The organism is Ferrimonas sediminicola, from assembly GCF_005116715.1.
Lineage (GTDB): Bacteria > Pseudomonadota > Gammaproteobacteria > Enterobacterales > Shewanellaceae > Ferrimonas > Ferrimonas sediminicola.
The window spans coordinates 115344-172687 of record NZ_SWCI01000005.1 but is presented as its reverse complement, the minus strand read 5'-3'; the positions used below and the strand labels follow the sequence as shown (position 1 = coordinate 172687).

Sequence of the window (57344 nt, the reverse complement as noted above, 5' to 3'; positions counted from 1 at the left end):
GGTAGGGGGTCCAGGCTGCAGCCTGGGAGAACTGGGGCTTGGCGGCGGCGGCGCCGGCAGACTGAGGCTGACCAGCGGTGGCGGAAGCGGCTTTGCCATCGTTCTCGGCGAAGTCATTCCAAGGCTGCGCAGGCAGCAGCAGACCCTTCTTGGCGGCAGGAATTACGATGGCCATGCCGATCAGGGCACCGATGACAGAGGGGAACTCGGGACCGGCGAAGAAGTTGATCAGCCAGGCCGGGATGGTGAAGGCCAGGCCGGCGAACAGGGCGAATTTCCAGATCTGCAGACCTTCGGCGAAGGACTTCTTACGGCCGAAGAAGCCGGTCAGTACACACACCATGGTCAGAGGAATCAGGGTGCCGACGAACAGATCGATGGTGATCATGTGCTTGGCAATCAGCTGGGCGTAGTCGGCGAAGACGGCGTCGGAGCCCAGTGCAGCGATCTGCTGGGCAGCCATGGACACACCGCCGGCGTCCAGACCCTTGTCCATACCGAAGAGTACGGGCAGGCCGATGGCGCCGAAGGAGACCGAGGTGGAGTCAGCAATCAGGGCCACACAGGCCGCGGCCAGGGGCGGAATGCCCAGCAGTACCAGCAGGGGGGCGCCGATGGCGGCCGGGGTACCGAAACCGGCGGAACCTTCGATAAAGGAACCGAACAGCCAGCAGATGATGATTACCTGAACACGGGCGTCAGCACTGATGTTGGTGAAGCCCGCACGGATGGTATCCATGGCACCGGAGGCGGCCAGTGTCTTCAGCAGGAAGATCGCGCCGAAGATGATGGTCAGAGGGGTAATGGCGTCCAACATACCCTGGACGACGGATGCGCTGAGAATTGCGCTATCCATCTGCCAGATGAAGGCAGCCGCCAAACCGGTTAATACTGCGGAGATTGGCATTGCCTTGGAAGCAGGCAAGCGCAATAGCACCAAGAATACGAGTACCGAAATAATCGGTGTGAGCGTTGCGATGGTCTGTATGAGATTCACGCCGTTTTCCCTTCTATTGAGGAATGATTACTTTGTTTCAGTTTCACTATAGTCAACCAAATTTGAGTCATGCTTGGTTGAACGATAGTAATTGGTAGCGTATTCAATAGTGGAAAGCACTCCAGAAAATTGATCTGGATCAATGTGGATGAACTTCACATTTTAGTAGCAATCCGGAATGAGTTTCTCGTCCCAAATGACCCAAAACCGTGATCGGGATCCCTTGGGTGGCGGGTGGCGAAGTGATCTGAGTCACATAAAAAAAGCCGCTTTTGTAACCATTTCATTACAAGCAAAAAAAATCATTTGTAAACAGTGTCTTACCTGAATTTTTTGTCAGCATGGCCTAGTGGGCTTAGTGGCGCTAAAGAGGCTCGATGGCTAATTTTGGAATATGCAGTTGAACCTTAATCATAAAAGTGAATAAGGATGACAAGCTTGGCGCAAATTTGGTTCTGCCTGAAATGAGCCCGGAGCCCAAAATATGCCGCTTCGCTCATTGGATAATGTAGAAAAATAACAAGAAAAGCCGCTCCTTTGCGGAAATTACCGCCAGAAAAAGAATGTAAATTACAAAATGCGTCGATGTTTAAATTTTGCACAATGCGATTTGAGCCAGATCACAAAAGTGGCCTGATGGTCCATACTAAGCACGGCAAATCAAGCTCCTACAACATCGGAGGTGGATTTTGGAGGCCAGTTGGCTGCTGATCCTGGTGGCGGTCACCCTGGTGGCGGCCCTGAGAGGCGTTCCCCAGACCGGGCGACACATCATCCTGTTAACATTCGGGTTACTCGTGGGTCAACTCATCAGTACACTTCGGTGGCAGAGCGGCATCGGTGCCAAGGGGATGGCTGATGCCATCTACTACCTGATTCTGCCTTGGTTGCTGGTCCAGGCTGCCTCGTCGATCTCCAGGCGGCGGTTGAGGCTGCTGTGGCCCTGGGTAGTGGGGCCGGCGTCCCTGATCTTCCTGCTGACTCTCTCCCTGGTGGGCGTCGGCCTGTTCATGCTGGTGGATCATCCCGGTTTTCCCCTGCTGTCCGGCGTGGTGGCCGGCACCCTGTTGGCCGCGGCGGATCCCAGCTGGAGCAGTCAACTGGCTCACCGGCAGCGATCCCTGCTGGTGATGCTGGAGGGGGAGGGCGTATGGGTGGAGCTGTTTGCCTTCGCCGGCCTGATGGTACTGAACCAGGCCGGTTCCCTGTCCAGCCTCAGCGGTGCCGAAGTCGGTGCCACCTGGGTGCGCCTGTTGACCCTCTCCCTGCTGCTCTCCTGGCTGCTGTCGTGGTTACTCAAACCCCTGTTGCGCCGCAATGGGGCCTTGACGCTGCCGCTGGCCTACCTGGTGTTCTGGGGGACGGAGAGGGGGTTGGGCCTGCCCGGTGCGGCGGTCTGTCTGCTGACGCTGCTGCTGAGCCTGCCGCAACTGAGGCGGATTCCGACCGCGCCGGTGGAGGAGGGAGCCAGCCTGGGCGCCGATCTGCTGGTGGTGGCTCTGGGGTTTTCCCTGACGTTGTCGATGTTTACCGAGCGCTATTGGGTGATGCTGGCGGCCATCGGCCTCTGTCTGCTTGCTCGGGGTCCGGTATTGTGGGGCATCGTTCACTGGCTGAAACCGCCGCTGCCCGCCGGCGCCGGTGCACTCTGGTGGCGATTGCCGGTGCATGGCCCGGTCACCCTGGCCCTGGTGCTGTCGCTGCCGGTGTCGGTTACCGCCTGGTGGACCATACAGTCGGCCTGTTACGGGGTGATCCTGTTTGAGTTGTTGATTCAGCGCCCATTGGCGTCGGCCTCTGTGAGCGACCGCTGATTCTGGACAGCCGGGTACAACAGGCTGGCGCGGATGTGATGCGTGTCCGGCGGGTTGGCTTGCCCTCGAGTAAAATGGCTGCTTGGGTTTCTCCTTCATAGGTTTTCTGCCATGCGCTGTCCCCACACCGATGCCCTCAGGGTGAAATGTCAGGCCGTTCTCGATGTTACCGAGGGGATGATTGACCAGCAGGGATTGATCTCCTTTAAGCTTTCCCAGGTCGCTAAGGAGGCGGAGATCGCCAACTCCACCTTCTACAAGCTGTTCGAGAGCAAGGAGGATCTGCTGGTATGCTGTTTCCTGCGTAATGCCACCGCCAATCACTTCGATGATTTCGAGGCGCTGCACCCGGGGTTGACGGCCGTCGAACGGGTGCTGTTGCCGATCGTCTTCACCTTCGAGGCCACCTACTTCTCTCCCAGTTTCAACCTGGTCCGTCAGGTGGCGGTCAACAGCCGGGTATGGCGCCTGGCGAGTGCCGATAAGGCCAAGGCGTTCGAGCAGCGTATCAACCTCTACTGGGAGCGGATCTCCGACTATCTGAAGCAGGCGGTCAACGAGGGGGAGCTGGTGGCCTCCCAGGATGAGGTCAGGGAGTTGGCCCAGGCGATCACTTTCTACCTGAGCGGGGCGCTGTCCGCCTACGAATGCCGCCTGATCGGCAAGGAGTTCCTGCAGGAGAAACGCCAGACCCTGTTCCGTCAGCTGCAGAACGTGTTCAAGCCCTACGGCTGGCGAGAGCCCCTGACCCTGGCTCAGTTTGAACGGGTGGGGGTGCGGGTGCACATGTACTATCAGGCCAATCGCCGGGATTTCAACAGCTGCAGCCGTTGCATGGCGATGCAGGCGAAACACGACGGTTAGCGTCGAGCTGTCGCTGCCGGCCCCCACTACGGGGGCTTTTTTATACTCATAAAAAAGGCTCCCTTGCGGGAGCCTTGGCTTGTGTCAGGAGTTGATCGCCGGCTTAGAAGTAGTAGCCGAAGTTGATGTTGATGCGCTGATCCCAGCCGTCGCCCGCCTCCTTGAGGCCAACGTGGTCGTCCATCTCGGTGGAGAAGGTCATGTTCTTGCCCATGACGAAATCCGCCATGATGTACAGCGGGCCGGCGGCGATGGCGGCGCCGGTGACGTTCTGGTAGCTGTTGTCGAAGCTGTCGTCGTCGGTGTCCGGAGTCATCACGCCGAAGTCGTTGTAGATCTTGACGCTCCCCCAGTCGGTGGGGATGGTCTTGGCGATGTTGAAGTTGTACGCCTGGCCCTTGGAGGCGATCTCGTACTGCCAGCTCACCACGGAAACGCCGATCTTGTTGGGATCCACGCCCTCCTGGTTCTTGGCGTCGTACTCATACTGCATCGCCTGCAGCTGGATGTTCCAGCCATGGAAGCTGGAGTCCAGATGGGCGGCGATGGCGTAGCGGTCGCCGTTCTCTTCGGTCTTGCTGTTGTAGATCTGGCCCCACTGTACGGATCCGCCGATGGTGGTGCTGCCGCCGTCGTGCTCCAGGGTATAGGTCTGGCGCAGGTTCAGCTGGTTGCTCTCTTCGTTGTAGTAGTCGGTGCCGTTGATGGTGCCGGTATACAGGTCGGTGGCGTAGCGCTTGTTTTCGGAGGCGCCGTACTCGGGGTTCTTGTAGAAGCCCAGGTCGGTGTGCCACTTGCCGTTGTCGAAGGTGGCCTTGATGCCCACATCATGGTCGTCTTCGAAGCCCAGGTAGTAGGGGATGCCGAACCACCAGCTGTTGGAGATGAAGTCGCGGTTGCCGAAGGGCACCTTGTTGATGCCGAACTGGATCTGCCACTCGGGGGTGGCGTCGTAGTAGCCGTAGCCATATTTGATGTAGTGGGTGCCGGAGGTGAAGCGGTACTCGGAGGAGAGGCCCCAGTCACCGTGCTTGCCATTGAACTTGAGGGCGGCCATGTCGAAGGTCAGGTCGCCGGCCTTGTCCTTGGAGCTGTCGCTGTAGAACTTCAGCCCGTAGTTCACCCGAACGGCACCGCCGACGCTGATGCCGTCTTCCTGGGCCTGGGCCATGGGGTTGAGCAGGGCAAAGATGGCGCCGGCCACCAGGGAAAGCTTGGTTGCGTGTTTCATAGTATTCACTGCCTTAACTGGGAGCCGGCAGCACCGGCTCCAATAATTCCGGTTGTTTTACTTTTCGAACTTGTCTTGGTTGGTGCCATAGGGACCCAGGTCCATGGCTGCCTTACGCAGGGCATCGACGCGGTCGAACGCCTCTTCGGCAACACGCAGGTTCTTCACGTCTTTGCGCCAGTAGTACTTGAAGCCATCGAAGTGGGCGTTCTTGGGGTACCAGTACATCACGCCGAAACCCTGATCGTCGGTGATGGGGGTGTTGTGGATGGTGTTGCCGGGGATGTAGAAGTACATGCCCTTTTCCATCCACTTGTACTGGCCGTCAGCCAGGGTGCGGGCACGGCCGGATACGGCGTAGTAGCACTCGGGCTGGCCGTGGAAGTGGGGGGCGTGGTCAGACTTGCCGCCGTTGGTGATGCCGATAACCACAGGTGCGTCGGACAGCTCTTTCCACAGGTAGCCAACCGGGGCGTTTTCCAGCTTGCAGTCCTTGGCTTCCATGATGTTGCCGTCGTCATCCATGGTCTTACAGAAACGCTGGTCCTTGGCGATGGAGTCATTGGACTTGATGGTGTTGAAGTCGACCTTGCCCGCTTCCCAGTCGGCGATGTATTTCTCAACCAGGGGATCGCGGCACTGCTCAGGCATGGTGGTCTGAGGCGAGTAGGGGGTGGAGTCGTAAGGGATGGCGGTCGCCTGCTGGTAGGGCAGCTGGGCGTGTTCCAGGTGGGCGTTGGCCATTACGGAGCCGGAGCACAGGGCGCCGAGGATCAGTGCGAGTTTCTTCATCATTCTCTTCCTATATCGGTATTGTTGTGTATGTGGCGGCGGGCGAGGCGCCCGCCGCCAAATGGGTTACATCTCGTCGAACCAGGTGCGGTGGCACTCGGAGCAGACGGGAGCCTTGGTCTGGTGTTCGGCGTGACAGGCCAGGCAGCTGGCGCCCTGGTTGAAGTGGATGCTCTTGTGAGGGTTGGCCTCCTCGAGCACCAGTTCACGGGTCACCTCGATGTCGTTGATGTCGCCGTGGCAGTCGATGCAGGCGCTGTCGTCTACGTATTTACGGGCAGAGCCCTGGTGGCAGGTTTTGCAGCCGTCTTCATAGATAAACTGGTGGTTGCTGCGGCCCTTGATGGACCCCTTCACCTTGACCAGATCACCGGCCTGGGCGGTGTTGCACAGGGCCAGCATCAGTCCCAGGGAGATCAGTACTCGTTTCATGGCGTTCTCCTCAGGCGTCCGCTTTGATGGTCTTGGGCACGATCATGCCCATGGTCAGGCACTCCAGGCAGGAGGTGGAGCTCAGCCGCGCGTGGCCGTGTACCCCACCGGTTACCTCGCCGGCACCGTACAGCTTCTTGATCGGCTTCATGGTGCGGCAATCCAGCACCCGGCCACCCATGTCGGTTTTCAGGCCGCCCATGCAGTAGTGCACTTTGGGCCAGATGCGGGAGACCACGAAGGGGGGCTTGAGCTCGACGGCGGTGTCCATCTTGCGGCCATGGTCCGGATCGGTGCCCTGGCGCACCTGGGCGTTCCACTGGGCGACGGTCTGCTTGAGCTCGGTCAGGGGCACGTTGAACTGCTCTGCCAGCTGTTCCAGGCTGTCCACCTTCCAGGCCATCTCGTCACGCAGGGCGCGGACCACACGGTCATCATCGGGGTGATCGTTGTAGTTGAAGAACACCAGGGGGTAGGCGGGGGTGCCGTCCTGGTGGCGGTTCTTCATGATGGCGGTGGAGCAGGTCAGACGGTCGGCGCGTTCGTTCATGTAGCGCTTGCCGTTGAGTACGCTGACGGAGATCCCCTCATGCCAGCCAATGGAGAGCAGGGCGTTGGACCAGCCGAAGCCGCCCTCGTCCGGAGAGCCCCAGTGACCGGTCTGGATCATGTTCAGATGCACCGGCAGGGCGCCGTGGGCCATGGCCGCCAGCATCACTTCGCCGGTGGCGCCCAGATGGTTGGTGCCATCCAGGGTGGGATCCAGGGAGGGATCCACCGCGGCGCGCAGGGCCATATTGCGGGTGAAGCCGCCGGAGGCGCAGATCACCGCCTTGTTGGCCTTGATGCGCACCAGGGAGCCGGTCTTCTGGTCGGGGAAGCGATAGCCGCGGCGTACCAGCACGCCCTCGACTTCACCTTGGTCATTGAGGATGAAATCTTCGATGAAGTGCTGAAGGCGATACTCCACGCCCTCTTTCTTGCCCGTTTCGAACAGCTTGGTGGTGATGTCGCCACCGGTGCCGTGCTTGGTGCGGATGGCGCGCGCCTTGTTGTGGCCGCCCACCTGGATGTTGAAGTTCTTGCGGAACTCGACGCCGGCATCGACGCACATGTGGTAGGCGCCCAGGGCATGCTCGGCGATCTGGGTCAGCATCGCTTCGTCGGCCATGCCGCGGCCGGAGATCATCTGGTCCTTAACCAGCTCGGCGGGGCTGTCATCTTCGATCCCCTGGGCCAGCTGGATCGGGTTCTTCGGCACGGCGAACCAGCCGCCGTTGATGGCGGAGTTACCGCCGATAACCTGCATCTTCTCCAGGACCAGGACCTTGCCCAGGCCCTGACGTTTGGCGTTGAGTGCGCTGGAGAGGCCGGCGAAGCCGGAACCGATCACCAGGACATCCACCTCTTCATCCCATTGGGTGGCGGGGGCGGCGGTTGCCACCGCGGGCAGTCCTGCTGCCAGGCCACCGGCGGCCAGGCCGGCACCGAGTCGCAGGAATGAACGTCTGTTCGACATGATTTCTCCAAAGTCGAGTGTGTGTGGGTCAGAGGTTACGGGGACACCGCTTACCATGCCGTGACGCTTCTATGGAGAAACTGTTCTCGCTGGAGAGGTGACTGCCGAACAATTTTACTGAGTTAGGCGTTGGAGTTAGAGCTGAATTGAAATGAATCGGAGTCGGCTCGCAGATTTCGGGGAGAGTGTGGGCTGGATCGCCGGTTGGGGTCCCCGGCAGTCCGTGATCCGCTTCAAAAGAGTTTTTTCACCTGGCCGAGTCGGCCAGGGGGGCAGGCCTGGTCGGTCCAGAATGACAACATGTTTCAAGCCGCTGTTACGACATGGGTTGTCGAGAGTCGTCCGGATCAGGGCGCCTGCGGTGACGAAAAAAACTCTCAATGGCGTATATTTTCCGTCTTTGCAGAGGCTGTGTCGGCCGCGGGGCGATCATGGCAGTGTCTTGTTCGGCCTGGAAGGGAAACGGTGAACCATCCGTCTGTCGACCTACCGGTTGTGGATCTTTACACACCCACTTTGACCGCCTAGGTTGCTCTTTGTCACAGTGTGTGGTCGTGACCTGAAGGAAGTGAATAATCATAACTATCAATGGGTAGAACCTATGACACCGATAAAGAAAAGTGCCCTGGCCGCCACCACCCTGGCGGCCCTTAGCCTGGTGAATCTGGGCCATGCGGCCGACGACATGGAACGTTACATCGTTAAATTCAAGACCGGGACAGGTCAGGGCGTGGCGGCCAGTGTCGCTCAGAGCAAAGGCAAGGTCGAGCGGGTACTGGCGAATTATGACGCCATGGCGGTGAGTTTGCCGGCCCCGGCTCTCAAGGGGTTGGAGCACAACCCCAATGTGGAGTATGTGGAAGCGGACACCAAGCGTTACCTGATGTCGCAAACCGTTCCCTATGGCATTCCCATGGTTCAGGCGGACATGCTGTCCGACGCCGCCGCCTCCAACACCCTGGTGTGCATCATCGACTCCGGCTACGACGGCAGCCATGAAGATCTGAACCACAATGGTGCGGTCCAGGGCACCAACGATGCCGGCACCGGCAACTGGTATACCGATGAGAACAGCCATGGTACCCACGTGGCGGGCACCATCGCCGGTGTCGCCAATGACGTCGGCGTGGTGGGCGTGCTACCCAACAGTAACCTGAACCTGCACATTATCAAGGTGTTTGGTGCCGACGGTTGGGCCTACTCCTCCGGCTTGGTGGCGGCTCTGGATGCCTGTAAGGCAGCCAAGACCGACCGTCAGTTGGAGCGCATGGTGATCAACATGAGCCTGGGCGGCTCCCGCTCCAACCGGACCGAGATGGGCGCATTCGATCAGGCGTTTGCCGAGGGGATTCTCAGCATCGCTGCCGCCGGCAACGACGGCAACACCCGTCACTCCTATCCGGCCTCCTACGACTCGGTGATCTCCGTGGCTGCCATCGACGAGCATAAGCTGGTGGCGGACTTCTCCCAGAAGACCAACCAGGTTGAGCTGTCCGGCCCGGGGGTGGGAGTCTTGTCCTCGGTCCCCATGAACAGTGCCGCCAAGTCCGATCTGACCGTCAACGGCGCCGCCATCGCGTCCGCCATGATGGACGGCTCGCCGATCCAGTCGGTGTCGGGTGACCTGGTGGATTGTGGCACCGGTGAGGCCAGTTGTGCCGCCTCGGGCAAGATCTGCCTGATTGCCCGAGGTAATGTCAGTTTTGCCGACAAGGTGCTCAACTGTGAAAGCAACGGCGGCATCGGTGCGGTGATTTACAACAACGAACCCGGCATGCTCTACGGTACCCTGGGTGAGACCGCCACCAGCATCCCCTCCGTGGGGATCAGCGACACCGACGGCGCGGCACTTCAGGCCAGCTTGGGGACGGCTGATTTGGCGGTAGCCACCGATCACTATGCCTACTTCGACGGCACCTCCATGGCCACGCCCCACGTGGTCGGTGTCGCGGCCCTGGTGTGGAGCAACAACCCCACCTGCAGTAATGCCGAGGTGCGCTCTGCCCTGGCCAGCACCGCAGAGGACCTGGGGGTCGCGGGACGTGATGATGCCTACGGCTATGGCCTGGTGCGAGCCTACGACGCCCACCTGGCCCTGGCCAACTGCACTGGCAGCAGCGGCGGTGGCGACACCGGTGGCGGTGGCAAGCCGAGCAAGGGACCCAAGGGCAAACCCACCTCCAAGTAGAGAGTGACCGTTTGACCAACAGTGACAGGGCCGGATCCTTTCCGGCCCTCTTTTCTTGAACGCTACAATTGATCCTCTATGGGCAGCCATTGCAGCAACCAGGCACCGAGACGACGCCAGCAGCCCGCATCCGGCTCGCTGTCCAGGGTGGTGCCTGACTCCAGGTCCTGCCATCTCAACTCCCCCTCCTCCAGGGTCAGCCGGTAGGCGATGGTGCTCAGCGCTTCACCCAGGCCGTCACTCACCTCGCTCGCCAATTCGTCGGAGTGGATAAATACCCCCATCTCGGTGTTGATCCGGGCCGAGCGGGGATCCAGGTTGAATGAGCCGACAAACAGCACTCTGCGGTCAAAGACCATGGTCTTGGCGTGCAGACTGGCCTGGGACGAGGTGTTCCACCCCCCAGGTTTCAGGCCTGGAGTCCGCTTGACCTCCCACAGTTCGACACCGGCCTCGAGCATCGCTCGACGGTATCCGCGGTAACCGGAGTGAACGGCCACCACATCGGTGGCGGCCAGGGAGTTGGTGAGGACCCGCACCCGGACCCCCTGACCGACCAACTTGGCCAGAGCCTTCACCCCCGGCTCTCCGGGAACGAAGTAGGGGGAGACCAGCAGCAGATTCTGTTCAGCCTGTTCGAACTGGCGGGCCAGGGCGTCCATCATCAGGGTGGGGGCCTGCTGCGCGATGGCCGCCTTTTCCGGGCTGTCGGCCACCACCTGAACCTTGCCCCAGTAGAGGGGCAGGGTCTTGTCGGCCAGGTGGCGTGCCAGAGGCGTGTCGTGCAAGGCGTCGATATAGCCCTGCTGCCGGATCTGGTCACGCTGAATCGTTTCGGCAAACTGCCGGGTCATCGTCTCGGTGGTGATCGCCGGGCTGGCGGGAATCAGGTGCTCTACCCCGATGGCGTAATCGCTGTTCCAGTAGAGGTCGAACTGCGCCGCGGTATCGGCGACCGCCGGCCCCAGCAGCATGACGTCGAAATCGCCAAAACTGACCTGCTGGTTGGCGGAAAAGTATTCGTTGCCGATGTTGCGGCCGCCGGTGACGGCCAGGGCACCATCCACCACCATCGACTTGTTGTGCATGCGCCGGTTGGTCCGCTGGAAACTGCCGAGCATCTCTACCGAGCGCCACTGCCTGTTGGTGAAGGGGTTGAACAGCCGTACCTGGACATTGGGGTGCCGGTTGAGGCGGGAGAGGGCCTGATCCTTGCCGCTTTGCATGTCGTCCAGCAGCAGTCGCACCCGCACGCCTCGCTCCGCCGCCCGCCACAGGCTCCACAGCAGGGCGCGGCCGGTATCATCTCCCCGGTAGATGTAGGTCTGCAGGTCGATGCTGCTGACCGCCTGATTGGCCGCCAGTATCCGGATGATCAACGCTTCCCGGCCATCGGCGACCGGGTAGACGCCGCTGAGCCCGGGGTTGCGGGCCGTCAGCGGCGCGAATGCCTGCCTGAGTGGACTGTGAGCGGGGGCGGGCCGGGCATGAGTGGCCGGCTGATCCACCTCGGGCAGGGAGGTGGCACACCCAGCCAGGAGAACGCTCAGGAGCATCAACGGCAGTTTGAACATGGCACAGGCCCCCAACAGGAGTAAACAGTTAGCCTAGCAATGGCTTCGTCTGGGTAACAAGCGAAAATCGGCCAGGGCCGGCCCGCCGTGATGGATGGAACCGCCGAGGCCGCCCTCAGCTCCGGCCTCGGGGGCCAATTCGCCGGGGCCGCCTGTCGCGGGCTTGATTCTTGGCGGACTTTACTGCGAATCCTCCCGCGCCGTCCGATTTGCTTATTCACCATTTTGGCCTCAAAGTGGGAATTAATCCTGTGGTGAATTTTTACCTCAGGCCTAGACTGTTGTCATTCACAGTTTTTGGAGTGACCCGCAGATGAGAGCCCTGTCCGCCCTCTTGTTTTTCTTACCTATTATCTCTGCCTGCAACGGCAGTACCCCCTCCCTGGCCCTGGGGACCCTGGAGCGGGACCGGGTGATCCTCACCGCCACCGCCAATCAGATCGTACGCAGTACCCCCATAGCCGAAGGCAGCCCGGTCCACCAGGGCGACATCCTGGTGGTGCTGGATGACAAACAGCAGAAGGCGATTGTCGCCCGGGCCCGTGCCGAAGTGGCCAAGGCCAGTGCCTATCTGCTCAGGCTGACCAATGGCGAACGTCCCGAGGATATCGCCGCTGCTCAGGCCAACCTGCACAGGGTAGAGGCCACCCTGGTGGAGGCCCAGGCCAACTATCACCGGGCGGTGACCCTGGTGGACAGGAAGCTGGCCAGCCAGGCGGAACTGGACAGTGCCAGGGCCAATCGGGATGCGGCCATCGCCGAGCGAGAGTCCGCCAGAGAACAGCTGGCAAAGCTCACCCGGGGTAGCCGGGTAGAGGACATCACCCAGGCCCGGGCCTCCCTGGAGGCGGCCCAGGCGGAGCAGGCCCTGCAGCAGCAGATCCTCAGCGATCTGACCGTGGTGGCCACCCGCGACGGCATCCTGGACAGCCTGCCCTACAACGTGGGTGAGCGGGTGCCCAAGAACGGCGTCGTTGCCGCCATTCAGGCGGAGATGGCCCCCTTTGCCCGGGTCTATGTGCCCGAGCCCTATCGGGTGGCGATGACGCCGGGGATGCCTCTGACGGTCCATGTGGACGGGGTGGCGACGTCGTTCCAGGGCAGGCTGCGCTGGATCGCCACCGAGCCCTCCTTTACCCCCTATTTCGCCCTCAATGAGCAGGACCGGGCGCGGCTGGTCTATCTGGCCGAGGTGCTGTTGCCCGAGTCTGCCATGAGACTGCCCTCCGGCGTGCCCGCCCAGGTGGAGATGCCCCGTGAGTAACTACGCCATCGAAGCCAGCGACCTGGTGAGACGGTTTGGTGACTTCAAGGCGGTGGACGGGCTCAACCTCAAGGTGCCCACGGGCAGCATCTACGGTTTCCTGGGTCCGAACGGCTGTGGCAAGTCCACCACCATCCGCATGCTGACCGGCCTGCTGCAACCCAGCGAGGGCAGCGTGTCGGTGCTGGGGCTGGAGATCCCCAGGCAGGCGGAGGCGCTGCGGCTGCGCATCGGCTACATGACTCAGAAGTTCTCCCTCTACGACGATCTGACCGTGAAGGAGAACCTGGAGTTTATCGGACAGATCTATGGCATGGGGCGGGCTGAGCTCCGGCAGAGAATCGGAGAACAACTGGATACCTATGGTCTGACCCGGTTGATCAACCAGAGGGCCGGCGGCATGAGTGGCGGTCAGAGGCAGCGCCTGGGGCTGGCGGCAGCCACCATGCATAAGCCGGATCTGCTGTTCCTGGATGAACCCACCTCGGCGGTGGACCCGGAGAACCGCCGTGAGTTCTGGGAGCAGCTGTTTGATCTCTCCGACGCCGGCACCACCATACTGGTGACCACCCACTACATGGATGAAGCGGAACGTTGCCATGGCCTGGCGATCATGGAAGCCGGTGTGGTGCGTGCCGATGGTCCGCCGGAGACTTTGATGCAGCAGATGGGGGTGAGCGTGGTGGAGGTGGAAGCGCCGAATCTGCGCCGGCTCAAGGAGAAACTGCTGCCTCTGAATGAGATCCGCTCTGCGGCCCAGTTGGGCATTCGCCTTAGGGTGCTGGTGGACAGGTCGGTGTCCGAGCCCATGGGGTGGTTGCGTCAGCAGTTTCCCGAACTGGAAGGCGCCGAACTGACCCTGGCCAGGCCCAGCCTCGAAGATGTGTTTGTCACCTGCACCGGGGAGGGGCGCCAGTGAACAGTGTTAATCGTATTCTGGCCATCGTATTCAAGGAACTGCGCCAGCTTTCCCGGGATCGCATCACCTTCGGCATGGTGGTGATGATCCCGCTGATTCAACTGCTGCTGTTTGGATTTGCCATCAACACCGATGTGCGCAACATCCCTGTGGCGGTGGTGGACCAGAGCCAGGCCACCTTGGGGCGAGTGGTCACCGAGTCGGTGAAGGCCACCCAGGTGGTTCGGGTGACCGAGACGCTGGCCACGGTCACAGAGGCGGAGCAGGCGATCGCCGCCGGCCGGGTACGGGCTGCCCTGGTGCTGCCCTATGATCTCACCCAGAGGGCGGCCCAGGGGCGCCCCCTGGGCCAGTGGCTGGTGGATGGCTCCGACACCATGATCAGCGCGGCGCTGCTGCAGCTGCAGACCATGCCGCTCAGCGACCTCATCGTCTCCAAGCCCAAACCGACAAACACCTTCGAGGTGGCGTTGTTCTACAATCCGTCGCGGCGTTCGGCGGTGAACATCGTTCCCGGTTTGCTGGGGGTGATCCTCACCATGACCATGATTCTGTTTACCTCGGCGGCCATCGTCCGCGAGCGGGAGCGGGGCAATCTGGAGCTGCTGATCACCACCCCGGTGCACTCCCTGGAGCTGATGGTGGCCAAGATCATCCCCTACATCTTCATCGGTTTGCTTCAGGTGGCGATCATCCTGGGGCTGGGTGTGTGGGTGTTTGGGGTGCCCATCAACGGGGATCTGTCTCAGGTGCTGTTTGCTACCCTGCTGTTTATCTCGGCGAGCCTCACCCTGGGCCTGGTGATCTCCACCATCGCCACTACCCAGTTGCAGGCGATGCAGATGACGGTGTTTGTGTTGCTGCCCTCCATCCTGCTGTCGGGCTTCATGTTCCCCTATGAGGCGATGCCGAACGCGGCCCAGTGGATCGCCGAGGCGCTGCCGGCGACCCATTTCATGCGGCTGATCCGCGGGGTGGTGTTGCGAGGCTCGGATCTCGGTGCCATGTGGCAGGATTCCCTGTGGCTGGCCGGCTTCACCGTGCTGGGACTGATGGTGGCGTCCCTGAGGTTTAAGAAGAACCTGGACTGATCGGCCGTTAGGCAAACCATCGGGGCCCCCAGCCCAGGGTCAGTCGCCGTCCATTCCCTCGGTGATGCAGCGGGACCAGGGCAGGGCGACCTCCTCAATGCTCTTGGGGGTCGGGATCTTTTCCTTGGTAATTCCCAACTGCCCAGCCAGCAGTTGGCAGGCGAGATCCCAGTGCTGCACCCGGGCGTCGTCCAGGCTGGTGCCGTAGACATCCATCAACAGCGGCGCCAGGGTGGCGGGGGCATCGGTAAACATGCAGATCAGCCACTTCATCTCCTTGGGGTGCATCCCCTGTAGGTACCCCTGCTTCTGTACCGCCCGAAGTTCATTGTCCATGAAGCGCTCGATGTCATCCGGAGCGTCCTGAAAGTAGTTGAACAGCATCTCGTTGTCCCGGACCGCATCCACCATCAGGCGCATCGGCCGGGGATCGTTCAACTGGGTGGCCAGGAAACGGGTGATCAGATAGAAGTAGCGTTCATTGGCGGGCAGGGCCGGATCCAGTTCAGCCAGGATCGCCTGCAACTGCAGCAACACATCCTCCAGAACCAGGTCACAGATCTGCTCCCAGATCTTCTGTTTGCTGCCGAAGTGGTGGCGGATCAGGCCATGGGAGACGCCGGCCTTGTCGGCCAGCTCCCTGATGGAGACCCGATCAAATCCCTTGTCCACAAAGAGCTCGGCGGCGGCGCATAGGATGACCTTTCGGGTCTGCTGTGCCGAGGTCGCACTCTGTCTTCCGGATCGTTTTGCTGTCATTGGTCCTCACTCATTAACCACGCCTAAACACGGGTGTTAGCTCAACTTTATTTGCTACACAAGCGGATAGCAAACTTGCTATCCGCTTGTGCAGTATATAGGCTATGCACTCGTATAGTAAATCCACTCTTATCTGCGTATGCGTGGTTCACCATGTTAAATACTTCAGTTACTTCGACAATTTTCTCTCGTTCGAAGCAGATCCTGTTGATGACCATTGTAATGGCATGGAGTGCCGTTGCCCAATCCCAGACGGCGACGGAGTCGGTGCAGCCGGTTAAGGCGATGGTCGTGGGCAACCAGCAGCAGCTTCCCCCCTTTGCGGCGGAGGTCTCCGCCACTCAGCATGCCGCCATGGCATTTCGCATCTCAGGTGAGCTGCGCGGCCTCTACGTGCGCATGGGGCAGTTCGCCCGTCAGGGCCAGCTGCTGGCGGAACTGGATCCCACGGATTATGAGCTGGCGGTGCAGGCCAGGCAGGCGGAGCTGGATCTGGCGGCCATCCGCTCGGAGCGCGATGCCAAGTTGTTCGAACGCAAACTGATCAGTGAAGACCAGTTCGATCGCTCCAAGACCGATCTGCAGGTGGCCAGGGCCCGTCTGGCCCAGGCTCAGACCGATCTCAACGACACCAGGCTGCGGGCCCCCTTCGATGGCTATGTGGCCCTGACCCACGCCCGCGCCGGGGAGGTGATGGCGGCCAATCAGATGGTGATGCAGCTGGAAAACAACGACCAGGTGGACATCAGTTTCAACCTGCCGGTTCAGTATGGCGCCGAGATGCTGGAGGCAGGCACCCTGGCGGCCACCGTCAGTTTCACCGGCCGCCCCGGCCGTTACCTGGGCGCCAGGGTGAAGGAGTTTGCCTCCCAGCCCGATCCGGACACCAACAGCTACCGGGTCACCCTCTCACTTCCCCGTCCCCCCAAGGTCAATGCCTTGACCGGCATGAACGCCTGGGTGGAGCTGAGCACCCTCAACCAGCAGATGCAGCCCGTCTCCCTGCCCAAGGATGCCGTGGTCAAGTACCAGGGGGACAACCCGGTGGTGTGGCGCATCGAGCCCGAGACCCAGACCCTCAGTGAAGTGGAGGTGGTGCTGGATGAGCAGGGTCAGGTGGTGTCCGGCCTCAACCGGGGCGATCGCATTGTGGCCGCCGGTGCCAGTCGGCTGATGCAGGGCCAGAAAGTGCGGGTCTGGGAGCGGGAGCGAGGAATCTAAGATGACGAGTTTGAAGAGATTGGCACTGACCTCGGCGCTGCTGGCCCTGATCTCCGGTTGTTCTCAGGACACCGACATCGAACCTGCGGCGGCTCAGAGGGTAGAAGTCCAGCTGCTGAGTGCCCCGGAGCAGGTGTCTGCGCGCCTGTTCAACGGCCAGGTCTCGGTGGCGGAGATGACCCGCATGGCGTTTCGCATTGAGGGCAAGCTGGAGAGCCTCCATGTTCTGCCGGGTCAGACGGTGAAAAAGGGCCAGATCCTGGCCAGGCTGGATGACGATATCCCTCAGCAGCAGTGGCAGGACGCCAAGGCGCAGAAGGAGCTGCTGCAGCGCCAGTGGCAGCGCTCCTCCGTGCTGCTGGATAAGGGGCTGGTGGCCCAGGCCGAGTTCGACGAACTGACCGCTCAACTCAGATTGGCCAAGGTCAACCTCAAATCCGCCGACGCGATGCTTACCTACACCGAACTGCGGGCCCCCTTCGATGGGGTGGTGGATGCCCTGGAGAAGCAGGCGTATGAGACCGTCTCACCGGCAGAGACCGTGATGACCCTGTATCGCAGCGACCGCACCGATGTGGAGATGGATATCCCGGATACCCTGCTGAGTCAGGCGGTGAACTTCATCCCCAACGCCGATTATCAGCCCAGGGTGACCGTGCTGGGCAAGCAGGGTGAGCTGGAGATGACCTACCTGGAGCACGCCCTGAAACTGGACGAGCAGCGCGGCAGCTACACCGCCCGTCTGACCGCCTTCGGCTCGGATCTGGGGTTGTTGCCTGGCCAGGCGGTGGAGGTGCTTCTGGACCTGCGCCAGGCCGGGCTGCCCGCCACCAGTGGCTACCGACTGCCTGTTACCGCGTTGCAGGCCAGGGGCAGCGAGCCCGGCTTCCAGGTGTGGGTACTCCAGGGTGACAGTGTTCAGCCTGTGCCGGTAGAGGTGGTGCAGATGGGGCAGGAGGGCGCCCTGGTTGTGGGTGGCATCTCCAGCGGTGACCGGGTGGTGACCACCGGATTGTCTCGACTGAGACCCAATAAGCGTGTGCTAGTGGTCGAGAAGGACTGAATCAGATAATGAATATTGCACAATACACGATCAAACACCGCGTCATCAGCTGGATGTTCCTGATTTTGCTAGCGCTGGGAGGCAGCTCCTCCTTTATGAACCTGGGACGCCTGGAGGACCCCGCCTTTACCATCAAAGAAGCGATGGTGATCTCCATCTACCCCGGGGCCACCGCTGAGGAGGTGGAGGAGGAGCTGACCTATCCCATCGAGAAGGCGATCCGGCTGCTGCCCTACGTCAAGAAGATCACCTCCACCTCCGCCCCCGGGCTGTCTCAGATCACCGTGGAGATGGAGTCCACCTATGGCCCCGACAAGCTCCCCCAGATCTGGGATGAGCTGCGCCGCAAGGTCAATGACCTGAAGCCCCAGTTGCCCTCCGGAGCCTATCCTCCCAGGGTGGTGGACGACTTTGGCGACGTGTTTGGTGTGCTCTACCTGGTCACCGGCAACAGCTATCAGTACGACGAGCTCAAGCAGTACGTGGATATGCTGCGCCGGGAGCTGGAGCTGATCGACGGTGTGGGCAAGGTGGACATCTCTGGCGAGCAGCAGGAGCAGGCGTATATCGAGCTCTCCCTGACCCGCCTGGCGGCCCTGAACCTGGATATGGCCCAGGTGATCAACCTGTTAACCCAGCAGAACGCCGTGCTGGACGCCGGCAAGATGACCATCAATGGCGAGTCTCTGTATCTGCGTCCCACCGCCCAGGGGTCCAGCATGGACCCCATCATCCACGGCCGGGATACCGGGCAGCTGGTGCGCCTGAGCGATGTGGCCACCCTGCACCGGGGCTTCCAGGAGGTGCCGAATCACCTGCTGCGCTTCAACGGTCAGCAGGCCCTGAGCCTGGGCATCGCCTTCTCCGATGGCGTTAACGTGGTGGAGGTGGGCCGGGCCATCGACCAGCGTATGGCGGAGCTGATGCAGGACAGGCCAGTGGGGATCGAGCTGCACCCCCTGTATCACCAGCCCCAGGAGGTGGAGAGTTCGGTCAATGGCTTCCTGATCAGCCTGGCGGAAGCGGTGGCCATCGTTATCGTCATCCTGCTGTTCACCATGGGGCTGCGCAGTGGCCTTATCATCGGCACCGTGCTGCTGCTGACCATGCTGGGCACTTTCGTCATGATGGAGTATGACGGCATTGAGCTGCAGCGTATCTCCCTGGGGGCGCTGATCATCGCCCTGGGGATGCTGGTGGACAACGCCATCGTGGTGGTCGAGGGGATCCTGGTGGGGCTGCAGCGTGGCCGCAGCAAGCTGGAGGCCTGTAAGGAGATTGTCAATCAATCTCAGTGGCCGCTGCTGGGGGCCACGGTGATCGCCATTGTGGCCTTCGCCCCCATCGGCCTCTCCGCCGATGCCACTGGCGAGTTTATGAACTCCCTGTTTTATGTCCTGCTGTTCTCGCTTTTCCTGAGCTGGGTAACCGCCTTGACTTTGACCCCGTTCCTGGCGGACCTGATGTTATCCGCGCCCAAGGGTGAGCAGAGCAGTGAGGACCCCTATAAGGGCGGCATCTTCGAGGTGTTTGGCGCCCTGCTGAGCTGGTGCCTCAACCATCGCAAGACCACTGTGGTGGCCATGATGCTGATGTTGGCCGGGGCCACTGTCGGCTTCGGCAGCGTCAAGCAGGCGTTCTTCCCGCCCTCCAACACGCCGATGTTCTATCTGGATTTGTGGCTGCCTGAGGGCACCGATATCCGCCGCACCGAGCAGGTGGTCAAGGAGATTGAGGCCTACGTGCTGAAGCAGAAGGAGACCGAGTATGTCGCTGCCACCGTCGGCCAGGGTATGCCCCGCTTCACCCTGACCTATGCGCCGGAGAACAGCTACGCCTCCTATGCTCAGCTGGCGATTCGCAGTCCGGATCAGGAGAAGATGTTTGCCCTGGCCAACCGCCTGGATCGGGTGATGCCCGAGCGTTTTCCTCAGGCTCAGTTCCAGCTGAAGCTGATGGAGATCGGTCCTTCGCCCAAGTCCAAGATTGAGGCGCGCATCTCTGGTGCCGATCCTCGGGTGCTGCGTCAGCTGGCCGCCGAGGTGGAGAATATCCTCGCTCTGGACCCGGGTTCCCGCGGCATTCGCCACGACTGGCGTGAGCAGACCAAGGAGCTGGTGCCGGTGATCGATGAGTCCCAGGCGCGGCGCCTCGGCATCGGCACAGATGAGGTGGCCCAGACCCTGAAGATGGCCTTCGGCGGCACCCAGGTGGGGATGTACCGGGACGGGACCCGGATGCTGCCCATCGTCACCCGTCTTGAGCAGCAGTACCGGGACGACTACGCCACTTTGGATAACCTCAAGCTGTGGAGTCCCACCCTGCAGAATTACGTGCCTATCCAGCAGGTGGTGCGGGACACCGAGCTGGTGTGGACCGAATCGCTGATCCAGAGAAAGAACCGCAAGCGCACCATCACGGTGCTGGCGGATCACAATGTGCTGGGGGAGGAGACCGCCGACGCCCTGTTCCGCCGCATCAAGCCCCAGGTGGAAGCCCTGCACCTGCCGCCCGGATACAGCCTGGAGTGGGGTGGGGAGTATGAGTCTGCCGGTGACGCCCAGGCGATGCTGTTCGGCTCTCTGCCCATGGGCTATCTGTTTATGTTCATCATCACCGTGTTCCTGTTCGACTCCTTCAGGAAGCCGGCGGTGATCTGGTTGACCGTGCCTCTGTCGCTGATCGGGGTGACCGTGGGGCTGCTGGTGACCAACCAGCCCTTCACCTTCACCGCCCTGCTGGGCCTGCTCAGCCTGAGCGGCATGGTGCTGAAGAACGGCATCGTGCTGATGGACCAGATCAACCTGGAGATGGCCAGTGGCAAAGAGCCCTATCAGGCCATTGTCGACAGCGCCATCAGCCGAGTACGTCCGGTCACCAACGCGGCCATGACCACCATCCTGGGGATGATCCCCCTGGTGTTCGATGTGTTCTTCGCCTCCCTGGCGGTGACCATCATGTTTGGCCTGGGGTTCGCCACCATCCTTACCCTGGTGGTGGTGCCAGTGCTCTACGCCATCTTCTTCAAGGTGAAGACCCCCTGATTCAACCCCCGGGATATTCGCTTCCCTTGCCTTCCAAAGGCGTTTTGGCCGGTCAGCCTCCTGACCGGCCCTTTTTTGTCCTCGCTGCGGTGTCCTCTCCCCTGAGAGATCAGCGCGCCCCGAGATAATGGTCACCGGTTGCAGAACACTGCTGCGCAGGTAGGGGGCTTGCCCGGTGTCGATGACTCCAGGTAGTTGATTTGTCGTGGTCCTGGCCCATTTTCCGCCGTTTTTTGTTTATGATGGGGCAGAGAGCTCGCCGCCCGAGCCCAACCGGAGATCCCCGTCCTATGAAGCGCCGCCCCCTGACCGCCGTCCTGCCCTGGATCCTCTCCCTGCTCAGACCCTACCGGGCCCGGGTGGTGGCCGCCTGTGTGGCCCTGGCGCTGGGCTCCCTCAGTTGGTTGGCCCTGGGGCAGGGGATCAAGCTGCTGGTGGATGAGGGGTTCTTGGCCGACAACGGCGAGCGTCTCAACCAGATCATGCTGGTGGTGCTGGGGATCAACCTGTTGGGGGCCGTGGCGGCCTTCTGCCGTTTCTATCTGATGTCCTGGCTGGGGGAGCGGGTCAGCGCCGACATCCGTCGCAGCGTCTACGATCACCTGCTGACCCTGTCGCCGGGGTTCTACGAGACCACCCGCACCGGCGAGGTGATCTCCCGCTTCACCAGCGATACCACGGTGATCCAGACCGTGGTGGGGATGAGCCTGTCGATGGCGCTTCGCTCCAGCGTTACCCTGGTGGGGGGGCTGCTGATGATGCTGGTGACCAGCCCGTTGATGACCCTCTACGCCGCCGTGGCCGTTCCCCTGGTGCTGGTGCCCATCCGGGTTCTGGGGTCCAGGGTGCGGCTCTACGCCAAGGCCAGCCAGGATCGGGTGGCGGAGATCGGCGCCTATGTGGACGAGAGTCTGCACGAGATCCATACGGTGCAATCCTACACCCACGAGGCGGTGGACCGGCGCAACTTCAACGACCGGGTGGAGGCGGTAATCGAGGCCGCCGCCAACCGCATCCGCCACCGCGGCCTGCTGATCGCCCTGGTGATGGGGCTGAGTGTCGGCGCCATCACCCTGGTGGCCTGGCTGGGGGCCGTGGAGGTGCTCGGTGGCGGCATGAGCGCCGGCGAGCTGACCGCCTTTCTGTTCTACGCGGTGATGGTGGCCGGGGCGGTGGCTACCGTCAGCGAGGTGATCGGCGAGGTGCAGCGGGCGGCGGGAGCCACCGAACGGCTGTTGGAGCTGCTCGGCACCCAGCCGGAGATCCGCGCTCCGGAATCGCCCCAGTCGTTGCCCAGGCCGGTGCGCGGCGAGCTGGCGTTGGAGAACCTCTCCTTCGCCTACCCCAGTGCCCCGGACAGGCCGGTTTTGCAGGGGCTTAACCTGACCCTGAGGCCGGGCGAGCGGGTGGCCCTGGTGGGACCCAGCGGCGCCGGCAAATCCACCCTGTTTCAGTTGCTGCAGCGGTTCTATCTGCCGAAGCGGGGGCGGGTGTTGCTGGACGGCACCGATCTGGCCCGGCTGGACCCCAAGCTGATCCGCAGTCAGTTCGCCCTGGTGCCCCAGGAGTCGGTGATCTTCGCCACCAGCGCCCTGGAGAACGTGCGCTACGGCCGCCCGGACGCCACCCTGGCGGAGGTACAGCAAGCCTGCCGGGCTGCCCGCGCCGAGGAGTTTATCCAGGCACTGCCCCAGGGGTATGACACCAACCTGGGGGAGCGGGGCGTGCGTCTCTCCGGCGGCCAGAAGCAGCGTATCGCCATCGCCCGGGCACTGCTGGCTGACCGGCCGGTGCTGCTGCTGGATGAGGCCACCAGTGCCCTGGATGCGGCCAGCGAGCAGCAGGTGAAGCTGGCCCTGGATGAACTGATGCGGGGCAAGACCACGGTGATCATCGCCCACCGGCTGGCCACCGTGGTCAACGCGGATCGCATCATCGTCATGGAGCAGGGCCGGGTCATCGCCGAGGGTACCCACAGTGAGCTGGTGGCCCGCAACGCCCTCTACAGGGAGCTGGCGGATCTGCAGCTGGTCAGCTGAACTTCTTTGATGATTGTTATCTAACTAACTGTCTTACTGGTTTAAATTTGAATTTCTCTGCAGTAGTGTAGAGGGGTTTTCTATCATGAGTGAGTTGAGATGGCACAGTTTAACGAGTACAAGGTGATTCACATTGCCGAGGGGGGCTGCGGCACCCTGCTGCTGGGCTCCAGCGGTCTGCCGTTGAAGCGGGTGGAGGCCACCCTCAACGAGGAGGCCGCCCAGGGCTGGCAGCTGGTGTTCCAGGTGATCGAGCGCAAGCGCTACATGCTGTTCTGGGAGCGCGAGGCGGTGATCGTCACCCTGGGCCGCAATCGCTGATGAGCGGTCCCCACCTGGGACAGAGGCTGGCCAGCGCGCTGATTCGGCGCTACCAGCAGGGGGGCGGGTCTCGGCGCTACTTCAACCTGGAGTGCAATTTCACCCCCAGCTGTTCCGAGTATACCCGCCAGGCTATCCTCCGCTTCGGGGTGTGCCGCGGCATCGTACTGGGGTGGCAGCGCATCCGCCGCTGCAACAACCCGGACTGCGTCCGGCGTCACCCCGATCCCCTGCCCAAGGAGTGGCCATGACAGAGAATTTGGAACAACTCAACCGCCAGGAGGAGCAGCTCAGGATGGAGATACGGGCACTGACCGACGAGCAGAAGCGGCGCTACTATGCGCTGGAGCGCCAACAGGTCAAGGACCCCGATACCTATGCCGCACTTAACTGGTGTTTCCTGGCGGGGTTGCACCACTTTTACCTGGGGGAGCACCTCAAGGGGGGCATCAACCTGGCGCTGATGCTGCTGGGGGGGGGGCTGCTTGTGCTGATGCCCGGATACTGGGGCTGGCTGCCCATCCTCCTGGTGCTGGTCATGGAATTGCCCCAGCTGTTCGCCGCCCAGCAGGTTGTCCACCGCTACAACAACCGGGTGATGGCCCGTTGCCTGAAGCGGGTACGCTCAGGCCGAGAGTGATCCCGGTTAATTGTCGGCAGCTTGATCCACCGCACCGCCAGCCCGGGGCGGGCAAGGGCATAATGGACCACTTTGAGTGCAACCGAGAGCCGCCATGGACAAGCTGTTAGACCGATTCCTTCACTACGTTACCTTCGATACCCAGTCCAACGCCGAGTCGGATAGCCTGCCCAGCACCCCGGGGCAACTGGTGCTGGCGCGCGCCCTGTATGGCGAACTGACCAACCTGGGGTTCGATGAGGTCTCCCTGGACGACAATGGTTATGTGATGGCCACCCTGCCGGCCAACTGTGGGCGTGAGCTGCCCACCATCGGTTTTATCGCCCATATGGACACCGCCCCCGATGCCTCGGGCAGGGGGGTCCGGCCGCAGATCATTCGGCAGTATGACGGTGGCGTCATCCCCCTCGGGGAGCAGGGGGAGAGGTTGGACCCCGCCCAGTATCCGGTGCTCAGCAGCCTTGTCGGCCAGACCCTGATCACCACCGACGGCTCCACCCTGCTGGGGGCGGACAACAAGGCGGGGATCGCCGAGATCATCACCGCCATGATGGTGCTCAAGGCCAACCCGCAGATTGAGCACGGCCCCATCCGCATCGGCTTTACCCCGGACGAGGAGATTGGCCTGGGCGCCAGCGAATTCGATGTGGCCAAGTTTGGCGCCCAGTGGGCCTACACCATCGACGGCGGTCCGGTGGGCGAGCTGGAGTTTGAGAACTTCAACGCCGCCAGCGCCACTCTGGTGTTCTCCGGCAATTCGGTGCACCCCGGCAGCGCCAAGGGCAAGCTGGTCAACGCCCTGACCCTGGCCACTGCCTTCCATCAGCAGATGCCCATGGGCGAGACCCCGGAGCACACCGAGGGTTACGAGGGCTTCTTCCACCTGGTGGGGATCAAGGGCGGTACCGCCGAGGCCAGCCTGCACTACATCGTGCGCGACTTCTGCCTGGATTCCCTGGGGCGCCGGCGCGCCTTCCTGCAGGCCCAGGCCGACGCCTTTACCCGCGCCGGCCGCCCCTGTGAGCTGCAGTGGCAGGAGGGCTACCGCAACATGAAGGAGCAGGTCGCGCCTCATCCCCACATCATCGAGCTGGCCCGCGACGCGATGATCCAGTGTGGGGTTGTGCCGGAGATCAAGCCAATTCGCGGCGGCACCGATGGCGCCGTCCTCTCCTATAAGGGGCTTCCCTGTCCTAATATCTTTACTGGAGGGTACAACTTCCATGGCAAGCACGAGTTCATCACCCTGGAGGGGATGGAGCGGGCGGTGGCGGTGATCGTCAGGCTTTGCCAGCTGACGGCGGACCGCTCTTAGTGGAACTGCGGGGCCCCGGGGCCCCGTTGCGGAGGGGCAATGATTGCGGTGATTCTGGAGATCTATCCTACCGAGTCCGGTAAGGAGGCCTTTACCGCCCTGTCGGAGCGGCTGCTGAGCATGATCAGCAGCCACCAGGGGCTGGTCTCCATCGAGAGGTTCCAGAGCCTGATGGATGAGCACAAGCTGCTCAGCCTCTCTTTCTGGCTGAGCCAGGAGGATGTGCACCGCTGGCAGCGCCATCTGCAGCAGCTGTTTGCCGAGGATCCGTCGTCCAAGGCACTGATTCGTCACTATCGGGTTCGCAGCGCCGTGGTGGTCAGCGATCGCGCCGGCGACCAGCGCCAGCTTGATGCCTACTTTGCCGACCTGGACTGAGGCTGGGCCGCTTCAGTCGGTCACGTGACAGCGGGCATCGGTGACCAGCAGCTCGGCGATCTTGTCGGCGCTGACGGGACGGCCGAACAGGTAGCCCTGGGCCAGCCGACAGCCGTGGTCGCTGAGGAAGCCGACCTGGTCCCGGTGTTCCACCCCCTCGGCGATCACCGTCAGGGACAGAGAGTGGCCCATGGAGATGATCGCCTCGGCGATCGCCCTGGAGTCCTGATCTTTGGGAAGGCCGCTGACGAAACTGCGGTCAATTTTGAGGGTGTTGAGGGGCAGCCGCTTCAGGTAGCTGAGGGAGGAGTAGCCGGTGCCAAAATCATCGATGGCGATCTGTACTCCCATCCCCCTGAGCTGGCGCAGCCGCTGAATAGACTCCTCCGGGTTCTGAATCATGAAGTTTTCGGTGACCTCCAGCTCCAGGGCCGAGGTCGGCAGGCCGCTCTGCGCCAGGATCCTCCCCACCTCGCCGACAAAATTCTCCTTGAGCAACTGGGGCCCGGTGATGTTGACGGCGATGCGGCCGAAGTGGAGTCCCTGAGCCAGCCAGCGGGCTCCCTGCTCGCAGGCTTCCCTGAGCACCCACAGACCAATCTCATCGATCAGGCCGATGCGCTCGGCGGCCGGGATGAAGTCTGAGGGGGAGACGGAGCCGAGATCCTCTGAGTGCCAGCGCAGCAGCGCCTCCACCCCCACCATGCGGCCGTCGTGGAGGTCGATCTGCGGTTGATAGACCAGGGAGAACTCCTCTTTGGGCAGGGCCAGGTGCAGGGCGCTCTGCATTTTCAGGTGCTGCACGGAGCGCTCGGTGAGGGCATGGGTGTAGAAGGCAAAACTGTTTCGCCCCTGCTGCTTGGCGCGGTACATGGCGGTGTCGGCGTTGCGCAATAGGGTGTCCCGGTTGTCGCCATCCTGGGGATAGAGGGCGATGCCCATGCTGCCGGTGAGTTTGAGGTGTTCGCCTGAGCTTAGGGTCACCGGTTGCTGGAACAGGGCCATCAGTTTGTGGGCGATGTCGGCGGCGGCGGTGCCGTCGATCTCCGGTAGCAGCACCACAAACTCATCGCCACCGATGCGGGCGACGGTATCGGATTGGCGCACCTGCCGGCGCAGACGCACAGCGAACTCGCACAGGACCTCATCTCCCGCCAGGTGACCGCGGCTGTCGTTGATCAGCTTGAAGTGATCCACATCGATAAACACCACCGCCAGCTCATTGTGGGTGCGGCTTGCCCGGGCGATCTCGCTGTCCAGCCGGCTGTGCACCCGGATCCGGTTGGGCAGGCCGGTCAGGGGATCATGGTAGGCCATGTGGGCCAGCCGCTCTTCGGTCTGTTTCTGCTGGGAGATATCGGCGAAGATGCCGACGAAGTAGCGGATGCCGCCCTCATCGTCGTAGACCGCCGAGTGGGTCGACATCTGGGGGTAGAGGGTGCCGTCCTTGCGGCGGTTCCATACCTCGCCATGCCAATGGCCCTGGCTGAGCATCTGCTGCCACATCGTCCGGTAGAACTCCGGGTCGTGCCGGCCGGACTTCAGCAGTCTGGGGTTGTTGGCCAGCGCCTCTTCACGCTGGTAGCCGGTGATCCGGCAAAACGCCTCGTTGACCTCGATGATGGTGCCGTGGTGATCGGTGATCATCACCCCTTCGGCCGAGTTGGCAAACACCGTGGCTGCCAGGGTCAGCTGCTCCTGGAACACCTTCCTCTGGGTGATGTTGCGGGTCATGCCGAGCACTCCGAGCAGGGTTCCCTGTTCGCTGATGATGGGGCTCTTTATGGTCTCCAGCCAAGTTTTCTGTTCGGGATCACCGGGATCGGCGCACTCCTCCACCACCATCTGCCGGCACTGGCGGATCGCCTTGCTATCGGCGGCCTCGAACAGGGCGGCCCGCTCCGGACCGAACAGCTGGGAGTCGCTCTTTCCCAGGGGGGAGCAGCCCCAATCGCGGACGACGCTGCGGTTGGCGGCAACGTAGCGACCCTCGGTGTCCTTGATCCAGACGTGGTCCTCGATGCTGTTGATAAAGTCGTTGAGGGAGACGGGAGGTTCCGGGCCGGGGTCTGGGGCCCGATCGCCCGGGCCCAGGGGCAACTGGCGGGACAGGTCATTTTCCATCCTGCCCACCAGGTTGTCCCTCATCAGCGTCACCTCATCGGTGAGGCTGGCCGGGCCATGGAGGCACAGCAGGCCAAACAGGACTCCGTTGGGCCAGAACACCTCGGTCAGGTGCAGCCTGGGATCGCAACCGCCCTTGGGAGAGGTGTAGTTCAGCGAGGCATGGAGCTGTTCGGCAACTGGTGCCAGTATCGGGTCGAGCGCCTCCCCGGAATAGGAGTCAGCGCTGCAGAGCACCTCGGGCCTGTCGCCCTGGGTCACGGTGATCAGCACCCCTGTGGCATCGGCCCATCTCGCCAGCATGACCAGGGAGGGGCGCCATTGCCTGGCCAAATCAGGAAAGGAACTCGTATCCAGCCAGTTGGGATTCAGTACTGCCACTTCACTTACCCCAGTGACCGATGACGGCCATGAAAATAATATCATTAAAATTATTGACTTAGTTCAGGCTGTCCCGGCCTGTGCCGGCATTATCTCATGTCATGGGACCGTTGAATACAGAGGCTTGTCTTCGCTTCCCAGCTGTGTCAGGGGGGTCAGTTGAGCTCCTTTTTCAGGAAGAAACTGACGTAGCCCGGCGGCATGTCCTCCAGCTTGGCGAACACCTCGTAGCTGTGCTGCTGGTAAAACTCCAGGGCCAGGTAGTTGGTGGTCTTGATAAAGATGCCATGGGCCCCCTTGGTGTGGGCGTAGCCCTCCAGCTGATTCAGCAGGCGGGTCCCGGCGCCGCAGCGTCGCTGATCCTCATCGACCCAGATGCCGTCCACGTGCAGCCAGCCGAGTTTGACCTCACCGGCAATGCCGCCGACGATCTCATCCTGGTCATTCTTCAGAAAACAGGCAACGGTTTCGTGTTGCATGGAGCCTGCAACCGCGTCGTTGAATCCAATCAGTCCCTGCTTCAGGGCCTGGATCTCGCTCTCATCGGGAGGGGAGACCGGGGTCAGATGCAAACTGTCCATGTTGTTGATCTCTTGGGAAGGTGAGGCCAATAAGGTACTCATGGGGACGAGCAGTTTCAACTTCTGCCGAGCTCCAACCCTAGAATTGCTCGGTAATCTCGAGTTTCATCGCCTTCAGCTTCCAATGGCCGTCTCCCTGGCGGCACCACTGCTCCTGAAGGATCCGGCCGCGGCCGATATTCATCTGCCACTGTCCGTTGAGGTGGACCTCATCCTCGCTGATCTGCTCGGCTCGGGTGTGCTGATAGCAGAGGTCACTGGCGCCGGATTGCAGCATGCCCTGCCAAAAATCGTGGATCTGACCGCGCTGGTCATACTGGCCCAGGGGCGAGACCTCCAACAGGGCATCGTCGGTATAGCTGGCGACACAATAGTCGAGGTTGCCGTGATTGAACTGATTGATCCAGTTCTGGCTGGCCTTGAGGGCGTTGATCAGGGTGTGATGATGCATGCTTGCCTCCGGATACGCAGGCGTAGTGTTACAAGCATAACATCGGAAAGGGCAGGGTGCAGGGCCACAGCCTGCGGCCCTTGGCAATTACCCTGGCGCCCGTACCGGTGCTCTGCGGCAGTCACGGGGCTGGGGAGTGCTCCTGAGGCTCAGGCGTACAGGCCCAGGTTCTCCTTGGCAAAGGCCTCAAACTCGGTGCAGCCGCCGACATGCTGCTGATCGACGAAGATCTGGGGAACGGTGGCGACCGGGGCGCCGACGGTCTTCTCCAGGTCGGCCTTGCTGATCCCTTCGGCATGCATGTCCACGTAGCGGAACTTGAAGTCCTCACGGGATTCGGTCAGGGTCTCGGCGATCTGCTTGGCGCGAACGCAGTAGGGGCAGCCGGGTCGGCCAAAGATAACTACAAACATGGGACTCTCCTATGAAACGATGACGTAGTTATACCACAGACCGGCCAAACGCCTAAATGGGGTGAGATCCTGTCATTGGAAAAAACTCTTTATGTTACAGGTGTTTATGTTTTGTTAATCGGTGGGGTTAATCGGCACTATCGGCTTTTCTGTAGCGGCCCCGATAGTCAAACAGGGTCTCGATCACCTTCCAGCCATACTTTTCCCGGCGGGCGATGACGAAATCCGGGTGGCGGAACAGGCGGGCGGCGTCCACCACCGCGTCGGCGTCTGCCAATCTCAGGGGAATCCCGGGAGACCTGAGGTGCATCCGGGCAAAATGGTGGTAGAAGGCGCCTCTCTGGCCAGGGGTGGCAAAGCCGAAGATCTGCGACAGCTCCGCACCGTCCTCATCGTGCCAGGTCACCTTCACCCCAGGCTGGCCCGATTTCAGGGAGTGGCGGGTCAGCGACAGCCCGGCACAGCGCAGCACCAGGTAGTCCTTGAGTTTGAGGACCTCCTTGAGGCGGGTGTCCGGATCCACCAGCGCCTTGTCGCAGGCGTGGCAGTGGCGGGCGGCGATGTCGTTCTCTGCCAGGCAATCGGGACACTCCTTGAAGCGGAAGCGGAAGTCGCACTGCTGCTGCTGCGGGTCCAGCCCCTGGCAGCGGCGGCCGAAGTGCTCAAGCAGCAGGCCATTGTCATCGCATTTGCCCCAGAAGTGGTTGGCATGGCCGCACTTGGGGCAGGACACGGTGACCACCTGCGAGTCGGACTTGGGTTTGGGCTCCCCCACCTCCGGGGAGAACAGGGAGTAGCCGTTGCCGGCAAAGTCCAGCACCAGACACTCTTTTTTCCCCTCGGACAGACGTAACCCCCGCCCCACCATCTGTTGAAACAGGGCCACCGAGTCGGTACGCCGCAGGATGGCGATCAGGTCGATGTGGGGAGCGTCAAAGCCGGTGGTGAGCACCGAGACGTTGACCAGAAACTTGAGTCTACGCGCCTTGAAGTCGCGGATGATCCCTTCCCTGTCGGCGGCCGGGGTGTCGCCGGTGATCAGGGCGGTCTCCCCTGGCGGCAGCTTCGACACCACTTCCTGGCCATGACGCACCGTGGCGGCAAACACCAGCACCCCTTGGTGGCTGGCGCCCAGGGAGGTCAGGTGGTCGCAGATCAGGGTGGTGGCCCGCCCCTGGCTGATCAGCATGGTGTCCGCGTCCCCATCGTTAACGGGCAGCAGCAGAGAGGCGATGGCGCCATCGATGATCCTGGCCGGAGTAAGGTAGCCCTGTTTGATCAACTGGCCGATGGGCAGTTCGAAGATACAGGTTTCGAAGGGCTTGGGCTCGGGGCTGCGCAGGGTGCCGTTGATGTGCTTCCGGTAGACCCAGCCCTGATCCAGCCGGTAGGGGGTGGCAGTCAAGCCCAGCAGCCGCATTCTTGGGTTCGTTCGCTCAAGCGCCTGAATCACCCTGTTGTACTGACTGTCTCCCTGGAGGTTGACCCGGTGACACTCGTCGATGATCACCATGGAGAAGGGTTGCGACATCGCCTCCTCGGAGGCGGCCAGGGATTGGATGGAGGCGAACACCACCTTGCCGCCCGCCTGCTTCCGGCCCAGGCCGGCGGAGTAGATGTCCGCCGCCTGCCCCATGGCCAGCAGCTTGGCGTGATTCTGCTCCACCAACTCCTGGACATGGGTCAGCACCAGCACCCTGCCTCTGGCCAACCTGGCCAGTTCGGCAATGATGACGCTCTTGCCGGCGCCGGTGGGCAGGACCAACAGGGCTGGGGTCCGGTGGTGACGAAAGTGCTGGATGACGGCTCTGACCGCATCGGTCTGGTAGGGGCGAAGCTGCATGAACTGGATGGGTAATTCTAGGATAGAGGCATCCTAGCCCGGGAGGCGGCGGGGCTCAAGGCCGTTGCTGTCGCCCTGGGGAGGCCTGGAGATTAACGGGCATAAGATCGCGCCATTAGCGAGCCTGGTTCGGCCGTCATAAACCCACTGTTCTGGTCGTTCCCGGCTGCCGACGGAACAATTTGCGATCGGGCTGGGCAAAATCTAAACGGTGAATGTAATAAAATTTCCATTTATTGATTTCCATCATTATAAATGAGGCAGTTGCGGTGGATGTCGGTGGACTTTTTGCTTGGTGGATCACAAAATTTCGTTAGCATGGGCTAACAGGCGTGATAGCGGAGAGAGGGCAGTTGTGCACAGGTTTCAATGGCTGAACCGCTGGTTGGGTGAGGAGATACTGACGAAACGACGCAGCTACCTGCTGGTGTCCGGCTGCTTCATCCTGTTTGGCGCCGCCGTGGCACTGCTCTCCTCCTTCATCCATTACCGGATGCAGTCCAGCAGCATCGAAGCCTCCATCGACCAGCGCTTCGCCCAGCTCAGAGAGCTGAAGCTGGGAGAGTTGGACCGGCGCCTGCACGACCTCGACGGCCTGGTGACCGCCCTGGCAGAGAATCCCCTGATGACCGAGTATCTGCTGGCGCCCACGGCGGAACGACTCGAGGCGCTGCAACACCTGTTCACCCTGGTCGCCCGCTCCCATGAGGAGCTGATGCAGGTGCGCTACCTCGATCGCAGTGGCATGGAACGGGTGCGAGTGGACCGGGCAAGGGGCGCCGCAGAACCTGTGGTGGTGGGCGATTCCCTGCTGCAGGATAAGGGGCACAGGTACTATTTTCAGGAGTCCCGCGGATTGGCGGCGGGCCAGTTCTGGCACTCCCGCCTGGATCTTAACCGTGAACGGGGCCAACTGGAGCTGCCGATCCGGCCCACCTTCCGCGTCGCCACCCCGGTCTATCTGGATAACTTCTTTGCCGGTATCGTCATTCTTAATACCGAGGCCGACACCATGCTCGAGGCCCTCAGCCGGGCGCCGGATTTTGATGCCTTCCTGGTGGATGGCGATGGGGAGGTGTTGATCAGCCCCGATCCCCAGCTGCGCTGGAGCCGCTATCTGGATCACGACCCCTCGTTCAAGGAACGGGTGGCCGACGCAGAGGAGAGCTTCTACCGTTTTGACCTGGAGCCCCTGCTGAAAAATGGCGAGTCGCTGCAGGTGCTGATGGTGCCCAGGGAGGAGGCGCTGCAGAGACTGATGCACGCCAATACCCTGGCGGCGCTGATGATCGCCGCCAGCGTCATCCTCATCTCCTTCCCCCTGGCCTGGTTGGCGGCGGTGATCCCGGCAGCCCTGCAGCAGAGGCTGCAGGACACCCTGACCAAGCTGCGCAGCAGTACAGACACCCTGGACACCCATGTGATCTCCAGCAGCACCGATGCCCAGGGCAGGATCACCCATGTCAGCGGCGCCCTGTGTCGGATCTCTGGTTACAAGCCCTGGGAACTGCTGGGCCAGACCCATAAGCGGTTGCGCCATCCCGACGCCTCCGCTGAGGTGGTCGAGCAGATTCGGGCCGCCATGGCGGAGGGGAGAAGCTGGCGCGGGGAACTGAAGCAGCTTAGCCGCCAGGGGGAGACCTATTGGGTCAACACGGTGATCACCCCGAAACTGGACCGGGAGGGGCAGGTGCTCGGCTATACCGAGGTGTCGGCGGACGTCACCGATCGCAAGGCGCTGGAGAAGATGTCGGTGACCGACGATCTGACCGGGGTGTTCAACCGCCGGCGGTTGGATCAACGGCTGGAGGAGGCGATGGAGAGTTTCCTGCGCTACCGCCAGCCCTTCTCGGTGATCCTGCTGGACCTGGACAGGTTCAAGTCGATCAATGACACCGAAGGTCACCAGGCGGGAGACGCGGTGCTGGTGCAGGTGGCCCAGTGCCTGAAGGAGAATCTGCGTAAAGTGGATCACCTGGGGCGCTGGGGCGGCGAGGAGTTCCTGGTGATCTGTCTTGAGACCGAGGAGCTGGGGGCGGCCCAGTTGGCGGAGAAGCTCAGGGGCCGGGTGGCGTCATTGCCTCAGCCCGTAGGCCGCACCGTCACCGTCAGCATCGGAGTGGCCCAGGCCAAGCCGGACGAGAAGCTCAACCAGCTGTTCCGCCGGGTGGATGCGGCCCTGTACCGCTCCAAGCATGAGGGGCGAAACCGGGTGTCACGTTCCCAGGGGCCACTGCTGAGATCACCTTCTGCACCGGGATAAGTGTTCTACTTCACAGACATTCGAATGGGAAATCGCTAAGGTGAGGCGGATCTGTTTCGGAGGTGGACGTGAGCAACCTGATTATCGGCATCGCCATCCTGGCGGTTGCCCTGACCCTGTATCTCAAGTTGCGGGCGCGCCGCCTGGCCACCCCGGTCGAGGTGGTGCCTGACAGGACCAGCCGTCGAGACCGTCCCTGTCCCCGTTGTCAGTACACTCTGGGGTACAAGCCCGCTCCCTGTCGAAAATGCCGCATCTATCCCCAGCCGAATCAAGCTTGAGCGGCTGCTAAGTCGTCACCGGCGTCTCATTAGCCCGACTCACCGGATCATCGACCAGAAATAAGCCCCGCCAGGCGGGGCTCTGATGATGCAGTATCGGGCTCGGGCTAGCCCTCGTTGCGATTGAGACGGGTCTCGATCAGGTTGTCGATCACCGCCGGATCCGCCAGGGTGGAGGCATCACCCAGGGCGCCGACCTCGTTGGCGGCGATCTTGCGCAGGAAGCGACGCATGATCTTGCCGGAGCGGGTCTTGGGCAGGCCGGGCGCCCACTGGATCAGGTCCGGCGTGGCCAGGGCACCAATCTCGGAGCGTACCCACTGGCGCAGGGCCTGGCGCAGGGCCTCGGTCTCCTCGGTGCCCTTGGTGAGGGTGACGTAGGCGTAGATCCCCTGACCCTTGATGTCGTGGGGGTAGCCGACCACCGCCGCTTCCGCCACCTCGGGGTGGGCCACCAGGGCGCTCTCAATCTCCGCGGTTCCCAATCGGTGACCGGACACATTAATCACGTCATCCACCCGGCCGGTGATCCAGTAGTAGCCATCTTCGTCCCGGCGGGCACCGTCACCGGTGAAATACATGCCACGGAAGGTCTTGAAGTAGGTCAGTACGAAGCGGTCATGGTCGCCGTAGACGCTGCGCATCTGGCCGGGCCAGGAGTCCAGCAGCACCAGATTGCCCTCGCCGGCCCCCTCGATCAGGTTGCCCATGTTGTCCACCAGAGCAGGTTGCACCCCGAAGAAGGGGCGGGTGGCGCTGCCGGGTTTGAGATCGGTAACGCCGGGCAGCGGCGAGATCAGGATGCCGCCGGTTTCGGTCTGCCACCAGGTGTCCACGATGGGGCTGCGCTCCTTGCCGATGACGTCGTAATACCAGCGCCAGGCTTCCGGGTTGATCGGTTCGCCCACCGAGCCGAGGATGCGCAGGCTGCTGCCGTCGAAATCGTTGAAGTGATCCTCGCCCTCGGCCATCAGTGCCCGGATCAGGGTGGGGGCGGTGTAGAGAATGTTGACCTGGTGGCGGTCGATGATCTCGGCCATTCGCCTGGGCGAGGGCCAGTTGGGCACCCCTTCGTGCATCAGCAGGGTGGCGCCGTTGGCCAGTGGGCCATACACCATGTAGGAGTGGCCGGTGATCCAGCCCACGTCGGCGGTGCACCAGTAGATCTCGCCGTCGCGATAGTCAAACACATACTCGTGGGTCATGGAGGCGTACACCATGTAGCCGCCGGTGGTGTGCAGCACCCCCTTGGGAGTCCCGGTCGAGCCCGAGGTGTAGAGGATGAACAGGGGGTCCTCGGCGTTCATCTCCACCGCCTCGCAGTAGGGGGAGCTGACCGCCATCAGGTCGTGCCACCAGATGTCGCGCTGATCCTGCCACTGGATATCGCCGCCGGTGCGCTGCAGCACGATCACCCGCTCGACTGTGGTCACATCCGGGTGTTCCAGGGCGGCGTCGACATTGCCCTTCAGCGGGATGATGCGTCCGCCGCGTACCCCCTGGTCGGCGGTGATCACCACCTTGGACTTGCCGTCGACGATGCGGCTGGCGATGGAGTCCGGGGAGAAACCGCCGAAGATCACCGAGTGGATGGCGCCGATACGGGCGCAGGCCAGCATGGCCACCGCCGCTTCCGGCACCATGGGCATGTAGATGGTCACCACGTCGCCGCACTGCACCCCCTGGCCCTTCAGGGCGTTGGCGAAGGCACACACCTTCTCGTGCAGTTGGCGATAGCTGAGGGTGAGCTGATCCTTGTCGTCGTCCCCCTCCCAGATGATGGCGGGTTGGTCGCCCCGGGTCTCCAGGTGACGGTCCAGGCAGTTATACGAGGCGTTGAGGGTGCCGTCGTAGAACCACTTGATATAGAGGTTGTGGTCATCGAAGGAAACCTTGCGGATCTTGGTGTAATCCTTGAACCAGGTAATGCGCCGACCGTGTTCACGCCAGAACCCCTCGGGGTTCACCACGGACTCCTGGTACATGCGACGATACTGTTCGTCATTGATCTTCGCCGAGGCGGCGAGTTCGGCATTCACCGGATAGAGAGACTGCGTGCTCATCGAGGAATCCTTCTCTTTATTCAAAATGATGTCTACCCGCTAGAGTCTTGCAACTCCCCACGGGGGCAACCATTAGACATTGGTCTAGCGTGCTTTTAACCATAGCAGCGGCGCGGGTGTTCCGCGGCGAGTCGGCGACTGGCGCGGCACGGCGCCTCCGTGCTGGGGATTAAGTTAGTTTTTAAAAACATATAGTTAAGTTGAGGCTGGCCCGAAAGGCTGCGACCTCCGACCGACACCGGGCGCGGCTCGTCGATCAGGCCCGACCACTTTGGCGCCCGGGCTGGCGCTGGCAAGGGCACCTCTGCCGGTGTCTGGCGGCCGGCGTGTTCCCGGCGGAAATTGCGGATCCGGGCAGGTTGCTGGCATCATAAGGGCATAATTACTAAACAGTTACGCCTATGTCATCCACGCTGCTAATCGGGGTTGCCGCCCTCTGCTACCTGAGCCTGCTGTTTCTCATCGCCTGGGGAGGCGATCGCTATATCCGCCAGATCCCTGGACGGGTCAAGCTGTGGGTGTATGGCCTCTCCCTGGCGGTCTACTGCTCCAGCTGGAGTTTCCTCGGCACCGTCGGCCAGGCCACCACGGATCCCTGGGGGTTTGTGCCCATCTACATCGGTCCTATCCTGCTGTTTACCGTGGGTTTCGGGGTTATTCGCAAGCTGGTGACCGTCTCCAAGCAGCAGAACATCACCTCGGTGGCCGACTTCATCGCCGCCCGCTACGGCAAGTCTCAGCTGTTGGCGGCTTTGGTTACCCTGATCGCCGTGTTCGGATCGATGCCCTACATCGCCCTGCAACTCAAGGCGATGGTGCTCAGCTTCAGCCTGTTTCAGCCCAGGAGCAACGGGCTGGAGGGCGACATCCTGGCGCTGCTGATCTCCGCCTGCCTGGCGGTATTCGCCATCCTGTTCGGCACCCGCAAGCTGGACGCCACCGAGCACAATCCCGGCCTGATGCTGGCCATCGCCTTTGAGTCCCTGGTCAAGCTGGCGGCCTTTGTCGGGGTTGGCCTGCTGGTGGTGTTCGGCCTGTTCGACGGCTTCGGCGATCTCATCGCCCAGGCCAGGGGGCAGGGGGTGATCAGCGGCAACAGTCACGGGGTGCAGCTGGAGCGGCTGATGCCGGAGACCCTGCTGTCGATGGCAGCGTTTCTCTGTCTGCCGCGGATGTTCCATGTGATGGTGGTGGAGTGTGACCATCCCAGTGCGGTGGAGAGGACCCGTTGGTTGTTCCCCCTCTACCTGGTGGCTTTCGGCATCTTCGTGGTTCCGCTGGCGCTGGCGGGGACCCTGTTGCTGCCGCAAACGGCGTCACCGGACACCATGGTGATCAGCCTGCCTCTGGCCACCGGCCACTTCTGGACCGCGGTCGTCGCCCTGCTGGGCACCATCTCTGCCGCCACCGGCATGGTGATCGTGGCGGTGGTCACCATCTCCATCATGGTGTCCAACGAGTGGCTGGTGCCGCTGCTGCTGCGTTCCGGCCGGATCCGCAGCCAGAACTTCTCCCAGTTTTCCACCTTGCTGCTGAACACCCGGCGCATCACCATCATCCTGCTGGTGCTGGCGGGGCTGGTGGCCTACCAGACCATCACCTCCCAGGAATCCCTGGCCCGGCTGGGAATGCTGGCATTCGGCGCCTTCGCCCAGCTGGCCCCGGGGCTGATCGGCGGTCTCTACTGGAAGGGGGGCAATCGCGCCGGGGTGCTCAGCGGCCTCGCCGTCGGCTTTACCCTGTGGTTCAGCGTGGTGCTGCAGCCGGAGCTGGCGCACCAGTCCAGCCTGTTTGGGGTGAACCAGGGGGTGGTGGACCTGTTCCTGGCCCTGCTGGCCAATGCCCTGTTCTACATCGTCGGCTCCCTGGTGTTCCGGGCCGGGGTGGCGGAACGGATCCAGACCAGTGCCTTCGTCCAACTGCCGGATGAGCGCCGGGTCAGCAGCAAGCTGCTGGGGGTGGTGACCCAGCATGACCTGCTGTTGCTGGCGTCCCGCTTCGTCGGCCCGACTCGGGCCTATCAGAGCTTCTCCGAGTTCAGCCCGGGGTCGGTGGATTCCCGCTCCTGGGGACGCAGCGCGCCGGTGGAGCTGATCGCCCACACCGAAAGGCTGCTCTCCAGCGTGCTGGGGGCTTCCTCCGCCGCCCTGGTGATGGACTCGGTGCTGCGCGGCCGGGATCTGGCCCTGGATGAGGTGTTCTCCCTGATGGATGAGGCCTCCGCCAAGATCCTGCTCTCCCAGGACATGTTGCGCGGGGCGATCGAGCACGCCTATGAGGGGATGAGCGTGGTGGATCAGGAGCTGAAGCTGGTGGCCTGGAACAAGCGCTATCAGGAGCTGTACCATTACCCCGACGACTTCCTGCAACAGGGGATGCCGGTTGAGCAGATCATCCGTTTCAACGCCGAGCGCGGCTATTGTGGCCCGGGTGAGATCGAGGAGCATGTCGCCAGGCGGGTCTACTTTATGCGCCAGGGCAGTGCCCACAGCTCCGAGCGGCGCCGCGAGGATGGCCGGGTGATCAGCGTTCGTGGCAACCCCATGCCCGGGGGGGGATTCGTGATGACCTTCACCGACATCACCGAGTTTCGCCAGCAGGAGGAGATGCTGCAGAACATCAATGCCACCCTGGAGGCCAGGGTGGAGGCGCGCACCCGCGAGCTGGAGGCGCTCAATCAGCAACTGATGGACGCCAAGGAGGCGGAGGCGGAAGCCAACCAGAGCAAGAGCCGCTTCCTGGCCGCCATCGGCCACGACCTGATGCAGCCGCTCAACGCCGCCCGGCTGTTTACCGCCGCCCTGGCGCAGCACCAGAAGCTGGACAAGGAGCTGGCGGCCACGGTGGAGAACATCACCGGCTCCCTGCACACCGCCGGCGACCTGTTGGCGGATCTGCTGGATATCTCCAAGCTGGAGTCGGGCACCATGGAGGTGAACCGCACCGACGTCAACGTGATGGACATTCTCGAGCCCCTGGTAACCGAGTTCTCCGCCCTGGCTCAGAGCAATGGCCAGCGTTTCAGCGCCCACCTGCGCTCCGCCACCATCAATACCGATCCCAACCTGATGCGCCGCATCGTTCAGAACTTTTTGACCAATGCCCTCAAGTATGCCCCCAGGGGACGGATCGTCATGGGGACCCGCATCCGCGCAGAGCGGCTGGAGATCCAGGTCTGGGATAACGGCTGCGGCATCGCCGAGGACAAGCTGGATGAGATCTTCTACGAGTTCAAGCAGCTCAACCTCCATGCCAGGGTCGGGGGGATCGGCCTGGGACTGGCGATCGTCGACCGCATCAGCAAGGTGCTGGGGCATCAGCTGCACCTGAGGTCCTCGCTGGGGGAGGGCTCCATGTTCTCGGTGTCGCTGCCCATCTGCGCCGCCCCTGTGGCGGCCAGGCCCAAACCCAGGGCGCTGCCGCAAAGCCCGTTGAAGGGGGTGAAGGTGCTGTGCATCGACAACGAGGCCACCATCCTGGCAGGGCTGGCGACCCTGCTGCAGCGCTGGCAGTGCGATGTCGCCCTGGCGGAAAGCCTGGAGGAGGCGCTGATCGAGATGGGACTCAAGGGGTTCAAGCCGGACATTATGCTGGCGGACTACCACCTGGATGACAACCGCAACGGCCTCGATGCCATGGATGAGGTGCGCCGGCGCTACGGTGAACAGGTGCCCGGGGTGTTGATCACCGCCGACACCCGAGAGGAGCTGAAGCAGGAGGTCGGCCGTCGTGGATACAGCTACATGGCCAAGATGGTGAAACCGGCGGCCCTGCGGGCCATGGTCTCGTCGCTGATTGCCAAGAGGGCCACCCCAGGCGATCATTAGAACTTACCGAGGACAGGTGTTAACTCAATGAGCAAGATGGAAAAGTTTGCCGCGATCTGGCAACGGGCCGCTCAGCGCAAGGGGGGCGACCAGGCGCTGCAGGCGCTGCTGCCCCCGCCGCCCAAGGCGGTGCTGGAGGGGGACGACCGGCTGCTCTCCGCCCTGAGTGCCCAGATCTTCAAGTCGGGCTTCGTCTGGCGGGTGGTGGACGACAAATGGCCCGCGTTCGAGGAGGCGTTCTGGGGGTTCGATCCCCACAAGCTGGTGATGATGTCCCCCGAGCAGCTGGACCAGAGGATGCACAACCCAGCCCTGATCCGCCATGGTAAGAAGATGCAGGCGGTGCTGGAGAACGCCCAGATGATACTGGACCTGGCTCAGCATCACGGCAGCTTCGGTCACTGGCTGGCGCGCTGGCCTGGTGACAACATCACCGGCCTGTGGGGGGAGCTGAAGAGGCGGGGCGCCCGCCTGGGCGGCAATACCGGCCCCTACTTCCTGAGGAGGGTGGGCAAGGACACCTTCCTGATGACCGGTGATGTGACCGCCTACCTGCAAGCCCATAAGCTGATCGAGGGCAGCCCCGGCAGCAAACGCTCCCTGGAGCAGGCTCAGCGCTGTTTCAACATCTGGCAGATGGAGAGCGGCCTGCCCCTGGCCAGCATCTCCCGGGTGCTCTCCTGTTCCGTGGGAGACAACAGATTGGGGCGGGTGCCGATGGATCACTGAACCCAGGAACAACGGGAGAGTGCGATGGCACAGAGAGCTTCGCGGTATTTCTGGCTGGTGGCGTTCCTGGCACTAATATGGGATGGCGGTGGTGCCCTGGATGACCTGATGACACAGATCGGTAACCAGGCCTAGCTGGCGCCCTGTCGCTGATGATGCGACGATAAGTTGCGGTGCAACTGCTGCCGATCTGCCTCATCGCCATGGTGCTGTCGATGCTTTGCAACTTTGTCCTCATCAATGCCCTGGCGGTGATGGGGGATCCCCTCGCACTGCTGTTCAGTGGGGCGATCTTCGTCATCTCCCTGGCACTGCGGCCGTTCAGCCGCGCCATGGCCGACACCGGGGTGCTGAGGTGTCGGCTCTATCCCTGAGGGGTCGCCAGTTCCCGAATTCGGTCGGTTAGGGCATACATGTCGAAATGCTTCCTGAACTGGTTGGAGGCGCGCAGGAAGAAGCCCAGGGGATAGGCCACCAGGGGGCGTTGCTCGGTGCCCTGGGGCAGGCTCCAGACCGGCAGCACCGCCGCCTGGCCCGGAGCATAGGGCGCCTCGCCGAGCAGGCTGGCGGACTCACTCTGGAACCACTGACACTCGTCGTCACTGGCCAGGCCGCTTTCATCGAGGATCCGCTTGGCCAGGCTCTGTTCCAGCATGGTGCTGAACACCACCCTGGAGATGGCCGCCTCGCCGGCGGGGGGGACCAGGCTCATCGGCTGCTCCAGCAGGATGTCCCTGGCCATGGACTTCTCCTCCGGTCGGACGAACCCCAGGGTCAGGTCGGAGTCGTCGATGATGGCGGGGGTCATGGTGGAGAAGCGGGAGATGGAGAGGTTGAGGCTGGCGGACTGCGACAGCAGTCGGGTGATGGCCGTTACCAGATCGGGGCGGATGCCGTCGCTGATGGCGATCTTGAGGAACTGCTGCTCATCCAGCTTGGCGAATTCGCTCATCATCTCGTCTTGCAGCCGGATCGCCCGCTGACTGTAGTGAAACACCAACTGACCCTCCCGGGTCAGCTTCAGTCCCGAGCTCTTCTCCAGCAGCCGCTTGCCAAAGTGATCCTCCACCTTGCGAACATGTTGAGATACCGCAGGCTGAGTCAGAAACAGCGTTGTGGCGGCATCACTGTAGCTGCGCTTGTCCGCAACACAGGCAAAGGTCTTAAGATATTTGATGTCGATAGAGCGATTCATCATTCCCCCAGTATTTGTGTCTCTGTCTCATTTTTGTTTTAAGTCTTTGATATCTATTTTTTTATAGTCCGGTTGCGCGGCTCAGCCCCCGTCCACCGTGCCCGCGTCAATTTTGATTTCAGCTTCTGCGCTTGCCGGTCGCCTTGATCCTAGTAAGGGGTCATCACAGGTTGCTCAGCACCACCCCCAGGCAACCGCCGACGGCGATGGCGGGTCCGTAGGGAATCCCCCTCTGCCTGACCGCACCGCGGTCGGCGATCAGCATGGCGACGGCGACGGCGCCGCCGATGAGGGTGATCACCATCAGCACGCCGGGAAACAGCTGGGGGTTGATGCCCAGGCCATAGGCCGCCAGCAGTTTGGTGTCGCCGGCGCCCAGAATATTTAGCCACATTAATGCCACGCCAACAGCAATAATGATGGTGGGTAGCAGCAACTGCAGCTGTTGTTGCGGCCCGGTCAGAGCGATGGCAGCGGTAATAACGCCGGTAGAAATAACTGTATTATTTGAAATTCTTCTCCGCGTAATGTCGCTTCTTATGGCAACCAGACTCACTAGCGAAAGAATAATCAGCAGCACTCTCCACCCCTATGTCAGCCATTTAGCCCGGCTGTTAAAGCCGAGTCCCATCGACTGTATCAGACTTTATCGTTTTTTTCTTATAAAAATATAAGCAGAAAAGTCTGGTGGCGGAATTTGGATCAAACTTAGTATTGGTGTGGCAAAGAAACCAAGGCCAGAAAGCCAAAGAAAATTTATCCTGGGGGAACCTAATAATGTTTGATTACATCAAGTCCAAATTCTACCTGTCTTTCGGTCAGTACATCAAAGACGAGCGTGGTGTAACCGCAGTAGAATATGCCATCATTGCCGTTGCCATGTCCGCAATTATCCTAGTTGTATTTAATGACGGCTCGCTGAAGACGGCCCTGACCAACGCCGTAGGCTCCATTCAGACCAACATGACATCCGCGAGCACTGCCAATTAATCGCCGGCGCCAATTAATTGCTCGTCGTGGAGTTGATTGTCTTCGCCAATTAATTGTCAGTCGCCAAGGAACTGTTGGTGTTTCCACAGGCCGGCAATCTAAATTGATAGTTTAACTATTTAGTCTGCCGGCGATAAGACTCAATATCGGATAAGAGCAAAAAGGAGGCTTGCCCTCCTTTTTTTGTAGATGCTATGAGTAGGTTATTCATTTTCGTCATTATCTTCGGCATCGTACTGTTTTCCATCTTCTCGCTGGAAGAGTTCCTCATCGCTCCGGCCCCGCAGGTCCAGGCCGTGGAGAATAAAGTCAGAGAGGTGGAGGTGGTACGCTTGGTTCGAGATGTTTCCCGTTCTGAGTCGGTGGATAAAAGCTCACTGGAGTTTTTGACACTTAACGAGTCAGCCGTCCTTAAACAAAATATTACTCCCTCGAAGGATCTAAAAGTCACCAAGGGGAGTGTATTCAGTGGTGACTTCAAGGCTGGAAGCTTTTTATTATCTGACATGGTGTCAAACCCCGGAGACAAGGGGTACTTGATGCTGTCGATTGGCGACAAATATGTCCCCTATTTTTATTCTCCCGACGATAACCAGGCCATCGATACCATTCCCATCGCGGTCGGGGACCGGGTCAGCTTCGTCGCCACCACCGCCGCCACCCACAATATCAAGGAGGCGGGCTACGCCGAGATCACCGACATCACCAGCCGGGTGATCGTCGAGGACGCCAAGGTGATCCAGGTGCTCAGCGCGCCGGCGAACCAGCAGGAGTCCGAGGAGGCCGGCAGCAGCCTGCTGATCGCCCTGACGGTGGAGCAGGTGCTGCAGCTGGAGATGGCCCGCAAGCTGGGGGACATCACCCTGGTGCCATCACGCCTGACCGGCAACACCCTGTCGGTAAAGAGCAGCGACATCATCGACCGCCTCAGTGGGGTGCGTGAACTGCGGGCCGGGGAGTCTCAATGATGACAAACACACTGATTGGCGCCCTGGCGGGCCTGGCATCCCTGGCCCTGGTGGCCATCAACCCGGCCGTTGCCGCCACCTACAACCTGGATGAGGGGGGGGCCAAGACCCTGAGATCCGGCAAGGCGATCGACACCGTGTTCATCTCCAACGCCAAGGTGGCGGACTACAAGGTGGTGGACAACCACAAGGTGGTGGTGTTCGGCGTGTCTCCCGGGCTCTCCACCGTCATCCTCTACGACGACAGCGGCAACGAACTGGCGAACCACACCCTGGTGGTCAACCTCAACCCCAGGGTGCTGGAGCAGTTGGTGGCCGCGCACTATCCCGATGAGAAGATCACCATCCGCAATGTGTTGCAGCAGGTGGTGCTCGAGGGCACCGTCTCCAGTGAGGCGGTCAAGCAGTCGGTGTATGAGCTGGTGGGCGAGATGCTGGCCAAGGAGGTCCAGGTCAACGAGATCGTGCTCAACGACACCAATGGCTACGAGCTGGCCAACCTCGAATATGGCCGCACCAGCCTCTATCGCGGGGTGATCAACAACCTCAAGGTGCTGACCACCGAGCAGATCAACGTCAAGCTGACCGTAGCCGAGGTCTCCAGCGGCCTGCTGAGTCAGTTGGGGGTTCAGTATGGCTCCGAGGGCGCCGAGGCGGGCCAGTTCGTCGACTACCTGCTGGACTTTTCCGCCGAAGACATCATCTCGGTGATCTCCGCCAAGAAGGATGAAACCCTGGGGCAGGTGCTGGCCGAGCCCAACCTGTCGGTGATCTCCGGTGAGACCGCCAGCTTCCTGGTGGGAGGCGAGATCCCCATCGCCGTGCGCACCGACGACACCGTGTCGGTGACCTACAAGGAGTATGGCATCAAGCTCAACCTGGTTGCCAAGGTGATGGACAGTGACAACATCCGTCTCTCCCTGATGCCCGAGGTGAGCTCAGTCGACCCCCAGAACACCTACGACAGCACCATCGCCAACATCCCGGCCCTGCGTACCCGCCGGGCCCACACGACGGTTCAGCTGAAGGATGGCCAGAGCTTCGTCCTGGCCGGGTTGCTCACCTCCGAGGAGCGGGAGCTGCTCTCCCGGGTCCCGCTGCTGGGCGACATTCCGTTGCTGGGAAGCCTGTTCAGTCATACCGAGTCCGACTACACCAAGACCGAACTGATTATCGTGGCCACGGTGAACCTGGTGCAACCCACCTCTCCGGAGCGGGTACGACTGCCGGTGATGCAGCGTACCAGTGATCTGGAGCGCCTGTTGGGGGTGGAGTTCGGCAACCCCCAGCAACCTGAACTGCAAGAAGTATTGACCCAGGGAGGTTTCCGATGAAGCGTATGGTTCTGTTGATGACGGTGCTGCTTGCCGGGTGCACCAGCTCCTACGATGTGGTCGAGCCGGCCCGGGTCACCGTCCGCCAGATCGAGAGCCGCCTGGAGCTGGCCTCGGCCCGGTTGCCCGATGCGGGTCATCGTTCCGAAGCCTTTCTCCGCCAGCTCAGCGAGCATTCCGACCATCTGAGCCTGAGCATCGGGTATGGCCCCGGCGCCGAGTCCCTGGCCAACAACCTGAAGTTGTCGGCCTACGGCTTCGGGGTGTCCCCGGTGCGCGTCGCCCTGGTGGCCCTGCCCGGTGACGCCAAGGACAGGCTGACCCTGGATGCCCGCTACCTGCTGATTCAGGGGGAGGAGTGCGGCCGTCTCTCCATGGCCAAGCGGGAGCAGTACCGCTTCGGCTGCACCCTGGAGTACAACCGCAGCCTCAGCCTGGTCAACCCCCTGCCTGGGGGTGGCCGATGAACCTGAGCAGCATCTTCAAGAGCGGCGCCACCCAGAAGAGTGAGGCGCAGCAGTGCCCGGATCTGCTGGTCTCCCCCGATCCCGAGCTGATCGAGCGCATTACCGAAGGCTATGCCATCGAGGGTTTCGGCACTCCCAAGACTGAGGCCAAGCTGGAGCGGGTGCGCACCTGGGCGGAGGGAGAGTATGGCGCCCGTATCCTGATCCTGGACCTGCGTCACGCCGATGAGCAGCAGCTCAGGGAGACGGTGGAGGCCAACACCACCCAGCTGGATGTGCAGATCAGCGTCATCATCCTGGGGAAGTCCGACTCCATCCGCCTGAAGAACTGGGTGGAGGCCCAGGGGGCCCGCTACCTGCTGTGGGAGGGCAACGTCAATGGCCTGATCCACAATGTCGGCGACTTGCGCCGGCCCGGGCCCGCCATCGGCGGTTACCGCGCCCGCACCGCCAAGCGCCTGCTGGTGCTGGGCAGCAAGGGCGGGGTCGGGGTGAGCTGTGTCAGCAGCGCCCTGACTCACCTGTTCTCCGCCAAGGCTGGCCTGCCGACCCTGCTGGTGGATCACGACAACGGCGCGGTCAGCAGTGATCTCTACCTGGGGATCGAGGGGCTGAAGATCCGCCAGAACAGCTCGGATCTCAGCCACAAGGAGATCGATGCCTCCATCGCCAGGACCTATCTCAATCGGGTCAATGGCCGGGCCGACGCCCTGATGCTGGAGAGCGTCAACAACTGCGTCGGATTCCACGCGCCCAACCTGCTGGAGCTGTCGCGGCAACTGGCCCAGGACTACAACTTCATCATCGACTCGGTCCCCTCGACCCTGTTCGACGAGGTCAACGACCCCGGCTTTGCCGAGCGCTACCACCGCATCTACGTGGTGCTCGACCCCTCGGTCAGCTCCCTGCGCGCCTACAACCAGCTTAAACGCAAGCTGGACAAGATCCCGCACCGGGTGATCCTCAACCAGTCCAGGCCCAACGGCGATTACGCCCTTTCCATGGGGGATGCCCTGGAGAAGCTGAAGATGGAATCCGCCCTGCAACTGCCCTATGAGGCGGGCCTGGAGAAGGGGCTGATTCAGAAGGGCCAGTCCTTCCTGGAGTCGAAGAGGTTGCTGCGCAGCCTGGCCGCCATCGTCGATGAGCTGGCCGGAAAGCGCATCTATGGCGGGGGTCGACTGAGGTGGTTGTCGCGATGAGCCTACTGAAGAAGATCTACATCGATCTCAGGGATGAGATCTTCGACGCCATCGATGCCGCCAGCGTCGGTGACGTCAGCAAAGAGGAGCTGCAGGAGCAGCTGCGCCTGTCGGTGGACCTGCTGGTGGATCAGCGCCAGATTCAGGTGACCAGCATCCAGCGTATCGAACTGGTGCGTGCCCTGTACGCTGAGCTCAAGGGATTGGGGCCACTGCAGGCGCTGCTGGACAACGATGACATCTCCGACATCATGATCAACGGACCCAACGACATCTTCATCGAGATTGGCGGCAAGGTGGAGCGCTCCGACATCCAGTTCGTCAATGAGAAGCAGCTGAACACCATCGCCAAGCGGATTGCCTCCAACGTCGGGCGACGCATCGACGAGGCCAAGCCCCTGTGTGATGCCCGCCTCGAAGATGGCAGCCGGGTCAACATCGTCATTCCGCCTCTGGCCATCGACGGCACCTCCATCTCCATCCGCAAGTTCAAGCAGCAGAAGATCAGGATGGAGAACCTGGTGGAGTTTGGCGCCCTCTCCATGGAGATGGCCAAGCTGCTCTCCATCGCCTCCCATTGCAAATGCAACGTGCTGATCTCCGGCGGCACCGGCTCCGGAAAGACCACCCTGCTCAACGCCCTGTCCGCCTTCATCGGCGAGACCGAGCGCATCGTCACCATCGAGGACGCGGCGGAGCTGCAGCTGCAGCAGCCCCATATCGTCCGCCTGGAGACTCGTCAGGCCAGCGTCGAAGGCACCGGCGCCGTGGACGCCCGCGAGCTGGTGATCAACGCCCTGCGGATGCGTCCGGATCGTATCATCGTCGGCGAGTGCCGCGGCGGGGAGGCGTTTGAGATGCTGCAGGCGATGAACACCGGCCACGACGGCTCCATGTCCACCCTGCACGCCAACAGCCCGCGGGATGCCATCGCCCGGGTGGAGAGCATGGTGATGATGGCCACTGCCAGCCTGCCCCTGGCGGCGATCCGTCGCTCCATCGTCAGCGCCGTGGACCTGATCGTGCAGGTGAAGCGGCTGCACGACGGTAGCCGCAAGGTGATGCACATCTCCGAGGTGGTGGGACTGGAGGGGGATAACGTGGTGCTGGAGGACATCTTCCGCTTCGAGACCGGCATCGACGGCTTCTCCGGCAACCGCATCCGCGGTGACTTCCGCACCCCGGGGCTGTCGACCCGGTCGGTGATCTACGAGCGTGCCCGCTTCTTCGGTCTGGAGCAGGAGCTCAGGGAGATCTTCGCATGATCCGCCTGGCCTTCCTGCTGGTGCTGTTCGGCCTGCTGTTCGTCTGGTGGCAGGACCGAAAGCGTCAGCGCAAGATGGATAAGCTGATTGGCATGGAGAGTGAGCTGGAAGCCCAGGAGGTGGCACGGATGGTGATCGACGCCAGCCGCTTCGACTCCAGCTTCAAGACCCGGCTCCGGGGGCACTGGCGCAGCCTGCTGAAGCTGATGGCCCCCAAACCCCAGGTGACCCTGGCCATCTACATCTGCGTCGCCACCACCGGCCTCTACGCCCTTAATGAGATGCTGCTGCACCTGAGCCTGCCGATGCTGTTGGGCTGGGGATACCCCATCACCTTCGTGCTGTTTGTCCTTTATCTGAAACGTGCCCGGGAGCAGCGCTTCCAGGACGACTTCCCCGATGCCCTCAATATCCTCGCCGGGGCCCTGTCCGCCGGTCAGAGCGTGGTGCACGCCTTCGAGTACGTCGGGGAGCAGCTGGAGAACGATGTCGGTCGCGAGTTCAAGCTGATGTCCGAGCGTCTGCTCATTGGTGAGGACCCCGATGATGTGCTGCAGCGCAGCGGCGCCACCTTTCCCTACGTGGAGTACTTCTTCTTCGTCTCCACCATCCGCCTCAACTTGAGCCGTGGCGGGCAGCTGAAGGAGGTGATCAACCGCATCAACCGGCTGATGTTCGACGCCCGCGCCCTGGACAAGAAGAAGAGCGCACTGACCTCCGAAGCCCGGGCGTCGGCCAAGATCGTGGCGGCACTGCCCTTCATCTTCCTGCTGATCCTCAAGTACACCAGTCCGGAGAACTACCACTTCGTGATGTTCGAGGAGGGAGGCAAGCCGATCTTCTATTATGTGCTGATCAGCGAATGCATCGGTTTTGCCTGCATCGCCTGGATCCTGAGGGGGGTGGACTCATGACCTATATCCCCCCCTACATCTTCTACCTCGTTGCCCTGGTGTCGGCGTTGCTGCTGGCCTGGGTGGGGGCCCGCATCTGGGACCGATTTGCCACCCGCTGGAGCGTGAATCAGCTGCTGGGCGGCAATCAGGGGGAGAGCCCGAGGGGCAAGCTGCTGGACAAGGTGGTTTCCCCCTTCAGCTTCAACCAGAAGGAGGTGGAGAAGAAGCTCACCAGTGCCGGCATCTATCAGCCGTGGCTGGCACAGAGCTACTACTTCCTGAAGTTCATCCCCTTCGTGGTGGTGCTGGCGGTGGGGATCTTCATGGTGCTGCGCGGGTACCTGGATTCCACCCAGTTCATCCTCACCGTCAGCCTGAGCGCGGTGGCGTTCCTGGTGGTGCCGGACATCTACCTGGAGATGAGGGCCAAGCGGCTGGTGCGCCAGATCAGCGGTCGTCTGCCCTTCCTGCTGGACCTGATGAATGTCTGTGTCCACACCGGCATGACCGTCGAGGCGTCCCTGGCTCACCTGGCCGGGGAGCTGGTGATGGTGGATCGCCACCTGGCACGGGTGGTGCGCGTCACTGTCGAGCGCTCCAAGGTGGTGGGGATCGAGAAGGCGATCCACGAGTTCTATGAGCTGGTGCCCACCAGCGAGTCGCAGAGTTTTGTAATGACCATAGTCCAGAGCCTGCAATATGGCTCCTCTGTGGGACCGGTGCTGTCGAGCCTGGCATCGGACATCAGGGAGATCAACATGATGAACCTGGAGGAGAAGATCGGCAAGCTGGGGGCCAAGATGTCCATCCCGCTGATCCTCTTCATCATGGTGCCCATCGTGGTGCTGATCGCCGCCCCCGGAATCATGCGGATGTTGAGTTAGAGAGGATTTCAAACCATGACGAGAACCCTGAACGCCGCGGTGCTGGCACTGATCCTGGCCGGATGCGCCAGCCAGCCGGTGGACGATCCCCTGGATACTCGAGAGACACTGCTCAAAGCCGCCAACAACCAGCCCGGCCTGGTGGCCCACTACAAGGCCAACCTGCAGAGCAAGCCCCAGTACAAGCTGGCCCTGATCAACGTCTACCTGGATCAGGGGGACATCCGCTCCGCCGAGCTCTACACCAGCCTGCTGACCGAGACCGAGATGACCCAGCCGCCGGTGAAGCTGGCCCTGGCACGGATCCAGTGCCAGCAACAGCACTGGCTGGAGTGCCAGCAGGCCCTCGACGGCTACCGTCAGGCCGGTGGGGACACCGTCCAGTACCTGCTGCAACAGGGGCGGGCCAGCGCCGGACAGGGCAGGCACGAGGAGGCGATCGCCCAGTTTGAGGAGGCCCGCCGCCTGGGGGCCGACGATCTGCTGGTGAAGAACAACCAGGCGGTGGTGCGGATGATGCAAAAGCGTTACGCCGACGCCCTGCAGCTGCTTTACCCCCTCTACCTGGTGAACCCCGCCGACAAAGGGATTCAGGCCAACCTGATCCTGGCCGCCATCCAGGCGGATCGGCCCGAGGTGGCGTTGGATGTACTGCGGCGGCAGTACGATGAGGCCCAGGCCCGTCGCAGGCTGGAGGCTCTGGTGGGAGGCATCAGGCCCAAGCAGCAGGACGAGGTGCTGTGGATGGAGGAGCAGGCGCTGTCCGACGCCAAGGCGCGCTTGGGTCGTGAGCCTCAAACCGAGTCCGGGTTCGCCCCTGAGCCGAAGCCAGTGGCGGGGCCGGCTGCCCAGTCTCGGCCCGAAATGGACAAGTCGCAGCCCGCCGGGAACCCTCCCTCAACCGCCCCGGCGGTCGCGGCGCCCCCCGCCGGCCAGCCCGGTCAGTGTGTGGTCACCCCGGCCGAGGAGAAGCGGTTCTGTGTCCAGGTGACCTCCTGGGAGCGTCCCCTGAGCCGGCGACTGCGGCAGGATTTCAACGAGCGCTACGGCAGCCTGTTTGAGCATCTCAGCGGTGGTCGCTACCGCTACTGCGTCGGCGAGTTCGACAGCCTGGCCGGCGCCAGGGCGTTCCTGACCGAGGTCAGCGAAGCGGGCGCCTATGTGGTGTTCAAGACCAACTGCCATAAGCGGGTGGCCCCATGAAACGCCAGGGTGGGGTGATCGCCGTCGAGGCGGCACTGGGACTGCCCCTGCTGATCCTGATGGTGCTGGCCTGGCTGGAGTTCTGCGTGCTCACCTACGCCATGAGCGCCACCGACCATGCCCTGGCCACGGCGGTCAATGCCGCCAAACGACAGGGCAGCCTCAGCTCCACCACGGTGGCGGACTATGAATACGCGCTGCTGCAGGCGCTGATAGAGAACGGGGTGACCTGGTGGATGAGCTCCGAGGAGCTGGCGGCGATGACCGCCGACGTCCTCTACTTCGACTCCATGGCGGACTACGCCTCCTGCAGTGCCGGGGGGGCGGATCTGCTCAGCTGTGCCAAGGCACGCACCACCGGGCTGAGCGCGCCGGTGGCGGTCTACCTGGTGGACTACAGCTACAAGCCGATGTTCAACATCTACCTGCCTGAGCTCAGGGTTCACCGCGAGGTGGCGGCGATCCAGGAGTACGAGCGCTGTAAATTCAAGTATTGGGATGGCTGCTGATGAATCGAGTCGCAGGGGTGTTTACCGTCGAACTGGCCCTGGTTCTGGTGCTGCTCTCCAGCTTCTTCGCCCTGCAGGTGAACTATATGATCGCCGTCGCCAAGAAGGGCGCCATGGACCGGGCGGCCTATTCGGCGGCCACCCTGATGGCCGAGCGACGCCAGTTTTTCGACGACGAGGGCTACATCTGCGGGGTCAACGGCAGTGACGCCACCAAGTGCAACAAGCTGATGGGCGAGATTCGCGATGTGGTGACGGGCGCCATGGCCCGGGCATTGTCCAGTTTCGATCCCAATGACCTGGCCATCGTGGTGGAGGAGTACATTCCGGCGCCGCCCGCCGCCGCCTACACGGTGCGCTCCCTGGGAGACGGCAGCGGCTGCGACCTGGTGTCCATCAACAACAGTGCCATGGACAGCCTGTCGCCGCTTACTTCCAAGAGTCGCCGACTGCCCATCTACCAGGTGTCGCTCTGTTACAAGACCGAGTTCAACCTGTTGGGGGCCATCGATGGCAACCCGTTCAACATCGTGGCCAGCTCCATCTCATTCGCGAGGTTCTGATGAAGAGGATGCCGAAACAACAACGGGGTGCGGCGATGATCATCTTTATCGGCCTGCTGCCGGTGATGATGATGTTGTTTGCCTTCGCCATGCACCTGGCCCAGCAGATGCTGGCCCATGCTCGGCTGCTGGAGGCGGCCGAGGTCGCCAGCCTGGCGGTGGCGGCCCAGAACGAACCGACCCAGGCCGAGTCGGAGCAGCTGGCCAAGGCGATCGTCGATTTCTACATCAAGGACAACGTCGGTGATCTGGCGGTCAGCGTCGATCAGGATGCCTGCACCTACGCCAGTGGCTGCATGCAGGAGGCGGGGGAACTGGCGCCCTCCATGCAGACCGATGTGGTGGTGCAGGCCAAGTACAACAGCTGGTTGGCCTACAGGGAGATCGGCATTGAGGATCAGTTCGAGCTCAAGGGGGGCTCTCTCTCCAAGCGCTACCTGCCCAAACCGGTGGATGTCTATTTCATCGTCGATTTCAGCTACTCGATGAGCTGGTCCTGGACCAACGGCGAGCCCAAGTTCGACATTGTCAAGGAGACCCTGGCCAGGGTGGTGGAGCAGCTCAGGCTCTACAATCAGTACAACCAGGATAAGAGTCGCATAGCACTGATTGGCTTTAATAAATACAGTGTGCGCAAGGTCAGCGGCAAGCGGGTGCTCTACAACATGGACATCTATGACACCACCACCGAGACGGTGGCCAGGATGTTCGAGGACAAGCCGCCGGCCTCCAGCTACTACCAGTACTACGACTACTACTATCCGAAGAATTTTCACGATGTGCCCCTGACCGAGGATTACGATCATTTCCTGGCGGAGCTGGACACCATGACCGCCAATGCCCGCTATGCCGGTACCCACTCCTGGCAGGGGATGTTGCGATCGGCGGTGGTCTCCAACGAGGCCACCAACCTCAACCCGGACCAGGTGTTTATCGTGCTCTCCGACGGCCACGACAACGAGATCACCTACAACGGGGTGAGGACCAACCGCTACCTGAAGATGCTGGTCAACTCCGGTCTGTGCCAGAAGCTGTTCGACAACATGAGGAGCAAGAAGGGGCGGCATGGGGAGGCGATCTCGGTGAAGGCGGGGGTGATCGGCATCGATTTCCTGCTGGACAAGGAGAGTAACGGCTTTTACGACTGCGTGGGGGAGAAGAACATCTACCACGCCAGCCAGGGACCGGACGTGTACAAATACATTCTGCAGATGCTGAACGAAGAGACGGGGCGACTGAAATGATGACACCGAATAGATTTGCCGCCTTGGGGCTGCTGGCCACCACCCTGGCCGCCCAGGGCGCCTGGGCAAGCTGCCTGGACAGCCAGGCACTGTACAAGCAGAGCAGCCAGCAAACCGGCGCCTGGACCCTCAGCCACCACCAGGGGGATCGCCTGCTCAAGGTGACCCCCATCGAGGAGAAGGGAGAGGAGAGCGAGGTGGTGTCGGAGAGCCGGGACTGCTCTTTCGATCTCGACCGGCTGGCCCTGGTGCTTCACTACGAGCTGGACCAGTTTGAGCTGACGGCCGGTCACAAGGAGGCGCTGCTGGAGCTGGTGGTGATGGTGGAGCAGGGGGGCAGGCTGGCCCTTGGGGTCTCCGGTCACGCGGATCACCTGGGCAGTGACCAGTACAACCTGGCGCTCTCTCGGCGCCGGGCCCAGCAGGTGGACGAGTTTCTCAAGCGGGTGCGGCCCGATCTGGTTACCGAATCCTACTCCTTTGGCGAGTCCAGCCCGGTATGCAGCCGGGAAGAGAACGCGCTGCAGGGGTGCAACCGTCGGGTCGAGATCAAACTGATTCTGTGAGTCTCCCAGCGAGCGAGTTTGGGCGCCCCTGGGGCGCCCCTTTTTTGCCTGGAGCTACCAAAAAGAGAGAGGCGACAAGGCGCCTCTTTGATGGATTCCGGAGAACCCCTTAGCTGAAGTGAGCCACCTGCTGGGACAGGTCGGCCGACAGGCGCTGCAGCGCTTCGGCACTGTTGGCGGTCTGGGCCGAGGCGTCACGGGTCAAGCGGTTGAGTTCGCTTACCTGGGTGGCGTTGGCTGCGATCTCCTGGCTGACCTGGGCCTGCTGCTCCGAGGTGGTGGCCATGCTCTCCGCCATGGAGGCGATCCCCTGGATCTGCTGGCGGATGGCGCGGAAGGCGTCGCCGGCGCTGTGGGCCTTGTCACTCACCTCGACACTGGAGTGCTGGCTGGCGTTCATCATGGCAACCGCCGACTCGATGCGGCTTTGCAACTCGCCGGTGATTCCAACCACCTCCTGGACCGAGCTCTGGGTACGGTGGGCCAGCTGGCGGACCTCGTCGGCGACCACCGCAAAGCCGCGGCCCTGCTCCCCGGCGCGGGCGGCTTCAATGGCGGCATTGAGGGCCAGCAGGTTGGTTTGCTCGGCGACGGCGTCGATCATCGCGGTGACCGACTCTATGCTCCTGCTCTGCTCATGCACCTGGTGGATGGCGTCGGTGGACTGGTTCAGTTGCTCCCCAAGGCGGGCGATCTGCTGCTCCATGTCTGCCACCAGGGTGGCACCCGTTTCACTGTCTCCGTCGGCATTGCGTACGTTGTTGGCCACCGCTTCCACCTGTTCGGCCACCGAGTTGGCGGAGGAGGCCATCTCCTCGATGGCGCTGGCCATCTGGTCCACCTGGTGCTGCTGTTGGTCGGCCTGGGCCAGGTTGTCGCCGGCGAAACGTGCCACGCCGTCGGCGGCCTGGCTGGATTCACTGCTGGTGGAGGAGATCTGCTCCACCAGGCCGCGGAGATTGGCCGCCATCTGCCCCATGTTGTGCAGCAGACGAACTATCTCATTGCCGGAGTCGGCGCGCATCTCAGGAATGGCCACACTCACCCGACCCTGCCCCAGGGCCAGCATATAGCCGTTGGCGTCTGTCAGCGGGGCCAACAGGCGGCGAACCAGCCAGATAAGCAACAGGGTGGTGGTCAGGGCCGCCAGGGTGGCTATCAGGATGATGTCGTATAGGACGGCCTGAGACTCCTTGGTGACCTCATCGACGAAGGTGCCCCCGGCGATCACCCATTGCCACCCGGGAACCTTGGCGTAGGCCAGGTACTTCTCCCCACTAAATCCGTTGAAGGTATGGGGGTAGCGAATGACGCCGGATTCCCCTTCGAACAGCTTCTGGAACGGTTTCTCGTCGGTGGCCAGATTGATGATGTTCTTGCTGAGGTTGCTGCTGTCCGGGTGGTGCAGGTAGCGGCCACGGTTGCTCTCTGCGTCGCTGAACACGATGGAGTAGCCGGTGTCTCCCCAGGCCACCTTGGCCAGGCTGTCAAACAGGGCCCGGGCGGAGTCCTCTACCGGCAGGGCTACCACCACGGCACCGATCATGGCGCCCGCAGAGTTGCGGAGTGGGGTGTAGTAGGTAAGGTACTGCTTTCCGTACAGATCGATCTTATTGTGATAGTCCTGCCCCTGGATCAGTGCCTGATAACTGGGGCTGGTTCTGTCCAGCCTGGTGCCGACGATGCGCTCGCCCTGAAGGTTGGTCAGCGAGGTGGAGAGGCGGTAGAGATCGTTGCCCTCTCTGGTAAAGATGGTGGCGCCGGCATGGGTGTCCTTCATGAATCGGTCGACCAGCAGGTTATCGCTGATCCTGTCGCCGAAGATGACGAAATCGGTCAACTCCCTCCCCGCCAGGGTGACCTTGGTGCCACTGATCTGCAGATCCTCCATGTATTGATTGCGCAGGCTGGTGACCAGCTTCTGGGCTTCATCCAGGTAGCCATTGAAGCTCTGCTCCATGGTCAGACTCAGTGCCTTGACCTTGGATTCATGCTCGGCGAGGGTCTTCTCCATCAGGGTACGGGTGCTGTCCTGATAGACCAGGTAGGCGGTGATGGAAAAGGCCAGGGCCACCAGCAGGGCAGTCATCAGGCCCAACTGCAGGCTCAGGCTTCTGTGTTTCAGGTTGGATAGTAGGGCCACGTTCAGCTCCCCAGGGTGAAAAGGTGGATGGTTGAGAGATAAAGCGTCAGGGCTTCAGTATCCATATCGGTCACTGAAACCCTCCCTTGAACCGAGTTTTTGGTTTCGTGAAGGCGCTGGGCAGGTGTGCTCTGCGGGCTTGGGACGGGATCTCAGGCTGGGTCGTTTCTGTGAACTTCAGGGATGGTCGGACGGGCGTTGACGGGGAGGGCCGGCCGGCGTTGAGCCCACATGGATGCGGGATCAACGCCGAAGGGGATCAGAACTTCTTCGGGGAGAAGCCTGTCACCTGGGTGACGCCCATTTCACGACCCAGGGCGGTCATCGGGTGAACCACCACCAGGCCACGGACCGACTTCTTCAGCTTGCCCAGATCGGCTTGCTCCTCCTTGGTCAGGGGGCGTTTAAAGGGAAGGGCGCCCACCTTGTTGCCCTGTTTTCCCAACTGCCGGGTCTGAGTGCGCTTGACGCTCTCTATCCTTTTCGTCAGGGCCTGGCGCTCTTCGGTAAACTTGTCGATCATCGCCATATCGCCCCTTTCGTGGGCAGCGTCCAGCTTACGGCGGATGGCATCCAGGCGGTTATTTAACTGCTGGAGCTCTTGTTTCAGGTTCATACTGTGTCCTCTGGGGATTGGGTGCCGCAAAAGCGGCGGATGCTGCCGTTGCCTGGCGCAGTGAGGTAGTATATCAAGCTATGGGGTTTCAGGTGAGACGAAGAGATACAACCGATGGATGACTATTCACAACACTTCAGTGTCGACTCTTTCTGGCAAAAGCTGCGCCGTTATGCGCTGACCATAGGGCGTGAGGCGGTAGAGAAGGCCCTGGTGCTCTACTACTGTTTGATGGACCCCGCCACCCCGACCCAGGCAAAGACGGTGATCATCGGTGCCTTGGGGTACCTGATCCTGCCGCTGGATGTGATACCGGACCTGACTCCGGGCGTGGGGTTTTCAGATGATATCGGGGCACTGTCGGTGGCCCTGGCAACGGTGGCTGCCCACCTGACCGATGAGCACTGGACCAAGGCCGCGGCTCAGGTGGAGCAGTGGTTCGGACCGGCGTTGTAGATCAGACCGGTTTGTTGTCCATATCCAGCCCCTGCAGGGCAATGACCGCCTGGGTGCGGTTGCGTACACCCAGCTTCTTGAAGATGGCGGTGGCGTGGGCCTTGATGGTGGCCTCAGAGACATCCAGTTCATAGGCGATCTGCTTATTGAGCAGCCCCTCGGCAAACATCTGCAGTACCCGGTACTGCTGAGGCGTCAGCTCTGCCAACCGGGCCCCGATGTCATCCTCACCCTGCGCCTCATCGGTCACCCCCTCCATCCCCGGTGGCAGGTAGAGCTCGCCATCAAGCACCAGTTGCAGGGCGTCGGCCAGTTGCTGGGGCTGGGCGGACTTGGGAATAAAACCCTGGGCGCCGTAGTGGATCGCCTTGCTGACGGTCTGGCCGTCTTCGTGGGCGGAGATCACCATCACCGGGATGGCG

The 57344-nt window shown here is 62.0% G+C and carries 52 protein-coding genes (2 of these 52 cut by a window edge); 34 read left to right on the top strand and 18 right to left on the bottom strand.

Annotated features, from left to right (window positions below):
* A protein-coding gene (locus FCL40_RS10025; RefSeq protein ID WP_136853160.1) for an L-lactate permease crosses the window boundary here: on the bottom strand, window positions 1–997 show its 5' portion. 683 nt of this gene lie to the left of the window's left edge; the window shows 997 of its 1680 coding nt (coding positions 1–997); it begins with the start codon at window positions 995–997; its stop codon lies beyond the left edge, outside the window.
* Window positions 998–1686: 689 nt separating this feature from the next.
* Between FCL40_RS10025 and FCL40_RS10020 the strand changes: the two genes are divergently transcribed.
* Together FCL40_RS10020 and FCL40_RS10015 are read left to right on the top strand one after the other, a co-directional pair.
* A complete protein-coding gene (locus FCL40_RS10020; protein WP_136853159.1) occupies window positions 1687–2811 on the top strand; it encodes a cation:proton antiporter in 1125 nt (374 codons plus the stop codon).
* A 111-nt stretch (window positions 2812–2922) separates the two neighbouring features.
* Entirely contained in the window at window positions 2923–3675 is a 753-nt protein-coding gene (locus tag FCL40_RS10015) for a TetR/AcrR family transcriptional regulator (RefSeq protein ID WP_136853158.1), read from the top strand.
* Between the two features lie 103 nt (window positions 3676–3778).
* Here the strand turns inward: FCL40_RS10015 and FCL40_RS10010 are convergent, their stop codons facing one another.
* From FCL40_RS10010 to FCL40_RS09995, 4 genes are all read right to left on the bottom strand, one after another.
* Complete coding sequence (locus tag FCL40_RS10010) at window positions 3779–4906, bottom strand: hypothetical protein (RefSeq protein WP_136853157.1); 1128 nt, start codon at window positions 4904–4906, stop codon at window positions 3779–3781.
* Between the two features lie 57 nt (window positions 4907–4963).
* Complete coding sequence (locus tag FCL40_RS10005; protein WP_407644146.1) at window positions 4964–5698, bottom strand: cupin domain-containing protein; 735 nt, start codon at window positions 5696–5698, stop codon at window positions 4964–4966.
* Window positions 5699–5764: 66 nt separating this feature from the next.
* Complete coding sequence (locus FCL40_RS10000) at window positions 5765–6130, bottom strand: cytochrome c3 family protein (protein WP_136853155.1); 366 nt, start codon at window positions 6128–6130, stop codon at window positions 5765–5767.
* A 10-nt stretch (window positions 6131–6140) separates the two neighbouring features.
* On the bottom strand, window positions 6141–7649 hold the full coding sequence (locus FCL40_RS09995; protein ID WP_136853154.1) for a flavocytochrome c: 1509 nt from the start codon (window positions 7647–7649) through the stop codon (window positions 6141–6143).
* 601 nt (window positions 7650–8250) lie between these two features.
* Between FCL40_RS09995 and FCL40_RS09990 the strand changes: the two genes are divergently transcribed.
* A complete protein-coding gene (locus tag FCL40_RS09990) occupies window positions 8251–9837 on the top strand; it encodes a S8 family serine peptidase (protein ID WP_136853153.1) in 1587 nt (528 codons plus the stop codon).
* Between the two features lie 62 nt (window positions 9838–9899).
* Here FCL40_RS09990 and FCL40_RS09985 read toward each other — a convergent pair whose 3' ends face one another.
* Entirely contained in the window at window positions 9900–11411 is a 1512-nt protein-coding gene (locus FCL40_RS09985) for a phospholipase D family protein (protein WP_136853152.1), read from the bottom strand.
* A gap of 313 nt (window positions 11412–11724) precedes the next feature.
* Here FCL40_RS09985 and FCL40_RS09980 point away from each other — a divergent pair, with 313 nt between their 5' ends.
* Genes FCL40_RS09980 through FCL40_RS09970 form a run of 3 tightly spaced genes read left to right on the top strand, consistent with a single transcriptional unit; the run spans window position 11725 to window position 14685 of the window.
* Window positions 11725–12675 carry an HlyD family secretion protein gene (locus tag FCL40_RS09980; protein WP_136853151.1) on the top strand — a complete coding sequence of 317 codons (951 nt, stop codon included), beginning with the start codon at window positions 11725–11727 and terminating at the stop codon, window positions 12673–12675.
* Entirely contained in the window at window positions 12668–13594 is a 927-nt protein-coding gene (locus tag FCL40_RS09975) for an ABC transporter ATP-binding protein (protein ID WP_136853150.1), read from the top strand. Before FCL40_RS09980 ends, FCL40_RS09975 begins: the two co-directional genes overlap by 8 nt.
* Entirely contained in the window at window positions 13591–14685 is a 1095-nt protein-coding gene (locus FCL40_RS09970) for an ABC transporter permease (protein ID WP_136853149.1), read from the top strand. Before FCL40_RS09975 ends, FCL40_RS09970 begins: the two co-directional genes overlap by 4 nt.
* 39 nt (window positions 14686–14724) lie before the next feature.
* Here the strand turns inward: FCL40_RS09970 and FCL40_RS09965 are convergent, their stop codons facing one another.
* A complete protein-coding gene (locus FCL40_RS09965) occupies window positions 14725–15444 on the bottom strand; it encodes a TetR/AcrR family transcriptional regulator (RefSeq protein WP_136853148.1) in 720 nt (239 codons plus the stop codon).
* Between the two features lie 210 nt (window positions 15445–15654).
* On the opposite strand from FCL40_RS09965, the gene FCL40_RS09960 reads away from it, so the two are divergent.
* From FCL40_RS09960 to FCL40_RS09920, 9 genes are all read left to right on the top strand, one after another.
* Window positions 15655–16665 carry an efflux RND transporter periplasmic adaptor subunit gene (locus FCL40_RS09960; RefSeq protein ID WP_169307071.1) on the top strand — a complete coding sequence of 337 codons (1011 nt, stop codon included), beginning with the start codon at window positions 15655–15657 and terminating at the stop codon, window positions 16663–16665.
* A 1-nt stretch (window position 16666) separates the two neighbouring features.
* Window positions 16667–17728: an efflux RND transporter periplasmic adaptor subunit gene (locus FCL40_RS09955; RefSeq protein ID WP_136853146.1), complete on the top strand. Its 1062-nt coding sequence runs from the start codon at window positions 16667–16669 to the stop codon at window positions 17726–17728.
* Window positions 17729–17736: 8 nt separating this feature from the next.
* Window positions 17737–20772 carry an efflux RND transporter permease subunit gene (locus FCL40_RS09950; RefSeq protein ID WP_136853145.1) on the top strand — a complete coding sequence of 1012 codons (3036 nt, stop codon included), beginning with the start codon at window positions 17737–17739 and terminating at the stop codon, window positions 20770–20772.
* Between the two features lie 290 nt (window positions 20773–21062).
* The gene (locus FCL40_RS09945) at window positions 21063–22811 is read left to right on the top strand and encodes an ABC transporter transmembrane domain-containing protein (protein WP_136853144.1); all 1749 of its coding nucleotides are present in this window, start codon (window positions 21063–21065) and stop codon (window positions 22809–22811) included.
* A gap of 99 nt (window positions 22812–22910) precedes the next feature.
* On the top strand, window positions 22911–23132 hold the full coding sequence (locus FCL40_RS09940; protein WP_136853143.1) for a DUF4177 domain-containing protein: 222 nt from the start codon (window positions 22911–22913) through the stop codon (window positions 23130–23132).
* Window positions 23132–23383 carry a membrane protein insertion efficiency factor YidD gene (gene yidD, locus FCL40_RS09935; RefSeq protein ID WP_229360308.1) on the top strand — a complete coding sequence of 84 codons (252 nt, stop codon included), beginning with the start codon at window positions 23132–23134 and terminating at the stop codon, window positions 23381–23383. The genes FCL40_RS09940 and yidD overlap by 1 nt, the downstream gene beginning before the upstream one ends.
* Window positions 23380–23772 carry a TM2 domain-containing protein gene (locus tag FCL40_RS09930; protein ID WP_136853142.1) on the top strand — a complete coding sequence of 131 codons (393 nt, stop codon included), beginning with the start codon at window positions 23380–23382 and terminating at the stop codon, window positions 23770–23772. The genes yidD and FCL40_RS09930 overlap by 4 nt, the downstream gene beginning before the upstream one ends.
* Window positions 23773–23866: 94 nt before the next feature.
* Entirely contained in the window at window positions 23867–25087 is a 1221-nt protein-coding gene (pepT, locus tag FCL40_RS09925; protein WP_136853141.1) for a peptidase T, read from the top strand.
* A 39-nt stretch (window positions 25088–25126) separates the two neighbouring features.
* The gene (locus FCL40_RS09920) at window positions 25127–25465 is read left to right on the top strand and encodes an antibiotic biosynthesis monooxygenase family protein (protein ID WP_136853140.1); all 339 of its coding nucleotides are present in this window, start codon (window positions 25127–25129) and stop codon (window positions 25463–25465) included.
* 12 nt (window positions 25466–25477) lie between these two features.
* On the opposite strand, the gene FCL40_RS09915 is transcribed toward FCL40_RS09920, so the two are convergent.
* The 5 genes from FCL40_RS09915 to FCL40_RS09895 all read right to left on the bottom strand — a co-directional run bounded on the left by FCL40_RS09915 (window position 25478) and on the right by FCL40_RS09895 (window position 31258).
* Window positions 25478–27892 (bottom strand): sensor domain-containing protein, encoded by a 2415-nt coding sequence (locus FCL40_RS09915; RefSeq protein WP_169307070.1) that lies wholly within the window; start codon window positions 27890–27892, stop codon window positions 25478–25480.
* Between the two features lie 233 nt (window positions 27893–28125).
* Complete coding sequence (locus FCL40_RS09910; RefSeq protein ID WP_136853138.1) at window positions 28126–28551, bottom strand: GNAT family N-acetyltransferase; 426 nt, start codon at window positions 28549–28551, stop codon at window positions 28126–28128.
* A 79-nt stretch (window positions 28552–28630) separates the two neighbouring features.
* Window positions 28631–29002 carry a Cif family virulence factor gene (locus FCL40_RS09905; protein WP_136853137.1) on the bottom strand — a complete coding sequence of 124 codons (372 nt, stop codon included), beginning with the start codon at window positions 29000–29002 and terminating at the stop codon, window positions 28631–28633.
* A 149-nt stretch (window positions 29003–29151) separates the two neighbouring features.
* Window positions 29152–29415, bottom strand: coding sequence for a GrxA family glutaredoxin (locus FCL40_RS09900; protein WP_136853136.1), 264 nt, complete (start codon window positions 29413–29415; stop codon window positions 29152–29154).
* 127 nt (window positions 29416–29542) lie between these two features.
* Window positions 29543–31258, bottom strand: coding sequence for a DEAD/DEAH box helicase (locus tag FCL40_RS09895; RefSeq protein WP_136853135.1), 1716 nt, complete (start codon window positions 31256–31258; stop codon window positions 29543–29545).
* A 355-nt stretch (window positions 31259–31613) separates the two neighbouring features.
* On the opposite strand from FCL40_RS09895, the gene FCL40_RS09890 reads away from it, so the two are divergent.
* Together FCL40_RS09890 and FCL40_RS09885 are read left to right on the top strand one after the other, a co-directional pair.
* The gene (locus FCL40_RS09890; protein ID WP_136853134.1) at window positions 31614–33521 is read left to right on the top strand and encodes a sensor domain-containing diguanylate cyclase; all 1908 of its coding nucleotides are present in this window, start codon (window positions 31614–31616) and stop codon (window positions 33519–33521) included.
* 68 nt (window positions 33522–33589) lie between these two features.
* Window positions 33590–33802: a hypothetical protein gene (locus FCL40_RS09885; protein WP_136853133.1), complete on the top strand. Its 213-nt coding sequence runs from the start codon at window positions 33590–33592 to the stop codon at window positions 33800–33802.
* 107 nt (window positions 33803–33909) lie between these two features.
* Here the strand turns inward: FCL40_RS09885 and acs are convergent, their stop codons facing one another.
* Window positions 33910–35865 (bottom strand): acetate--CoA ligase, encoded by a 1956-nt coding sequence (gene acs / locus FCL40_RS09880; RefSeq protein ID WP_136853132.1) that lies wholly within the window; start codon window positions 35863–35865, stop codon window positions 33910–33912.
* 401 nt (window positions 35866–36266) lie between these two features.
* On the opposite strand from acs, the gene FCL40_RS09875 reads away from it, so the two are divergent.
* The 3 genes from FCL40_RS09875 (at window position 36267) to FCL40_RS09865 (ending at window position 40795) form a co-directional block, all read left to right on the top strand.
* Window positions 36267–39692, top strand: a complete 3426-nt coding sequence (locus FCL40_RS09875; RefSeq protein WP_136853131.1) for a hybrid sensor histidine kinase/response regulator — start codon at window positions 36267–36269, stop codon at window positions 39690–39692.
* A 27-nt stretch (window positions 39693–39719) separates the two neighbouring features.
* Complete coding sequence (locus tag FCL40_RS09870) at window positions 39720–40421, top strand: DNA-3-methyladenine glycosylase I (RefSeq protein ID WP_136853130.1); 702 nt, start codon at window positions 39720–39722, stop codon at window positions 40419–40421.
* A 173-nt stretch (window positions 40422–40594) separates the two neighbouring features.
* A complete protein-coding gene (locus FCL40_RS09865; RefSeq protein ID WP_136853129.1) occupies window positions 40595–40795 on the top strand; it encodes a hypothetical protein in 201 nt (66 codons plus the stop codon).
* On the opposite strand, the gene FCL40_RS09860 is transcribed toward FCL40_RS09865, so the two are convergent.
* Window positions 40786–41616, bottom strand: coding sequence for a LysR family transcriptional regulator (locus tag FCL40_RS09860; protein WP_169307069.1), 831 nt, complete (start codon window positions 41614–41616; stop codon window positions 40786–40788). The genes FCL40_RS09865 and FCL40_RS09860 overlap by 10 nt on opposite strands.
* Before the next feature lie 163 nt (window positions 41617–41779).
* Window positions 41780–42196, bottom strand: a complete 417-nt coding sequence (locus FCL40_RS09855) for an A24 family peptidase (RefSeq protein ID WP_136853127.1) — start codon at window positions 42194–42196, stop codon at window positions 41780–41782.
* A 197-nt stretch (window positions 42197–42393) separates the two neighbouring features.
* On the opposite strand from FCL40_RS09855, the gene FCL40_RS09850 reads away from it, so the two are divergent.
* The 13 genes from FCL40_RS09850 (at window position 42394) to FCL40_RS09790 (ending at window position 53707) form a co-directional block, all read left to right on the top strand.
* A complete protein-coding gene (locus FCL40_RS09850; protein WP_136853126.1) occupies window positions 42394–42606 on the top strand; it encodes a Flp family type IVb pilin in 213 nt (70 codons plus the stop codon).
* 539 nt (window positions 42607–43145) lie between these two features.
* A complete protein-coding gene (locus FCL40_RS09845) occupies window positions 43146–43574 on the top strand; it encodes a hypothetical protein (protein ID WP_136853125.1) in 429 nt (142 codons plus the stop codon).
* Entirely contained in the window at window positions 43574–44908 is a 1335-nt protein-coding gene (locus FCL40_RS09840; protein WP_136853271.1) for a type II and III secretion system protein family protein, read from the top strand. The genes FCL40_RS09845 and FCL40_RS09840 overlap by 1 nt, the downstream gene beginning before the upstream one ends.
* Window positions 44905–45375: a hypothetical protein gene (locus FCL40_RS09835; RefSeq protein ID WP_136853124.1), complete on the top strand. Its 471-nt coding sequence runs from the start codon at window positions 44905–44907 to the stop codon at window positions 45373–45375. The genes FCL40_RS09840 and FCL40_RS09835 overlap by 4 nt, the downstream gene beginning before the upstream one ends.
* On the top strand, window positions 45372–46577 hold the full coding sequence (locus FCL40_RS09830; RefSeq protein WP_136853123.1) for an AAA family ATPase: 1206 nt from the start codon (window positions 45372–45374) through the stop codon (window positions 46575–46577). Before FCL40_RS09835 ends, FCL40_RS09830 begins: the two co-directional genes overlap by 4 nt.
* On the top strand, window positions 46574–47842 hold the full coding sequence (locus tag FCL40_RS09825; protein WP_136853122.1) for a CpaF family protein: 1269 nt from the start codon (window positions 46574–46576) through the stop codon (window positions 47840–47842). The genes FCL40_RS09830 and FCL40_RS09825 overlap by 4 nt, the downstream gene beginning before the upstream one ends.
* Window positions 47839–48756, top strand: a complete 918-nt coding sequence (locus FCL40_RS09820) for a type II secretion system F family protein (RefSeq protein ID WP_136853121.1) — start codon at window positions 47839–47841, stop codon at window positions 48754–48756. Before FCL40_RS09825 ends, FCL40_RS09820 begins: the two co-directional genes overlap by 4 nt.
* Window positions 48753–49622 (top strand): type II secretion system F family protein, encoded by an 870-nt coding sequence (locus FCL40_RS09815; RefSeq protein WP_136853120.1) that lies wholly within the window; start codon window positions 48753–48755, stop codon window positions 49620–49622. The genes FCL40_RS09820 and FCL40_RS09815 overlap by 4 nt, the downstream gene beginning before the upstream one ends.
* 15 nt (window positions 49623–49637) lie before the next feature.
* Entirely contained in the window at window positions 49638–50825 is a 1188-nt protein-coding gene (locus tag FCL40_RS09810; protein ID WP_136853119.1) for a tetratricopeptide repeat protein, read from the top strand.
* Window positions 50822–51334: a TadE/TadG family type IV pilus assembly protein gene (locus FCL40_RS09805; protein WP_136853118.1), complete on the top strand. Its 513-nt coding sequence runs from the start codon at window positions 50822–50824 to the stop codon at window positions 51332–51334. Before FCL40_RS09810 ends, FCL40_RS09805 begins: the two co-directional genes overlap by 4 nt.
* A complete protein-coding gene (gene tadF / locus FCL40_RS09800) occupies window positions 51334–51897 on the top strand; it encodes a tight adherence pilus pseudopilin TadF (protein ID WP_136853117.1) in 564 nt (187 codons plus the stop codon). The genes FCL40_RS09805 and tadF overlap by 1 nt, the downstream gene beginning before the upstream one ends.
* Window positions 51897–53141 carry a TadE/TadG family type IV pilus assembly protein gene (locus FCL40_RS09795; protein WP_205729123.1) on the top strand — a complete coding sequence of 415 codons (1245 nt, stop codon included), beginning with the start codon at window positions 51897–51899 and terminating at the stop codon, window positions 53139–53141. Before tadF ends, FCL40_RS09795 begins: the two co-directional genes overlap by 1 nt.
* Window positions 53138–53707: an OmpA family protein gene (locus tag FCL40_RS09790; protein WP_136853116.1), complete on the top strand. Its 570-nt coding sequence runs from the start codon at window positions 53138–53140 to the stop codon at window positions 53705–53707. Before FCL40_RS09795 ends, FCL40_RS09790 begins: the two co-directional genes overlap by 4 nt.
* A gap of 109 nt (window positions 53708–53816) precedes the next feature.
* Here the strand turns inward: FCL40_RS09790 and FCL40_RS09785 are convergent, their stop codons facing one another.
* Window positions 53817–55850, bottom strand: coding sequence for a methyl-accepting chemotaxis protein (locus tag FCL40_RS09785; RefSeq protein ID WP_136853115.1), 2034 nt, complete (start codon window positions 55848–55850; stop codon window positions 53817–53819).
* A 259-nt stretch (window positions 55851–56109) separates the two neighbouring features.
* Window positions 56110–56466, bottom strand: a complete 357-nt coding sequence (locus tag FCL40_RS09780; protein WP_136853114.1) for a YibL family ribosome-associated protein — start codon at window positions 56464–56466, stop codon at window positions 56110–56112.
* A 114-nt stretch (window positions 56467–56580) separates the two neighbouring features.
* Between FCL40_RS09780 and FCL40_RS09775 the strand changes: the two genes are divergently transcribed.
* Window positions 56581–56922 carry a YkvA family protein gene (locus FCL40_RS09775; RefSeq protein WP_136853113.1) on the top strand — a complete coding sequence of 114 codons (342 nt, stop codon included), beginning with the start codon at window positions 56581–56583 and terminating at the stop codon, window positions 56920–56922.
* Between the two features lies 1 nt (window position 56923).
* On the opposite strand, the gene FCL40_RS09770 is transcribed toward FCL40_RS09775, so the two are convergent.
* Window positions 56924–57344 carry the 3' portion of a response regulator gene (locus FCL40_RS09770; protein ID WP_136853112.1) on the bottom strand. Its footprint extends 236 nt past the window's final position, so 421 of the gene's 657 nt are visible here — the last part of the coding sequence; its start codon lies beyond the right edge, outside the window; its stop codon occupies window positions 56924–56926.

Coding starts and splice junctions, on each gene's coding strand:
- FCL40_RS09775 (WP_136853113.1), top strand. CDS start 56,581: ATGGATGACTATTCACAACACTTCAGTGTCGACTCTTTCTGGCAAAAG.
- FCL40_RS09910 (WP_136853138.1), bottom strand. CDS start 28,551: ATGGACAGTTTGCATCTGACCCCGGTCTCCCCTCCCGATGAGAGCGAG.
- FCL40_RS10005 (WP_407644146.1), bottom strand. CDS start 5,698: ATGAAGAAACTCGCACTGATCCTCGGCGCCCTGTGCTCCGGCTCCGTA.
- FCL40_RS09950 (WP_136853145.1), top strand. CDS start 17,737: ATGAATATTGCACAATACACGATCAAACACCGCGTCATCAGCTGGATG.
- FCL40_RS09815 (WP_136853120.1), top strand. CDS start 48,753: ATGACCTATATCCCCCCCTACATCTTCTACCTCGTTGCCCTGGTGTCG.
- FCL40_RS09980 (WP_136853151.1), top strand. CDS start 11,725: ATGAGAGCCCTGTCCGCCCTCTTGTTTTTCTTACCTATTATCTCTGCC.
- FCL40_RS09940 (WP_136853143.1), top strand. CDS start 22,911: ATGGCACAGTTTAACGAGTACAAGGTGATTCACATTGCCGAGGGGGGC.
- FCL40_RS09795 (WP_205729123.1), top strand. CDS start 51,897: ATGAAGAGGATGCCGAAACAACAACGGGGTGCGGCGATGATCATCTTT.
- FCL40_RS09875 (WP_136853131.1), top strand. CDS start 36,267: ATGTCATCCACGCTGCTAATCGGGGTTGCCGCCCTCTGCTACCTGAGC.
- FCL40_RS09790 (WP_136853116.1), top strand. CDS start 53,138: ATGATGACACCGAATAGATTTGCCGCCTTGGGGCTGCTGGCCACCACC.
- FCL40_RS09930 (WP_136853142.1), top strand. CDS start 23,380: ATGACAGAGAATTTGGAACAACTCAACCGCCAGGAGGAGCAGCTCAGG.
- FCL40_RS09905 (WP_136853137.1), bottom strand. CDS start 29,002: ATGCATCATCACACCCTGATCAACGCCCTCAAGGCCAGCCAGAACTGG.
- FCL40_RS10015 (WP_136853158.1), top strand. CDS start 2,923: ATGCGCTGTCCCCACACCGATGCCCTCAGGGTGAAATGTCAGGCCGTT.
- FCL40_RS09850 (WP_136853126.1), top strand. CDS start 42,394: ATGTTTGATTACATCAAGTCCAAATTCTACCTGTCTTTCGGTCAGTAC.
- FCL40_RS09895 (WP_136853135.1), bottom strand. CDS start 31,258: ATGCAGCTTCGCCCCTACCAGACCGATGCGGTCAGAGCCGTCATCCAG.
- FCL40_RS09965 (WP_136853148.1), bottom strand. CDS start 15,444: ATGACAGCAAAACGATCCGGAAGACAGAGTGCGACCTCGGCACAGCAG.
- FCL40_RS09810 (WP_136853119.1), top strand. CDS start 49,638: ATGACGAGAACCCTGAACGCCGCGGTGCTGGCACTGATCCTGGCCGGA.
- FCL40_RS09985 (WP_136853152.1), bottom strand. CDS start 11,411: ATGTTCAAACTGCCGTTGATGCTCCTGAGCGTTCTCCTGGCTGGGTGT.
- FCL40_RS09835 (WP_136853124.1), top strand. CDS start 44,905: ATGAAGCGTATGGTTCTGTTGATGACGGTGCTGCTTGCCGGGTGCACC.
- FCL40_RS09840 (WP_136853271.1), top strand. CDS start 43,574: ATGACAAACACACTGATTGGCGCCCTGGCGGGCCTGGCATCCCTGGCC.
- FCL40_RS09955 (WP_136853146.1), top strand. CDS start 16,667: ATGACGAGTTTGAAGAGATTGGCACTGACCTCGGCGCTGCTGGCCCTG.
- FCL40_RS09990 (WP_136853153.1), top strand. CDS start 8,251: ATGACACCGATAAAGAAAAGTGCCCTGGCCGCCACCACCCTGGCGGCC.
- FCL40_RS09820 (WP_136853121.1), top strand. CDS start 47,839: ATGATCCGCCTGGCCTTCCTGCTGGTGCTGTTCGGCCTGCTGTTCGTC.
- FCL40_RS09780 (WP_136853114.1), bottom strand. CDS start 56,466: ATGAACCTGAAACAAGAGCTCCAGCAGTTAAATAACCGCCTGGATGCC.
- FCL40_RS09830 (WP_136853123.1), top strand. CDS start 45,372: ATGAACCTGAGCAGCATCTTCAAGAGCGGCGCCACCCAGAAGAGTGAG.
- FCL40_RS09845 (WP_136853125.1), top strand. CDS start 43,146: ATGCTGTCGATTGGCGACAAATATGTCCCCTATTTTTATTCTCCCGAC.
- FCL40_RS09825 (WP_136853122.1), top strand. CDS start 46,574: ATGAGCCTACTGAAGAAGATCTACATCGATCTCAGGGATGAGATCTTC.
- pepT (WP_136853141.1), top strand. CDS start 23,867: ATGGACAAGCTGTTAGACCGATTCCTTCACTACGTTACCTTCGATACC.
- yidD (WP_229360308.1), top strand. CDS start 23,132: ATGAGCGGTCCCCACCTGGGACAGAGGCTGGCCAGCGCGCTGATTCGG.
- acs (WP_136853132.1), bottom strand. CDS start 35,865: ATGAGCACGCAGTCTCTCTATCCGGTGAATGCCGAACTCGCCGCCTCG.
- FCL40_RS09995 (WP_136853154.1), bottom strand. CDS start 7,649: ATGTCGAACAGACGTTCATTCCTGCGACTCGGTGCCGGCCTGGCCGCC.
- FCL40_RS09805 (WP_136853118.1), top strand. CDS start 50,822: ATGAAACGCCAGGGTGGGGTGATCGCCGTCGAGGCGGCACTGGGACTG.
- FCL40_RS10000 (WP_136853155.1), bottom strand. CDS start 6,130: ATGAAACGAGTACTGATCTCCCTGGGACTGATGCTGGCCCTGTGCAAC.
- FCL40_RS09920 (WP_136853140.1), top strand. CDS start 25,127: ATGATTGCGGTGATTCTGGAGATCTATCCTACCGAGTCCGGTAAGGAG.
- tadF (WP_136853117.1), top strand. CDS start 51,334: ATGAATCGAGTCGCAGGGGTGTTTACCGTCGAACTGGCCCTGGTTCTG.
- FCL40_RS09860 (WP_169307069.1), bottom strand. CDS start 41,616: ATGAATCGCTCTATCGACATCAAATATCTTAAGACCTTTGCCTGTGTT.
- FCL40_RS09945 (WP_136853144.1), top strand. CDS start 21,063: ATGAAGCGCCGCCCCCTGACCGCCGTCCTGCCCTGGATCCTCTCCCTG.
- FCL40_RS09900 (WP_136853136.1), bottom strand. CDS start 29,415: ATGTTTGTAGTTATCTTTGGCCGACCCGGCTGCCCCTACTGCGTTCGC.
- FCL40_RS09960 (WP_169307071.1), top strand. CDS start 15,655: ATGACCATTGTAATGGCATGGAGTGCCGTTGCCCAATCCCAGACGGCG.
- FCL40_RS09870 (WP_136853130.1), top strand. CDS start 39,720: ATGAGCAAGATGGAAAAGTTTGCCGCGATCTGGCAACGGGCCGCTCAG.
- FCL40_RS09915 (WP_169307070.1), bottom strand. CDS start 27,892: ATGCTGGCGAGATGGGCCGATGCCACAGGGGTGCTGATCACCGTGACC.
- FCL40_RS10010 (WP_136853157.1), bottom strand. CDS start 4,906: ATGAAACACGCAACCAAGCTTTCCCTGGTGGCCGGCGCCATCTTTGCC.